Raw genomic sequence first — 56,404 nt, forward strand, 5'->3', positions numbered from 1 at the left:
GTGGCGCGGTGGAATGGCCAGACGCAGGACGTCGGCGCGCGTCCCCGCGTAGCGGGTGGCGACGGCGGTGGCCAGTCGCAGAATTTCCGGGGCGAGCACGCGTTCCGGCGAGACGACCCGTTCGAGCGGCATCATCTTGCCGTTGTGGTCGCTGCGCGGGAGACGTTCCAGCAGGTATCCGTCGACGAGGCGACCGGCGAAACGCACGCGCACGCGCACGCCGGGTAGGGCGATCTCGTCCAGTTCGGCGGGGACGAGGTAGTCGAAGTCGCGGTCGAGGTGGGCAGGCGAAAGCAGCGGGAGCACCCTCGCGATGGGGTGTCCCGCTGCCTTCGATATTTCGTCCGCTGCCACGCGGTCCGTGGGTATTACAGGCCGACGGCCGCGCGCAGCTTGTCGGCGCGGTCCGTGTGCTCCCAGGGCAGGTCGACATCGGTGCGGCCGAAGTGGCCGTAGGCCGCGGTCGGCGCGTAGATCGGGCGCAGCAGGTCGAGATCGCGGATGATCGCGCCCGGACGCAGGTCGAAGACCTCGGAGATGGCGGTGGAGATGCGCGTCGGGTCGACCTTCTCGGTACCGAAGGTCTCGACGAACAGGCCGACCGGGGCCGACTTGCCGATCGCGTACGCGACCTGCACCTCGACGCGATCCGCCAGGCCGGCGGCGACGACGTTCTTGGCGACCCAGCGCATGGCGTAAGCGGCCGAGCGGTCGACCTTCGACGGGTCCTTACCGGAGAACGCGCCGCCACCGTGGCGAGCCATGCCGCCGTAAGTGTCGACGATGATCTTGCGGCCGGTCAGGCCCGCATCACCCATCGGACCACCGAGGACGAACTTGCCGGTGGGGTTGACCAGCAGTCGGATATCGGAGGTGTCGAGGCTGGGCAGGTTCAGATCGCCGATGACGGCGTCGACGACCTTCTCGCGGATATCGGGGGCGAGCAGGTTGTCGAGGTCGATATCGGCGGCGTGCTGGGTGGAGATGACGACCGTGTCGAGACGGACCGGGCGGTCACCGTCGTATTCGATGGTGACCTGGGTCTTGCCGTCGGGGCGCAGGTAGGGCAGCACACCCGACTTGCGGACCTCGGTGAGCTTGCGCGAGAGCCGGTGCGCGAGCGCGATCGGCAGCGGCATCAGCTCGGGCGTGTCGGTGGTCGCGTAACCGAACATCAGGCCCTGGTCGCCGGCGCCCTGACGCTCGATCGCGTCGTCGGAACCGCCGACGCGCGCCTCGTGCGAGGTGTCGACGCCCTGGGCGATATCGGGCGACTGGGCACCGATCGCGATGTTGACACCGCAGGAGTTGCCGTCGAATCCCTTTGCGGAGGAGTCATATCCGATCTCGAGGACCTTCTCGCGAACGATCCGCGGAATGTCGGCGTAGGCGGAGGTGGTGACCTCGCCCGCGACATGAACCTGCCCCGTGGTGACCATGGTTTCCACCGCGACGCGGCTGCCCGGGTCCTCCGCGAGCAATGCGTCGAGGATGGAATCGCTGATCGCGTCACAGATCTTGTCCGGATGCCCCTCGGTCACGGACTCACTGGTGAATAGCCGACTACCTGTCGTACGCACAGTTCTTCCCTCTCCCTCAACGGGTTACTCGTTCGGCTTGTGACGGTAACTTCTCGGTGTTACCGCGCAACCCTTCTCATCAAGACTATTCCAAACCACCGACATGGTGGCGAGTACGCACCAAGCCACGCCGCGAACACCTACTCGAACGGTAGACTGCACGACCCTCGTTGCCGCGCAACTGTTTTCGCGCGAAAGCGACGCGAACTCCCCGGTCAGCGCAGGAGCGGAACCAGTGCGTCGAGCACCCGGCTGGCCAGCAGCGCCTTCGAGCCGTGATCGAGGGCCTGCTCGGTGCCGTCGGCGCCGAGCAACCAGCCGTCGTTGGTGTCGACCTCGAACGCCTTGCCCTCGCCGACCGCGTTGACCACGAGCAGATCGCAGCCCTTGCGTGCCAGTTTCGAGCGCGCGTGGGTGAGCACGTCGCCGTTGTCGTCACCGGTCTCGGCGGCGAAACCGACGATCGCGGTACCGGCGAGCCGTCCCTCGGTGCGAGCGTCGACCAAACCGGCGAGGATGTCCTCGTTCTTGGTCAGCGGGATCACGTCGGGTTCGTCGGCGCCCTTCTTGATCTTCGCAGCGGCCACATGGGTCGGACGGAAATCGGCGACCGCGGCCGCCATGATCACCGCGTCGGCGCCGAGCGCGTGCTTGTCGACCGCGGTCTTGAGCTGGTCGGCGGTGGTGATGTGGACCAGCTCCACCGCGGCGGGCGGCGCGAGCTCGATCGTGTTGCCCGCGATCAGCGTCACCTGGGCGCCACGCTGGGCGGCGACCCTGGCCAGGGCATAGCCCTGCTTGCCGGAGCTGCGGTTGCCGAGGAAGCGCACCGGGTCGAGGGGTTCCCTCGTACCACCGGCGGTGATCACCACGCGGCGACCGGTCAGGTCGCGCGGCAGCGCGTCGTCACGTTCGAGCAGCAGCGAGGCCAGACCGAAGATCTCCTCCGGCTCCGGCAGCCGTCCCGGACCCGTATCGGTGCCGGTGAGCCGGCCCGAGGCGGGTTCCATCACGTTGGCGCCGTGCGCACGCAGCGTCGCGACATTGGCCACCGTCGCCGGATGCTCCCACATCTCGGTGTGCATCGCGGGCGCGAACAGCACCGGACATCGAGCCGTCAGCAAGGTGGCGGTGAGCAGATCGTCGGCGCGCCCCTGTGCGGCGCGCGCCATCAGATCCGCGGTGGCGGGGGCGATGACGACGAGATCGGCCTCCTGGCCGATCCGGACATGCGGCACCTCGGGCACGTCGGCGAACACCGTGGTGTGCACCGGCTGACCGGACAACGCCTCGAAAGTCGCTTTGCCGACGAACTGTAGAGCCGACTCGGTGGGAACGACCCGCACCTGGTGTCCGGTCTCGGTGAAACGGCGAACGAGGGCACACGCCTTGTAGGCGGCGATGCCCCCGCCGACCCCGACGACGATCCGCATGGTCTTCTACGCCTCCGGACTAGAGATTGTCACTCGCCCTCGGTGTGTTCGAGCAGGTCGGAGTGAATTTCGCGCATAGCGACCGACAGCGGCTTCTCCTGCAGACCCGGCTCGACGAGCGGGCCGACGTACTCGAGGATGCCGTCACCGAGCTGGTTGTAGTAATCGTTGATCTGGCGGGCGCGCTTGGCCGCGTAGATCACCAGGGCGTACTTGGAGGACGTGCGCTCGAGCAGCTCGTCGATCGGGGGGTTGGTGAGGCCGATCGGGGTGTCGTACGCGGGTACTGCGGTGATGTCCGTACTCACTAGGGGTGGCTCCTGCGGGTTAGTGGGTCAAGAACTCGAATTTGTGCTAACGAACAACGATACCAACTGCTCACAAGCGGTCGTTACCTCGCTGTTCACGATGACCGTGTCGAACTCGTCACAGGCCGCCAATTCGACCCGGGCCGTCTCGAGCCTTCGCTCGATCACCTCGGGCGTCTCGGTGCCGCGCGAACGCAACCGCGAGACCAGTTCTTCCCAGCTCGGCGGCGCGAGAAACACCAGAAGTGCCTCCGGCATCGCCTGCCGGACCGACCGTGCACCGGCCAGGTCGACTTCGATCAGTACTGAAAGTCCGCTCGCCAGCGCTTCTCGCACCGGGGCGGCGGGGGTGCCCGATCGCTGCAACCCCCCATGGATGTCTGCCCATTCGAGCAGTTCGTCCGCCGCGATCATGGCGTCGAACTCGACTCGGGAAACGAAGCGGTAATCGAGACCGTCGACCTCGCCGGGACGGGGGTCCCGAGTCGTGGCCGACACACTGAAAACCAGTTCGGGCAGGCGTTCCCGCACGCACCGCACGACCGTGGATTTACCCACGGCCGAGGGGCCGACCAGTACTACCAGCCGGCCCTTCCGCGTGTTTTTGTCCACCAGACTTTAGGCGTCGAAGTCGAAGCGGGTGAGCAGCGCGGCGCGCTGCCGGGCACCGAGACCACGGAGACGACGCGTAGGCGCGATCTCCAGCTCGGTCATGATCTCCGCCGCCTTGACCTTGCCCACCTTCGGCAGAGCCTCGAGCAGCGCAGAAACCTTCATCTTGCCGAGAATCTCATCGGACTCGGCATCGGTGAGGACCTGCTTCAGGTTCGTTCCACCGCGCTTCAGGCGCTCCTTGAGCTCTGCCCGAGCGCGGCGAGCGGCAGCCGCCTTCTCCAGAGCAGCGGCGCGCTGCTCATCAGTCAGCTGGGGAAGGGCCACGGGTTCCTCCGTCTCATCGTTCATTGCCAGATCTACCGCCGGTTACCCGGACGGTCTGTGCGACCGTACCCACGGTGCGCGCCGATTGCGAACCCGACCCCCAGGTCAGGGCAGGATTACGAATGCCGTATGGCGCGCGCGGACCCGATGCGGTGACCGCCGATTCCTTGGTCACGATCGTACAGTCGAATTCTTGAAATGTATCCTCACCTGCGGTTATACCGATTTGGGCGATGATAGCCACCAGGTAGCGTGAGGGCCGGGTGCCGCCCTGGCAAACCCGGTGGCGCGCGACCAGGGGGTTTCCTGAAAAAGCCCGCGTGTCGCTCGATTTCGTACAGCGTGTCGTCAAGATCGGGCCCGAAACTGGTCGAGAACCGCACCCGACGCGGTCGCCACGACATCGTCGATCCAGTCCGGAATCGGGGTGGCGCGGGCGATGTAATCGCGCACCAGTCCGTACGGAATCGCCTTCACCGCGGCGCCCGCGATGGCCAGCGATCGGTCGTCGGCGGCCCCGAATTCGGCCACCGCGGCAGTCAGCAGCGCGGCGTTCATCTCGTCGTTGACGCCCGCGATCGCGGACCGCAGATCCTCGGGTCCGATCTCGAGCAGTTCGTCGCGATGGAACATCTTCATCGCCCGCGCCTCGGTCGGGTGCGCGCGGCAATAGCGCGGCAGAAACGTGGCGGCCGACAGCAGCGGCGCGGGCCCGGTCAGTGCCGCGACGAAGCCCTCGTGGAACCGGCGGATCGACCGCAGCCACAGGCGGGCGAGCAGTTCGTCACGTGAGGCGAAACGCACATAGATCGACCCGGAGTGCACGCCGGCGGCGGCGCCGATCGCCGTGATGGCGGGTCGGGCGACGGCGGGATCGGTGAGCAGGTCGCGGGCCGCGTCGAGCACCTGATCGTCGGTGAAAAGGCGGGGTCTTGCCACCGGATCAGCCTAGTGGCACAGTTTATGAATATGGATTCAAAAACTAGTTTCCCGCTCGCCGGTGCGCTGCTCGCCTTCATCGGCACCGTGCATACCGCCCTCGGCGTCGCACTGTTCGTCTTCGCCGATCAAGACGTCGAGCTCACGTTCTGGTTCACCGAGTTCGGCGTGCTCAGCATCGGTTTCGGCATCGCCATGATCGCGCTCGAGCGTGCATCGGGCTACGTGCCCGGAGCGGTGCTGCTGGTGCTCGGCGCGGTCACGGTGTTCGGTCTGGCCTTCATGCCGGTGTCGGGGTTCGTCATGGTGCTGCTGCCCCTCGGAGTCGGCTCCTACGGCTGGTGGCGAACCAGGAACGAGCGGGTCGCGGCCTGAGTGCTCACCCCTGCGCAGCACCCGCCCGCAGGTGCTGCAGGATGGCGAGCACGCGCCGGTTGTGTGCCTCGCCGGCCGGCAGGTCCAGCTTGGTGAAGATCGCGTTGATGTGTTTTTCGACGGCGCTGCGGGTGACGAAGAGCTGTGCGCAGATCGCCGCGTTGCTCAGACCCTGCGCCATGAGTTCGAGCACTTCGCGTTCGCGCTCGGTGAGTCGGTGCAGTGGCGAGTCGGCGCGATTGTGCAGCAGCAACTGGCGGACCACCTCCGGGTCGAAGGCGGTGCCGCCGGCGCCGACCCGGTCGACGGCATCGAGGAACGACCCGATCGCGGCGACTCGGTCCTTGAGCAGATAGCCGATGCCGCCGGTGCCGGTGAGGAACTCCGCCGCGTGCCTGCGCTCGACGTACTGCGACAGCACCAGCACGGCGATCCCCGGCTGGTCGCGGCGGATCTCGAGTGCCGCTCTGATCCCCTCGTCGACGTGGTCGGGCGGCATCCGCACATCGGCGATGACCAGGTCGGGTGGGCGAACCCGCACGGCGGCCAGCAGTTCGATCGCGGTGCCGACGGAGTCCACGATCTCGTGGCCCTCCGCGGTGAGCAGCTGGGCCAAGCTCTCGCGCAGCAGCGCGGAGTCCTCGGCCAGGGTTATCCGCACGGAACCTCCACGGTGATGATCGTCGGGCCGCCCGACGGGCTGTCCACTGTCATGGTGCCGTCCAGCGCGGTGACGCGGGTGGCGATGCCGGTCAGGCCGTGGCCGGTGGCATCGGCGCCGCCATGTCCGTCGTCGTGCACGCGGAGGCGCACTGTCCGGTCGCCGCGCTCCACCGCCACTTCGATGGCCGTGGCCCCGGAATGCTTGATGGCGTTGGTGATCGCCTCGCTCGCGGTGAAATAGCACGCAGATTCGACCGGGCGGGGTGCGCGCTCGTCGAGGTCGACGGTCAGTCGTGTCGGTATCGGGGTGCGGTCGGCGAGGGCTTCGAGGGCGGCGCGCAGGCCGTCGCGGGCGAGCATGGCCGGGTAGATCCGCCAGGAGACCTCGCGCAGCTCGTCGAGGATGTGCCCGGTCTCGGCGATCGCGCGGCGCTGCAGTTCACCGCGCACTTCCTCCTCGGCCGCCCGGTCCATCCGGCCGAGCAGGATCGACAACGCGACCACCCGCTGCTGCACGCCGTCGTGCAGATCGCGCTCGATACGGCGCCGCTCGTCATCGATCACCCCGACCACCTCGGCGCGGGTGGTGGTGAGCTGGGCGACGCGCTGAGCCAGTTCGTCCTGCCCCGGCCGCGTGCTCCGTCGCAGGCACCAGGCTTCGGCACGCACCACCCCGAGCAAACCCTGCACGGCGAGGAAGCAGAGCACCGCGCCGGGAAGGGCGAGCACGGTGGCGGTCGCCCAGCTGACCTGCCCTGGTTCGGTCGCGTCGATGATCGGCACCGCGTCGCCCGTGGACGCGCCATAGACCACGGCCACCGCGACGACGACCCCCAGCCCCGACAGTGCTAGCACCAGCGCACCGAGCACCCCGACGAGCGCGCGGACCGCCAGGTATCCTGCGGCCCGCGCCCCCGTCGGCGCACCGTTCGACCGCACACCGAGTAACCGGGTGAGGCGCCGGTGCTCGCCCTGGGCGATCCGGTCGGTGAGGCCCGCCGCAATCGGCACGGCGAGCACACCGAGCAGGTCCAACGGCACAGTGAGCACGCCGAGCAGGTATCCCGTGACCGCGGCGGCGACGCGTGAGGATCGCGCCGGGGAGGTGCTCATCGCCCAATTCTCGCGTGTGCCTGCCGCTGCCGCACGCGCCGGACGACGAACACGGTCGCGGCTACGAGCACGGCGGCGATCACGGCCTTCTGCAGGATGCCCGCGTAGGTCTCGACGACGTGCCAGTTCTCGCCGAGGAAGAAGCCCGCGAACACGAAGACCGCGTTCCACACCAGGCTTCCCGCCGTGGTCAGCAACGTGAAGCGGGTGAGGGGCATGCGTTCGACGCCCGCCGGGATCGAGATCAGGCTCCGGAAGATCGGGATCATCCGGCCGAAGAAGACCGCCTTGTCGCCGTGGCGGGCGAACCAGTCCTCGGTGCGGTCCAGGTCGGACAGTCGGACCAGGGGTAGCCGGTCGACGATGCGGCGCAGGCGGCCGCGGCCGAGTGCGGCGCCGAGGCCGTAGAGGGCGAGCGCGCCGACCACCGAGCCGAGGGTGGTCCACAGCAGGACCTCGGCCAGGCCGAATCGACCGCGACCGGCGGTGAAGCCGGCCAGTGGCAGGATCACCTCGCTGGGCAGCGGAGGGAAGAGATTCTCGAGTGCGATCGCGAGGCCGGCGCCGAAGCCTCCGAGCTGTTCCATCTGCTGTACCGCCCAGCCCGCGATACCGGTCAGTTCGGTCGAATTCCCTGTCGTTTCCATGTTTTCGACGCTAGGTAGGCGGGAGTTCGCGATCAGTAGCGTCGACCACCCGGTCGGTGCGGTGCGACCACAGGTCCAGGGTGGGGTTTTCCGCACCCCGATTGCGGGGCGCACACCATCGCCGCGGGCCGTACGCGTGCTTAGCGTCGAAAGGTATGCGACAGAAACTGTTTCGGGCCGCCGTGGTCACTGTGGGCACCGTGCTGACAGCAACGCTGGTGGCCGCTGTGGTCCTCGTGACGGCACGATGGCGAGTCGTCGGGGATACGGTGGAGGCCGCGGCGCGCTGGAGCGACACCGATGTGGTGTTGCGCGTCTCCGACGGCGAGCAGCGGCGCGAATGGCACCACGCAGGCAGCGCCGCCGGACAGGAGACCGCGCCAGGACCGCACAGCAGGTTTCGGATCGGCAGTATCACCAAGACCTTCGTCGCCACCGTCGTGCTGCAGCTCGTCGATGAGGGCAGGGTCGCGCTGGACGGTGCGATCGCCGCGCAGCTGCCCGAGACCGTTCCCGGCGGCGACCGGATCACAGTGCGGCAGTTGATGAATCACACCAGCGGGCTCTACGACTATATGAAAGAGCCGGGCATGTCGACGAACCGATGGCGCGGCGACGACCGGTTCCGCGCGCACGCGCCACGCGATCTACTCGCCACCGCGGTGCGCCACGACCCCTATTTCGCGCCGGGCGCCCGATTCCGGTACTCGAACACCAACTACATCGCGCTCGGCCTGCTGATCGAGCACGTGACCGGGCACCGCTACGGCGACGAGATCCGCGACCGCATCCTCACGCCACTGCGCTTGACCGCCACCACCGTGCCCGGCGACGACCCCCGCGTCCCCGCGCCCGCCCTCACCGCGCACCGTGACATCGACGGTGCGGGCCGGGTGGACGTGACCGAGATGAACCCCTCGCTGGACTGGGCTGCGGGCGAGATGATCTCCACCACAGCCGATCTCGACGCATTCTTCACGGCATTGCTAGGTGGGCGTCTGATGAGCCCCGCCGCGCTGGACCGCATGCGGGAGACAGTTCCGATGGGCATGGGTTTCCACTACGGCCTCGGCCTGCAGCGTTTCGAACCACCGTGTGGCGCCGACCTGTGGGGACACGGCGGTGAACTGCTCGGTTACGTCTCCTACGCGTTCCGTTCGACCGACGGCCGCTCGCTGACAATGGTTCTCGGCTCGGCGGCTTCGTCGGACGCACTGTCACTGTTCGCCACGGTCACCGCCACCTACTGTCTCGCGTGATTCCGGCCGTGACCGCCGACGACAACGAGGCCGGGGCAGCATGTCGCTACCCCGGCCCATCGTGGCGTTCATCAACGCTGCAGGAAGGCGAACTCCTCCTGCAACTGAGCCGTAATGTCGCACAGCGCCGTCACCGACGGGCCCGCGTTGAGAACCTCGCGCGACACCGCGGGTACGGCGGCGGCGAAGTTCGCCTCGGTGACCAGGGCGCGGATGGAGTCCGCTCCCCCGCCCTGCGCGCCGACGCCGGGCATCAGGATCGGGCCGTTGAGGGCCGACAGGTCGGGCGCCTCGGTGAGCGTCGCACCGACGACCACGCCGACGGAGCCGAAACCGGACCCGGCATTGCGCGCCGCAGCCTCGTCGACCATCGTCTGGGCGATGGTGCGCCCGTCCGCGGCGGTGATCCGTTGCAGTTGCGCCCCTTCGGGATTCGAGGTCGCCGAGAGCACGAACACCCCACGGTGATTGTCCTTCGCCAGGCTCAGAGCCGGGTCGAGGGAGCCGAAGCCGAGGTACGGCGACACCGTCACAGCGTCCGAACCCAGCGGTCCGTCGCCGAGCCAGGCATGGGCGTAGGCATCCATGGTGGAGCCGATGTCGCCACGCTTGGCATCGGCCAGCACCAAGGTGCCGGAGGCCCGCAGCACCGAGATGGTGCGCTCCAGCACCGCGATGCCGCCGGAACCGTAGGTCTCGAAGAACGCGACCTGCGGCTTCACCAGGGCGACGCGACCGTCGAAGGCCTCGACACAGATCTCGGCGAAAGCCTCAAGCCCGTCGACGTCTTCGGTGAGCCCCCATGCCCGCAGCAGGGCGGGATGGGGGTCGATGCCGACGCACACGGGCCCGAACTGCCGCATGGCCTGCTGCAACCGGTGACCGAATGTCATGTCAGCCACGCAGCTTCGAGTGCAGTTCCTGCAGCGAGCGCACCCCGATGCCACCGTTGATGCCCGCCTCGATGCCCTGCACCGCCGCGGCCGCGCCCTGCACGGTGGTGATGCACGGGATGTTCGCGCCCACCGCGGCGGTGCGGATCTCGTAGCCGTCCACCCGAGGGCCCGAGTTGCCGTAGGGGGTGTTGAACACGATGTCGATCTCGCCGTCGCGGATCTGCTCCACGATCGAGGCCTCCGGCATGCCGGTGGCCGGATCGGTGGATTCCGGATCGGAGTGCTTGCGCGCCTGTTCGCAGGGAATGCCGTTGCGGCGCAGGGTTTCCGCGGTGCCCTCGGTGGCGAGGATGCGGAAGCCCAGGTCGTGCAGGCGCTTGATCGGGAACACCATGGCGCGCTTGTCGCGATTGGCGATCGAGACGAACACGGTGCCCTCGGTCGGCAGCGAGCCGTAGGCGGCGGCCTGGCTCTTGGCGAAGGCGGTGCCGAAGTCGGCGTCGATGCCCATGACCTCACCGGTGGACTTCATCTCCGGCGAGAGCAGCGAGTCGATGCCGGAGCCGTCGGCGCGACGGAACCGGTGGAAGGGCAGCACGGCTTCCTTCACCGCGACCGGCGCGTCCAGCGGCACGTGACCGCCGTCGCCCTCGGGCGGCAGCATGCCTTCCTTGCGCAGGTCGGCGATGGTGGCGCCGAGCATGATCCGCGCGCAGGCCTTGGCCAGCGGTACGGCGGTGGCCTTGGAGACGAACGGAACCGTCCGGCTCGCCCGAGGATTGGCTTCCAGGACGTAGAGCACGTCGTCCTTGAGGGCGTACTGCACATTGAGCAGGCCCTTGACGCCGATGCCCTTGGCCAGCGCGATGGTGGAGCGGCGCACGGCCTCGATGTCGCTGCGGCCCAAGGTGATCGGGGGCAGCGCGCAGGCGGAGTCACCGGAGTGGATACCGGCTTCCTCGATGTGTTCCATCACGCCGCCGAGGTAGACCTCGTCGCCGTCGCACAGCGCGTCGACGTCGATCTCGATCGCGTCTTCGAGGAAGCGGTCGACCAGCACCGGGTGATCGGGGTTCAGTTCGGTGGCACGGGAGATGTAGCCCTCGAGGGAGGTCTCGTCGTAGACGATCTCCATGCCGCGCCCGCCCAGCACGTAGGACGGGCGGACCAGGACCGGGTAGCCGATCTCGTTGGCGATCTTCTTGGCCTGCGCCACCGTGGTGGCGGTGCCGTACTTGGGCGCGGGCAGTCCGGCGGCGATCAGCACGTCACCGAATTCGCCACGGTCCTCGGCCAGGTCGATCGCGGCCGCGGAGGTGCCGACCACCGGCACGCCGGCGTCGGTGAGTCGCTGCGCCAGACCCAGCGGGGTCTGTCCGCCGAGCTGCACGATCACCCCGGCGACGGTGCCCGACTCGGCTTCGGAGTTGTACACCTCGAGGACGTCCTCGAAGGTGAGCGGCTCGAAGTAGAGGCGATCGGCGGTGTCGTAGTCGGTGGAGACGGTCTCGGGGTTGCAGTTGACCATCACGGTCTCGTAACCGGCGGCCGAGAGGGTCTGTGCGGCGTGCACACACGAGTAGTCGAACTCGATGCCCTGACCGATGCGGTTCGGGCCCGAACCCAGGATGATGACCTTCTCGCGCTCACGCTGCGGCGCGACCTCGGACTCCGCACCGGGATCCAGCTCGTAGGTGCTGTAGTGGTACGGGGTCTTGGCCTCGAACTCCGCGGCGCAGGTGTCGACGGTCTTGTAGACCGGGCGCACCTGGAGACGGTGACGCAGCGAGCGCACGCCCGCCTCGCCCGCCAGCTCGGGGCGCAGTGCCGCCAGCTGACGGTCCGACAGGCCGTAGTGCTTGGCGCGACGCAGCAGATCCTCGTCGAGGACGGGCGCGTCGAGGACTTCGGTCCGCAGCTCGACCAGGCCGAGCACCTCGGCGACGAACCACGGGTCCACACCGGAGGCCTTCGCGACCTCCGCGACGCTCGCGCCGTAGCGCAGTGCACGTTCGACCTGGTAGATGCGACCTTCGGTCGGCACGCGCAGGTCGGCGAGGATGGCTTCGATCGCCTCACGCACCGAGGCCGGATCGCTCGGATCCGCCGGGGCCCACTGGCCGTCGTCGGTGGTCCAGAAGCTGGCGGCCTTGGTCTCGAGCGAGCGCAGCACCTTGCCGAGGGCCTCGGAGAAGTTGCGGCCCATCGACATCGCCTCGCCCACCGACTTCATGGTGGTGGTCAGCGTGGCGTCGGCGCCGGGGAACTTCTCGAACGCGAACCGCGGCGCCTTCACCACGACGTAGTCCAGCGTCGGCTCGAACGATGCCGGGGTCTCGCCGGTGATGTCGTTGACGATCTCGTCGAGGGTGTAGCCGATGGCCAGCTTGGCGGCGATCTTGGCGATCGGGAAGCCGGTGGCCTTCGACGCCAGCGCCGAGGAACGCGAGACGCGGGGGTTCATCTCGATGACGATCAGGCGACCGTCGGCCGGATCCACCGCGAACTGGATGTTGCAGCCGCCGGTGTCGACGCCGACCTCGCGCAGGATCGCGATGCCGAGATCGCGCATCTTCTGGTACTCGCGGTCGGTGAGGGTCATCGCGGGGGCGACGGTGACCGAGTCACCGGTGTGCACGCCCATCGGGTCGACGTTCTCGATCGAGCAGACGATGACCACATTGTCGTTGCGGTCGCGCATGAGCTCGAGTTCGAACTCCTTCCAACCGAGGATGGACTCCTCGATCAGAACGTTCGCGGTCGGCGAGGCGGACAGGCCGCCACCGGCGATGCGGTCGAGGTCTTCCTCGTTGTAGGCCATGCCCGAGCCGAGCCCGCCCATGGTGAACGAGGGACGCACGACCACGGGGTAACCGAGGTCGGCGACGGTCTCGCGGACCTCGTCCATGGTGTAACAGACGGCGCTGCGGGCACTCTCGCCGCCGACCTTGGCGACGATGTCCTTGAACTTCTGCCGGTCCTCACCGCGCTGGATGGCGTCGAAGTCGGCGCCGATCAGCTCGACGTTGTACTTCTGCAGCACACCGTTCTCGTGCAGCGCGACGGCGGTGTTGAGCGCGGTCTGCCCACCGAGGGTGGCCAGGATGGCGTCGGGGCGTTCCTTCTCGATGACCTTCTCGACGAACTCCGGGGTGATCGGCTCGACGTAGGTGGCGTCGGCGAACTCCGGGTCGGTCATGATGGTCGCCGGGTTGGAGTTCACCAGCGAAACGCGCAGTCCCTCGGACCGCAGCACCCGGCACGCCTGGGTACCGGAGTAGTCGAATTCGCACGCCTGGCCGATCACGATCGGGCCAGAGCCGATCACCAGGATGTGCTTCAGATCCTCGCGGCGAGGCATCAGGCTCCTTCCATGAGACCGGCGAAACGGTCGAACAGGTATGCGGCGTCGTGCGGGCCTGCGGCGGCCTCGGGGTGGTACTGCACCGAGAAGGCGCGGCCGTCGATCAGCCGGACCCCTTCGACGGTGCCGTCGTTGGCGCAGATGTGGGAGACCTCGGCCTTGCCGAACGGGGTGTCGAACACCTCGCCGCGCTCGCCTTCGAGGGCGAAGCCGTGGTTCTGGGCGGTGATGGACACGCGGCCCGTGCCCTCTTCGATCACCGGGATGTTGATGCCGCGGTGGCCGAACTTCATCTTGTAGGTCTTGCGACCCAATGCCCGGCCCAGGATCTGGTTGCCGAAGCAGATGCCGAACAGCGGGATTCCGCGCTCGAGCACGCCCTGGGTGAGCGCGATGGCGCCGGTCTGGGTGGCCGGGTCGCCGGGACCGTTGGACAGGAACACGCCGTTGGGGTTCAGCGCGAGGATGTCGTCGAGGGAGGTGTTCGACGGCACCACGTGGGTGCGCACGCCGCGCTCGGCGAACATGCGCGGGGTGTTGGTCTTGATGCCCAGGTCGACCGCGACGACGGTGAACTTGTGATCGCCAATCGGTTCGATCGTGTACATCGCGTCGGTGCTGACCTCTTCGGCGAGGTCGGCGCCCAGCATCGAGGCCTGGCCGTTGACCCGCGCGAGGAGCTCCTCGTCGGTGGCCAGCGCGGCGCCGGAGAAGATGCCGGCCTTCATCGAACCGCGGCTGCGCAGGTGGCGGACCACCGCGCGGGTGTCGATGCCCGCGATGCCGACCACGTCCTGGCGGTCGAGCTCGTCGGTCAGCGTGCCGGTGGCGCGCCAGTTGGAGGAGACCCGCGAGGGGTCGCGCACGGCGTAGCCGGCGACCCAGATCTTGGCGGACTCGTCGTCCTCGTCGTTCCAGCCGGTGTTGCCGATCTGCGGGGCCGTGGCCACCACGATCTGGCGGGCGTAGCTGGGGTCGGTGAGGGTTTCCTGGTACCCGGTCATCGCCGTGCAGAACACGGCCTCACCGAGTGTCTGGCCCTGTGCGCCGAAGGCGGTACCGCGGAATACGCGGCCGTCCTCGAGCACCAAGGCTGCCTTCACTGTGCTCATTCATCGTCTCCCGTCGTCACCCTGGTATCCGCAGTCCATGCCGGGTACACCGTCTTGTCGTCGCCCCGGAATCCGGTATCTATCTCGGTTCCGGTCGGCAGTGTCCAGCGAATTACCAGCACACCATTTTCGGTCATCACCTTGCCCGCGTGTCCGCGCTCGGTACGCACGGCTGTCACCGATTCCTGCGGAATCCAGATCACCGTGGCGCCGTCGCGTTCGAGCAGAATTCCGCGTTCGAACCGCGTCAGTTCGGCGGTCGCCCGGAATCCCAGGTCACCGACCGCGATCCGGTCCTGCCAGCTGGGCGCGATGGTGCTGCCCAGGTACATCCCGGTGGTCGGTTCCAGTAGTTGTGCGCCCAGTTCGGCCGGCACCGTCGGCAGTTCGCCGATGCGTGCCTGCTGCCGCGTGGCCTTCTTCTGCCATGCCCGGTACATCAGCCACAGGCACACCACGAAAAATGCCAGCAGTCCGACTACCCACAGCGTTCTTTCCACGTCCTGGCCTCCCTAGATCCCGACCGCCTTGCCCTCGCGGGCAGTTACCCGGCCGCGCAGCACGGTGGCTGTGACCTCGGCCGGGAACGTCATGTCCTCGAACGGTGTGTTGTTCGAGATACTCGCGAGCTCGGCGCCGCGCACCGTCCACTCGGCGTCGGGGTCGATCAGCGTGAGGTTCGCGGGCTCGCCGACCGCGATCGGGCGACCGTGGTCGTCGAGGCCGACGATCGCGGCGGGCTTCTCGCTCATCACCTTCGCGACGCCGCGCCAGTCGAGCAGGCCGGGCTCGACCATCGTCTGCACGATGATCGACAGCGCCGTCTCGAGGCCGAGCATGCCGGGGCGGGCGGCCGCGAATTCGCAGCACTTGTCCTGCTCGGCATGCGGAGCGTGGTCGGTGGCGACGCAGTCGATGATGCCGTCGGCCAGTGCCCGGCGCAGGGCTGCCACGTCGGTGGACTCGCGCAGCGGCGGGTTCACCTTGTTGACCGCGTCGTAGGTTTCCAGGCGCGAGTCGTCGAGCAGCAGGTGGTGCGGGGTGACCTCGGCGGTGATCGAGATGCCCTGGGACTTGGCCCATTTCACCAGTTCGACGGTGCCCGCGGTCGAGGCGTGGCAGATGTGCACCCGGGCGTTCGCGTCGCGGGCCAGCAGTGCGTCCCGCGCGACGATCGACTCCTCGGCGGCGCGCGGCCAGCCGTGCAGTCCGAGGCGCGCGGCGTTGGGGCCTTCGTGTGCGATGGCGTTTACGGTCAGGCGCGGTTCCTCGGCGTGCTGGGCGATGAGCACGCCAAGGGAGTTCGCGTATTCGAGGGCGCGGCGCATGATCAGCGGGTCGTCGACGCAATGGCCGTCGTCGGAGAACATCCTGACCTGGCCGATACCGGCGGCCATGGTGCCCATCTCGGCGAGCTGCTTACCCTGCAGGCCGACCGTCACGGCACCGACCGGGAACACGTCGACGAGGCCGACTTCCTGGCCACGACGCCACACGTGGTCGGTGATGACCACCGAGTCGGCGACCGGGCTGGTGTTGGCCATCGCGAACACCGCGGTGTAGCCGCCCAGTGCGGCTGCGGCGGAACCGGTTTCGATGGTTTCGGTGTCTTCGCGGCCGGGTTCGCGCAGGTGCGTGTGCAGGTCGACGAAGCCGGGCAGCAGGATCTGGCCGTTGCCCTCGATCACCTCGGCGTCGTCGGACGCGGTGAGGCCGGTGCCGATGTCGGCGATGATGGTGCCGCGCACCAGGACGTCGACGGGGTCGCCTTCGCCGTAGGGCTTGACGTTCTTGATCAGCAGCTCACTCATACCGTTTCCTCCTGGCCGACGAGCAGCCGGAACAACACAGCCATCCGCATATGCACACCGTTCGAGACCTGCTGCAGCACAGCCGATTTCGGCGAATCCGCGACCGCAGAGGCGATTTCCATGCCGCGCAGCATCGGGCCAGGGTGCAGGACGACGGCGTCGTCGCCGAGCAGCGCGAGCCTGCGCTCGGACAGTCCGTAGTTGATCGAATATTCGCGGGCCGACGGGAAGAACCCGCCGTTCATCCGCTCCGCCTGCACGCGCAACATCATCACCGCGTCGGCACCGGGCAATTCGGCGTCGAGCGAGCTCGAGACCCGGCAGGGCCAGGCATCCACGCCTACGGGCAGCAGTGTGCGCGGCGCGACCAGCACCACTTCGGCGCCGAGCGTGTCGAGCAGGGAGACATTGGAGCGGGCGACCCGGCTGTGCAGGATGTCGCCGACCAGCACGATCCGCTTGCCCTCGATGTCACCGAGGCGCTGACGCAGGGTGAGTGCGTCGAGCAGGGCCTGGGTGGGGTGCTGGTGGGTGCCGTCGCCGGCGTTGATGATCGACGGGGCGACGCGGTTCTCCTCGCGCGCCCACTGCTCCATCCAGCGCGCGATCTGGTGCGCGGCGCCCGAGGCCGGGTGGCGCACGATCAGCGCGTCGGCGCCCGCCGCGTGCAGGGTGAGCGCGGTGTCGCGCAGCGATTCACCTTTGGAGACAGAAGAACTCGACGCGCTGACGTTGATCACGTCGGCGCTCATCCACTTGCCCGCGACCTCGAAGGACACCCTGGTACGCGTGGAGTTCTCGTAGAACACCGTCATCACGGTGCGGCCGCGCAGGGTCGGCAGCTTCTTCACCTCGCGGCCGAGCAGGGCCTGTTCGAAGCGTTCGGCTTCGTCGAGGAGTTCGGTGGCGGTGCCGCGATCCAGGTCGGCGACCGTCAGCAAATGCTTCACTCTTGACCTTCCTGATGCAGATACACGCCGTCACGGCCGTCGTGCTCGACCATCAGCACCGAGATGTCCTCGGCGCGGGAGGTCGGCACGTTCTTGCCCACGTAGTCGGCGCGGATCGGCAGCTCGCGGTGGCCGCGGTCGATGAGGACCGCCAACTGCACGGCGCGGGGGCGGCCGAGGTCGCGCAGCCCGTCGAGGGCGGAGCGGACCGTCCGGCCCGAGAACAGCACGTCGTCGACGAGGACGACCAGGGAGTTCTCGATGCCGCCGTCGGGTACCGAGGTGCGTTCGAGCGGGCGATGCGGGCGCGAGCGCAGGTCGTCGCGGTACAGCGTGATGTCGAGGGAGCCGAGCGCGGGGCGCACACCGGAGAATTCCTCGATCTTGTCCGCCAGCCGGTTCGCCAGAGTGGTGCCGCGGGTGGGGATTCCCATGAGAACCACCCGCGGTGCGTCGGCGTCGCCGGAATCCAGGGCGGTCTTCTCGATGATCTGGTGCGCGATACGCGCTACGGTCCTGGTCACGTCCGATGGCGACAACAACTCGCGACCGGCTGCCACCCACTCCGGGGTGTGCCGCTGCGACGTTTCGCCCGCGCCGGTTCTGGCCGCCCGTTCGGGCACAGCCATGCCGACCTCCTTCCCCGCCTCACCGGACGGTCCGTTAAAGGATGCCTAACTTGCCCGTCAGCCTATCAGCGCCGCGGGATGCCTTTGACCAGGTAGGCCCACCTGTGAGCGCGACCACGAACAGCCGACTGGTGACCGCTGCCGTGGCGGTGATCACAGGCGCTCCGAAAGTGCAGCGAGCGCACATATTTCACCGCCACGGAGCGAGGCGACGACCACCCGGTGCGAACCGATCCGTGATCGCATTCACGTCGTCGGAACGACCGCGATAACTGCGGCCGCCCCCGCTTGACATTGTTCAGCTTCGGTCACACTCGCTCGGCGAGCACGACGCCGACCTCCGGGTCGTTCACCGCCACGTCTCGACCGAGGGGAACGATCATGTCGTCCCAGGTGCGGAACCGGGTGCGCCAGCCGTGTTCGACCAGCCACTGTTCCCCCGGACGCCCGGCATCCGGAGGTATCGGCGCATCGCTGTCGCCTGCGACGAGTCGACGCAGTTCGGCATAGGGCGGGGCGTCGGGATCGACGGCGAAGCGGCTGAGCCCGAATCGGCTCCCAGGGGCGGACAGGGCCGTCAGCGTCGCCACCACACGGAGGTGGTTTTCGGGAGGGAGGTACGGAAGCGCGCCCTCGTCGATCCAGTGCGTCGGCTGGTCAGGCCGAAACCCCTGCTCCCGCAACGGGTCGGCCCAGTCTGTTCGCAGGTCGATCGGCAGGACGTGCCGGTGCGCCGTCGGTGTGGCGGCCGCGGCTCGCAGCACCGGTTCCTTGAAGGCGAACAGCTCCGGCAGATCGAGTTCGTAGACGGTGACCTCGGCGGGCAGACCCATCCGGTAGGCCCGGGTATCCAGTCCGGCGCCGAGCAGGACGATCTGGCGACATCCGGCGGCGACCGCGTCGGCCACCCGGTCGTCGACCAACCGAACGCCGACGGATCGGCCCGCGAAGAACTGTTCGGCCAACGCCTCGACTCGCTCCCACCGCGCCGCGCCGCCCTCGGTGCGGGCGAAGTCGCGGCGCGCGGCATCGACGAACGCCGTGGCGAGTGGGTCGTCGTAGAGCCGATCCGGCCTGCGCGACTCCTGCTCACGGATCACCGCGACCCCGATCGCTGTCAGTGCCACCCCGGCGGTGGGCGCGTTCACCTGTGTCATCGTGATCCTCCTCGAAACTACCTTGCCGACCGGCTAGTGATCTCGGTCATGATCCGACGGTAGGCTCGCCCTAGCCGGTCGTCAAGCAAAGGAAAGCCCCGTGGACGGACGTCGTAGCGACACCAAGGAACGCATTCGCGCGGTGGCGATGGAACTGTTCTCCGAGCGCGGCTACGAGAAGACCTCGCTACGCGAGATCGCCGAGCGACTCGGCGTCACCAAAGCCGCGCTGTACTACCACTTCCGGACCAAGGAAGACATCGTTGTCAGCCTGTCCGACGATCTGCGTCGCGGCATCGACGACATCGTCACCTGGGCCGAACAGACCCCGCCCGGGCACGAGCGCGCCGAGCAGATCCTGCGCCGCTACAGCGCGCTCCTGCACAGCCTCGGCCGTGACATGGTGCGGTTCTGGCACGAGAACCAGCCCGCGTTCCGTGACCTGGGTTTCGGTGCGGGGCTGCGCTATCAATTCCGCGTCCTCGCCGATCTCATGACCGGCCCCGACGCCGCCCCGCTCGACGTCTATCACGCCCGGCAAGCGCTGCTCGCGATCAGCTGGAGCCTGTCGATGATGGGCGACCTCGAGCTGACCGACGACCAGATGCACACCGCCGCAACGGATATAGCGATCGATATCCTCGCCCGGATCACCTAGCCGAGCACCGGAAATGCGTTGCCACCGCGTCGTGGGGTCCGCCATCATCGGTCATGACCATCGGCAGCAGCGCTCATTCCAGGTCGACGCCCCCGGAACAGATCGATCTGGGCGATCTCCTGGTGCGCCGTTGGCGTCGCAGTGACCTGACTCGCCAGTTCGCCGCGTTGAGCGCCTCGCACACCCACCTGCGCCCGTGGATGTCGTGGGCCGAGCAACCACCCACGCTCGCCGGGCAACGCCGATCCCTACAGACCTCGGCCGCGCACTGGCCTACGCCCGACGGCGGCTACCTGTACGGAATCTTCACCGCGCGGGGCGAGGTGGCGGGCGGCATCGGACTCCACGACAGGATCGACCCCGCCGCCCTGGAGATCGGTTACTGGTGCCATGTCGCCCACACCGGCCGGGGCATCATCACCCGCGCCGTCCACGCCCTGACCGTCGCCGCGCTCGCCCTCCCCCACATCGTTCGGGTCGAAATCCATTGCGACGCGGCCAATGTCCGCAGCGCGGCTGTTCCACAGCGGCTCGGATACGACCTGGTCAGCACTGCCCCGCGCCCGCGGACGGCGCCCGCCGACTCCGGCATCGGAATGGTCTGGGCGACAACGGCGCGGGCCGGAGTCGCGGCGAATGGGGGCCGAGAAGGTCGCTTGTCGCCCGATGACCCACCGACTAGACTGTGACGCGCACCACATCGCGACGGCTGTTCGGTACCGCCGCCCAGAGCAATCGTGATTCGATCGGAGCGCCGGATCGCGGTGTTCGACCGCGACCCGCCACCCCTCGGACCGGGCCCGAAGTCACTCCAACCTCGCTCGACCGTGCAAGGAGATGACCGCCATGACGGTTGCCGTCGAACTCGAATTCACCGGCTCGACTCTCGAACAGTACGACCAGGCCCTCGCGAAGATGGGCTTCGAGCACGGCGGCTCCGGCGGTCCAGGACTCCTGTTCCATCTGGCCAGGAAGACCGACACCGGATTCCACGTCACCGACGTCTGGGAATCCGCCGAGCAATTCCAGAGCTTCGCCGAATCCACCCTCGGCCCCGTCGGCATGGAAGTGGGCATGCCCAACCAGCCCACCATCGAAGTCCACGAAATCTACAACTACCTCGCCCAGGGCAACTGACTCACGACACCGCCGATCACTCGCCGAACCACCTCGACAACGTCGAACACAACAACGCCAGCCCCTCGGCGTCCAACCGTTCGCCACCGGGGCTCGACGAACAAGTAGCCCGGCAACCCCGCGCCCGCACCGAGGACACGGTGGGTGACGACTACGACCTCGTCGGCGAACACGACCGAACCCACCAGCGAACCGCGACCTCGATGCTTGGCGCAGATCAGGCATTCGGGATCGGTGGGGACGACTCCATTCACTCGCTCCGGCACCGAGATGTCGAGCGTTCGGCGCGAGACGATGTGCCGGATCGTGCGTCTGCGGGCGGTGACATCGGGACGCCGGATGATCAGGGCGTGTGGGCGCGGAGCGCTCGGGCGAACCAGGTGAAGATCGGGGCCAGGTCGGGTTGTTCGGGCCAGGCGTTCACGGTGGCGAGTAGGCGCCAATAGCGTTGTACGCGTGGGTCGTCGGCTACTTCGAGGCGTTCCAGAATCCACGCGCGGAGGGCGTTGTCGTCGGGGCGGTTGAAGGTCGTGGCGTAGCGGGTGGTCAGGGCGTCGACGATGGGGGTCGCGGCGGGAGGTTCCGGGGAGATACCTGTGGCGATGGCGTCGGCGACGAGGGTGCGGACGGCTTCGGTGAGGTCGTGGTGCAGGCCGGTGGTGTCGCCTGCGGCGCGTTCACGGGCCTGGTAGTCGGCCATGCGACGGACGGCATCACGGAAGTCGTTGTCCTGCACCAGTTCTGCCAATTCCATCCAGGCTGCCAACTGGTCGGGGGTCGGGTCGTCGGGAAGATCGGGCACGCTCGCGCGGACCAGTTCCACCATGGCGGGGTTGGCGGCATAGCGGCCGAAGGTGTCGTCGACGAAATCCTCGATGAGGCGATGCCTTTCGGCGGCGGACAGGGCGGCGAGTCGGTGCATGAGTTCCATCTCTCGTTGATCGGATTTCCGGGCGGCCACCGCACGCAACACGGCCCGGCGCACACGCAGGGCCCTGATCTCGACGTCGAGCGCGTCCGCGTGCGTGGCGGCGACCGCTGCCATCGAGGTTTCGCGATCGAGTACCTCGCGCACGGTGGTCAGGTCCATGCCGAGCGCGCGCAAGGTGCGGACGAGCTCCAGCTGTGCGATCGCGGCGGTGCCGTAGAGGCGGTGGCCGGCCGGGCTGAGCGTGGTCGGCGCCACGATGCCACGGTCGGCGTAGAAGCGGATGGCTTTGACCGTCAGCGCGGTGCGCGCGGCCGCCTCCCCGATCGTGCAGAGCATGTCGTCGTCCATGGATCTCAGCGTGCCGCCTCCCCTCAGGGGAGATGCAACCCCTGTGCCGCTCACACCGGAATATCGGCGAGTTGATCCTCGAGCCTGATCGGGGCGACCGGTCACAGTGGCGCGGGCGGTTCCGGCGCGGTCTGACGGGTGGGCAGCGCGCTGATCGTCAAGGCCAGCATGACCAGGGCGATGCCCGCGAGTTCGAGCATCGTGGGGCGTTGCGCGAGGGCGATCGCGCCGACGACGGTCGCGGTCGCCGGGAGCAACGCGAGCAGCAAGGCGAAACGCGCGCGGCCCACGGCGGTCAGCACCACCTGGTCCAGCGCGTACGGCACCGCGCTCGACAGCACGCCGACACCGAGACCGAGCAGCCAGGTCCGCGGGTCGGCGAACACCGCGGCATCGATCGCCAGCTGCGGGATCAGCACGAACGGCGCCAGCAGCACGGCGGCGGCCGCCATGCCGACAGCGAGGGAATCCTGGCCGTCACCGGTGTCGGCGACGCGCTTGCCGACCAGGATGTAGGCCGCCCACAGAACGGCCGAGGCGAGCGCGAAACCCACACCGACCGGCTCGACATCGAGTTGCACGCCGGCCAGCAACACCACCCCGATCGCCACCAGCGCCACGGCGAGCAGGTCGCGCGCCCGTCGCGAGCCCAGTGTGGCGACGGCGACCGGACCGAGGAATTCGATGGCAACGGCGGTACCGAGCGGGATGCGCGCGATGGCCTCGTAGAACACGATGTTCATCGACACCGTGACGATTCCGAAGCCCGCCGCCGTCGCGACGCCCCGCCGCGTCCAGCGGGTCCGCCACGGACGGCGCCATGCCAGCAACGCCACTCCCGCCGCGGCGGCGCGCAACCAGGCGACCGTGGCCGGTTCGGTGGTGTCGAAGAGGAATACGCCGAGTGCCGCGCCCACATATTGCGAGGTCGCCGCCACGATGAACACCATCGGCACCGACCAGCCTGGCAACGCGCGCGTCGCCGACCGCTCGGTGGTCGAGATCGAATTCATCCCAGGAGTAATCCACAGACGGGCACGGATTTCAACGCGAACCGGCCCAGGATCGAATGATCCTGGGCCGGTCCGTGATTCACGGTGACATTGCGTCACGTGGCGGTCAGGTTCGCTGTCGGAAACTCAGCGCCGGAAGCCGTAGCCTTCCCGGTGTTCGCGCGATTCCTAGACGCCGAACCACAGGGTCAACGCCGCACGCAGATCAGCTGCGGCGGTGTCCGATGGTTCGTCGATCGTCCCTGCCCAGGCGATATGACCGTCGGGGCGGATCAGCAGAGCGTCGGCCGGGCGATCGAGGGTCTTACCCGAGTGGATCTCGACGCGTGGCGCCCACTCCCCGACGACCTCGCGCAGGTCGGCGCGGTCGGCCAGGTCGAGGAAGACCGGTCGCGCGGTGTGCATGAGTTCGGCGACGCCGGTGGTGCCCTGATCGGTGTGCAGCGTTAGATCGGGTACGAAAGTGCCGGTGAGCGAATGGTTTCCGCTGATCTCGTAGCGCAGATCGGTACCCGCGACGAGGGCTCCCATGCGACGCAACGCGGGTTCGTCGGACAGGAGTTCCTGGAATACCGCCCGCAGTGCCACGGCGGCGGGGTCCTGGCCCTGGCGAAGGGCGGCCTGGGCGCGGGTCTGCAGCAGTGCGCGGCCACCGGCGAAGTGGCGTTCGCAGTGGTAGGTGTCGAGCAGGTCTGCCGGTGCCCAACCTCGGAGATCGGCGGCCAACTTCCAGGCCAGGTTCACCGAATCGGTCATTCCGAGGTTCATCGCGGCACCGGTGGCGGGGAGCAGATGGGCCGCGTCACCGGCCAGGAAAACCCTGCCCACCCGGTAGTTTTCGGCCTGCCGGTCCTGGAATTGGTAGCGCGACAAGCGAGTCGGCGCGCCCAGCGGAACCTCCGCGCCCAGCACGCGTCGCACGCTGTCGCCGAGTTCGGCCATGGTCAGCGGTTCGTCGTTGTCGTATTCGGCATCGTCGTTCTCGGTGGTCTGGAAGAACATCACCCGGTCCTCGGCACTGACCCGTCCCAGCGCGAACACCCCGTTGTCGGTGTGGGTGAATCCCGGATCGATCCGGCCGACACCGGGCACCTCGATCCCGCCGTCGTCGAGCACGGTCACCGACTCGTGCACCGCGACCACTGCCAACCGGTTGACCTCCGGATAGGTGCTGCCGGGGAACCCGATTCCCGCCAATTCGCGGATCCGGCTGCGGCCACCGTCGCAGCCGACCAGATAGCGGGCCCGCACCCGGTAGCGCCCGTCCGGGCCGTTCACCTCCGCGATCACCGCGTCGTCGACCTGGGTCACCGCGACCACCTCGTGTCCGCGCCGGATCTCGGCTCCGAGGTCGACGGCGTCCTCGGCCAGCAGTTCCTCGACCCGTGCCTGCGGAATCGCCATGGCGTGCATCGGCGTTTCGTCGAGCCCGGTGAAGTCCAGGTACACCCCGCCGAAGGGGAAGATCGGCTTCGGACTCGGGTCACCGCTGACCGCGATCATCCGATCGAGCAGTCCCCGATACCGCAGCACATCCAGAATCCGCCCACCGAGACCACTGGCCTTCTGCGCGGTGCCCGGCTGTTCCCGACGCTCGAGCACCAACGGCCGCACCCCCGCCCGACCCAGTTCCCCCGCCAGCATCATTCCGGCAGGTCCAGCGCCGACAACGATCACGTCGGTGGTCATCTCTTGCATCTTCGTCACTCCCGAATGTGGCTGGTCCCTGCGTTGCCCAGCGATTCTGCAGCACCACCGGGGCCTTGCCGCAAGCCCCCGGGTGAGCTATAAGTTAGAAGGGGCAACGAGTGAGCACACCTCGGAAGAGGCCCGATATCGGTCAGTGGGTACCGGTCAGCGCCATACCCGCCCCGACTCCGATGATCATCAGTCCGCCTGTGCTGCCGACAGTTTCGAGGCGACGCGGAGAACGCGCGAACCACGACCGCGCCGTCGCCGCGAGCAGTGCCCAACAACCATCCGACAGCGCCTGGATCGTCAGGAAGATCGCGCCCAGGATCAGCAGTTGCGCGGGCAGCGCACCCTGGGCCGGTACCGCGAACTGCGGAAGGACCGCGCCGAAGAAGACGATCGTCTTGGGGTTGGTGGCACCGACGATGAATCCCTGGCCGAGCACCCGACTTCCACCGACGCTCGGGGCATTCGAGTGCAAGGCCGCCGCCAGCTCCTTGCGCCGCCGGATCGTCGCGACGCCCAGATAGATCAGGTACCCGGCTCCGACCACCTTCACGATCAGGAACAACGTCGCCGAGGCCATCAAGACCGCACCGAGGCCCACCGACACCGCGACCAACGGCACGAACGATCCGGCGACTGCCCCCGCGACCGACAGCACAGCGGACCGGCGCCCCAGCGTCAATGCCCGGCCGATCGCGAACAGCACGTTCGGGCCGGGAATCACGATGATGATCAGGGAGGCGACGGCGAAGGCCGCGGCATGTGACAGCGGAACCATCTGTCGCAGCGTAGCGGCGACCGGCGGACTTCGTGTGACAGTGCAGCTTCCGTGGTAACCGCGAACAACGCGCTCAGGGAACGCGCAGAACCGAACGGACCAGTTCCTCGATCGCCGAGCGCAATCGGTCGACTTCTCCTGCTCTGGCCATGTGCTGAGCGAGTTCCCCGCCGACCGTCGACAACAACAGTGCGCCCACGGTGTCGGCGTCGATATCGGGCCGGACCTCACGTAGGAGCGTGCCGATGTGCTGTGCCCAGAACGTATGGAATTCGGCGCTGCGCGGATGCGGCGGCATCGCCTGATAGGCCGCGATCAGCTCCACGTCGTCGGTGACCAAGCTCGTCATGGCGTCGAAGAAGGCCAGTAGCCGATCGGTCGCCGCCGCGCCGGGCCCCAGGGGTGGTGGGCCGCTCGAGACCGCCGCCATCAGCGCGACGGCGCCCTCGGCGACGAGCTCGTAGAGCAGGCCCGCGCGGCTGCCGAACCGGTGGAAGATGGTGCCCTTCCCGACGCCCGCCGCCGCCGCCACGCGGTCCATCGTCACCCCGGCCGCGCCGTGCTCGGCCAGCAGCGTGGCGGTGGCATCGAGGATCGCTCGACGGTTGCGCGCCGCGTCGGCGCGTTCGGTGGGACGTCGGTCGGTCATCGCACCCGCTTTCTCGGCACCCGCCGATCGTTGACAAGTTGACCGCCGGTCCATATCGTTCGAGATATCTGGACCGGCAGTCAACTTATGGAGTTCTGATGCAGGCAATCGTAATGACAGAGACCGGCGCACCCGAGGTCCTGGTCGCGCGTGAGGTCGGCGAACCTCGTCCGGGCGACGGGCAGGTCGTCGTCCGGACGGAGGTGGTGCCGGTGCTGTACCCGGAGACCAAGGTCCGGGCCGGCGCGTTCCCCTTTCCCGCACCACTGCCCGAGGTCTTCGGATTCCAGGCGGCGGGCACTGTGGTCGATCTGGGCGCGGGCGTTGATCGAGGATTGCTCGGCGCGCGGGTGGTCGCGTCGACCAGCGGGTTCGGCTCCTATGCCGAACTCGTTGTCGCCGAAGCTGATTCGGTGACGGTGATCCCGGACGGTCTGACCACCGAGCACGCCGCCGCGATCCTGATGTCAGGGTCGGTGGCGCTGGCTCTGATGCAGACCGCGGCGGTCGCCGCAGGCGAGACCGTGCTGATCGAAGCAGCGGCAACCGGCGTGGGCGGCTGTCTCGCCCAGCTGTGCGCCGCCGCGGGCGTGCGCGTCATCGGCACCGCGGGCGGGGAACAGAAAGCCCGCCTCGCCCGCGACAACGGTGCGCACGAAGTGCTCGACCACACCGCGCCCGACTGGGCGGACCAACTGGTCGATCTGCTCGCGGGCGGCACGGTAGACGTCGTATTCGATTCCATCGGGGGCGATTCGCTCACCCCACTGCTCGACCGGATCACACCACTGCGCGGCCGGATTCTCAGCTACGGCTGGCTCGACGGCGCACCCGCACAGCTGGGCGTCACCGATCTGATCCTGCGCGGGCTCACGCTCACCGGGTGCGCGGGCAGCGCATGGCTCGGCGAAGTCGCCCGGCAGCGGTCGGCGGCGCTCACGGCTACGGCACAGGGACTACTGACACCCGCGGTGCATTCGGTCCTCCCCCTCGCCGGCGCCGCGGACGCGCACCGAATGCTCGAGGACCGGGTCGCCTTCGGCACCGTTCTGTTGCGGCCGTGACGATCCCGACGGCCCGGATCACCACCTTCACGTGACCGGATTCCTCGAGTGTCTTGCCAACGGCACACAACGATTCGAGATCGACGGTGCGGATTTCGCGGCCGAATTCCTCGAAGCGCAGGGTGTCCGCGATGTGCGCGGCGACATCGTCCGGGACGCCGTCGCCGCGCACACGACCGGCCTCAGCGACTCACCGGTGTACCGACGACGACCCGCCGCCATCTGGATCGCGGTCACCGGCCAGGACTGAGCCGGTAGTCCGTGCGGAACAGTTGCCCATCATGGGTCGCCGGTTTCAGGCGACACCGAACGGATTGTCGATGATGTAGCGCCAGAAGCCGTCGGCGTCGCGACGGGCGACGTCCGTGGCGGTTCCCGATACGTGGACCGGCTCGCCGTCCGGGCCGGTGCCGTCGATCTCCCAGTCGACGATGAGCAATGCGATATCTCCCGCGACGTAGGTGTGGCGCGGGCTGACTCGGATAGGCAGGCCCAGAGCGAGGAACTCGGCATTGGCCGCTCGCAATGCGGGCCCGGTGACCTCGCTGCCCGGTTCCGGCACGAATACGGCGTCGTCGGTGTACACCTCGGCGAGCGAGTCCGAATCGAAGGTGTTGAAGCGGGCCGCGAACACCGCCGGATGTTGCCTCGGGTCGACAGTGAGGGCGACAGTGGGGTTGTGACGAGAACTGGTATGGGTCATAGCGACAGCCAACTCGGCCCGCGCGTAGGCAACCAAACGGTGACCGACACGGGCTGGGACGACGAGCTCGTGCCCGACGACCGCGGGCGAACCCGCGCGCCGGAACCGGACTGCCCGGTCGAGGTCACCCTGGCCGCCATCTCCGGCCGCTGGACAACCCTGGTTTTGCGCGAACTCATGAGTGGGCCGCTCTCGTTCGGCGAGTTGCGGGACCGGCTGCCGTCGCTCAGCGCCAAAGTGCTGACCGACCGTCTCCGCGATCTCGAAGCCCGCGCACTGGTCGAGCGACGGGCGCACCGCGGCTTCCCCGTGCGCACGAGTTACGTCCTCACCGATCGCGGCCGGGCGCTGCGGCCACTTCTCCTCGAGCTCTATCGGACCGGCGACACCTTGGCCGCCTTGCGTCCGCGAGACTCCTGATCGAACACCATCTATCGAACATACATTCGAATACGTTGTAGACTGTCGCTCATGTCGCTGCCCCTGCAAGGTTCACTGTTCGACGGTGATGCGATTGCCCTGGGTTCGATCGAGGCGATCCGGCGCACCCAGCTCGATGCCACGAGCTGGGTCGATGTGATACCCGGCTGGCTCAGCGGCGCGAGTCAGCTGTTCGATCGGCTGGCCGAGCGGGTGCCATGGCATGCCGAACGCAGGCCGATGTACGACCGGGTGGTCGACGTGCCGCGGCTGGTGTCGTTCTTCGGGGAGAACGATCCGCTGCCCGATCACATTCTGGTCGATGCGCGGGCGGCGCTCTCCGCGCACTACGCGGCCGAGCTCGGTGAACCGTTCCTGACGGCCGGGCTGTGCTTCTATCGCGACGGCCGCGACAGCGTCGCCTGGCACGGGGACACGATCGGCCGCGGCGCCACCCACGACACGATGGTCGCGATCGTGTCGGTCGGGGCGCCGCGCTCGCTGCTGCTGCGGCCGCGCGGTGGTGGTGCGAGCGTGCGGTTCACGGCGGGACACGGGGACCTGTTGGTGATGGGTGGTGCGTGTCAGCGCGCCTGGGAGCACGCGGTTCCCAAGACCGCGCGCCCCGTCGGACCCCGCATCAGCATCCAGTTCCGCCCGCGCGGCGTCCGGTGAACACCGAACCCCCGACAGCCGCTACGCGGTGGTCGGCAGGCCACCGCCTCGGGGGTCGGCGAGGGCTCGCGCCGCCACGGTGGGGGCGTAGCCCGCCAGCGCGCGGACGAGGTCCCGGATGCCTTCGCGAGTGGATGCCGACAGGCTCGCATGGCGTGCCACATCGAGCTCGTTGACAATCGTCAGCTCCGCGAAATCGCGTAGGTCAGTCCCCTCGATCGCCCTCGACTCACCGGTGAACCGGTCGATCACGGTCAACGGTCGCTGCCCGAGGTCTCGGTATGTCCGCTCACGATCGCAGGCGCCGTAGAGGTACACCAGCGCCTCCGCATCGGCCCCGATGACGGCGCGCAGACGCCCGCGATCCTCAATGGGAAGCAGGGCATGCGCGAAACCGTCGGTGCCATATGACGCGTGACAGATCGCAGCCAGCTGGGCGCGTGGCGCGGCGTTGCATTCGACCGTGAGGGCGTGCACCCGATGCAGATGCGCGTGCAACGTCCCGCCGGGATGTTCGATGTGTTCGGTCCCGAGAGCGCGTTGGAATTCGAACGCGCCGCGCACGATCGGGTCGGCGGCCAGCCAGCTGGGAACGCAGGCCAACAGAATACGGGCCAGCTCCTCTGGGGCTTCCCGCGCCACGAGGTGGCCGACATCTGACAACTCGGTGACGGTGACCCGAGGGTTCACAGCGCGGAACCGGTCCACATCGGCGGCGCTGAGCGGTGAGCGTTCGGCATGCACGAGCAGGATGGGCAGGTCCGACGCCGCGGCCGTCGCCTGCAGTCGCGGGCCCCACGTCAGAGTGTCTTCGACGAGCTCGGCCCGGCGATCGCCCAGCCCGAGATCACCGAGCCATGCGCGGACCCGATCCGGATCGGGCCATGCCACGACATCCACGAGAACCAGGCCGACGACACGTTGCGCGACAGTCGGTTCGGCGAGGGCGGCGATGGCGGCCAGCCCGCCGATCGAGGCTCCCACCACGACGATCGGCGTCGGCTCGCGCCGCACCATCGCGATCACGTCGTCGCGCAACGCCCGAAGAGTTGTCGCCTGCCCGGTGCTCTCGCCGTGACCACGCAGGTCGTAGGCCACCGTCCGCAACCCAGCTGCGGCAAGCCGTGCCGAGATCGGCGCCCACACACGGCGATCCTCACCACCCGCGTGGAGCAACAGCACCGTCGGTCCCGCGCCGGTGACAGTGGCCCGCACCGTGACATCGCTCAGTGCGACGCTGACATCGGTGTCCATAGACGCTCCTCATTGAATTCCGGTGCTGAGCGCTGAATCGGACGTCCCCGCATTCGCCCGCAACCATCATCGGCGAGACCCGACGAACGGGTCAATCCGCGGTGTCCCATGACCGACCACAGGTCTCAGACTCCTCACCGCGAGCATCGGATCGACCGAACCCGCCATGAGTTCGTCGGGTACAGCCGAATCGGCGTTCACTCCGCCGCTACCGACACCGCGACGCCTCGCACCGGCGTCGAGCAGCGACGCCCGCGGGGGTCGATCATGTGACAGCGGTTCGTCGCCGTGACGGGGCCAGGGACTATGCCCGGGTTGGCGGGTTGTGCGTGACTGAGGGATACGTTGACATGGCGGATTGTCGGTGGCTGGTCGTAGGATTCCGGGCATGGGGAGTTCACTTCTGCCGCACGTGCGGGCGTCGAGTGCATCGGCGGGGCTTGTCCTGGCGGCAGGTCGGGTCCCCGAGCCGCCACGAGAACGGGTTCGGCCGGTCGGCGAGGCATCGGCGGTAGGTCGAAACACGGGGGCGCCGTGGCGAGATCGGTAATCGACATTGCCGAAGGCGTTGCTCAGCAACAGGATTCGGTTTCGATACGGCTAGTGGAGGCCGTATCCTGGTAGAAGTCCGCAGTCAGGTGCACAGGGGGTCGTGGTGATCGTCGTTGTCGCGGACGAGAGCGAACTCGAAGGCGCGGAACAGATCGTCGGCGCGGCCCTCCGTGACCAGGCGTTTCGGGCGGGCGGCGTCGCCGTGTTCCGCTGCCATGTGCCGGAGAGCCGGGGCGGGTCGGTCGAGGTCGACGCCTTGGTGTGCACGCCGCAGAGCGTGACCATCGTGGAGGTGAAGGGTTTCACCGCCCGTCAGGAAGGCACTCTCGCCACCCCACCGAACGGGCCGTGGACCATCGACGGCGAGCCCGCCGCGCTCTATCACGCCGTCCGGGTACCGAATCCGTTCGTCCAGGTGCGCCGACAGGTGTTCGCCGCCAAGAGCTTGCTGCAGCAGTCCGGAATCTTCGGCTGGGTGAACGCGGTGATCGCGCTGGTGTCCCAGCCCGGCACCGAGATCACCATCGAGGAAACTCGAATCGCCGACGGGTACCGTGCGGTGCTGATCGATCGTGATGACGTCGGGGCGCTGCACGACCATTTCCAGGCGGAGAGCGGGCGCACCGTCCGGCTCAGCGTCGATGACGTCACCCGGGTGTTCGCCGCGTTGAACCTGGGCCACCTGTTGCCGTCGCCCGATGAGCTGGTGGCACAGGGTTTTCCGGCCGTTCTCGACCCGGCGACCACGTCCCGACCCGCCGGCCCGACTGCCGTGGAGCTCGGCTCCTCTTCAGGGACAGCAGAGTCCGACACCACATCGAATCCGGCTGCGGCGTCGACCAGTTCGGCACGGGTCACCCAGGCGGCGACACCCGCCTTCCTCGCTGCGATCGACCGGCTCGCCCATCGAGCCCCTACGTCATCTCGCCCCGAGGAGTCCGCGACACCGCTACAGTCCGAGGAGGTGGCGGAATCACCTTCTTCGAGCGAGGAAAGCGTTGCACACGTTGATGATTCGGACAGCGGGGCGGTACCGGCCACCGCGATCGGACGACCGCCATCCGGGCCCGAACCCGCTGATCAGGTGACGAACGAAGCCTCCTCGTCCGAGAAAGACCCGTCTCCGGACGACGCTCCCGAACGCGAGTCAGCCGAAGCGGACACGGCTTCGCACAGCGAAAGCGTCGCACCCACCGCATCTTTCGACGACGACACGAAGAACACGGACTCGCCTGCCCCTGACGAAGTGGCCGAAGCATCGGACAGAGCGTCCGAAAACGTTGTCTCGCTGACCAAGTCGACCGCTGGAACCGAGTCATCCACGATCGACGATCCGTTGGCTGGTGACGGCGACCGTGCTGCGAGCGAAAGTTCGGCGTACCGCCACGAACCCACATCGGACGACAGGGAGGATGCCGCTACGAGCACCCCCGGTCCGACGGTCGGCGTGGGTGCGGCGGTCGGTACGGCTGCCGCCCTTGGCACCGCCGCCGCGGTCGGTTCGGCCGGCTCGACCGGATCGTGGAGCACTCCCTCGCCGTCGCGCGACACCCACGCCGTCGCGCCCGCGTACCGTTCCTCGGAACCGGAAGCACCCCGGCAGAATTCGGAGCACTGGTCGGATTGGGTCGAACACGACCGGACGACGCGGCGACCGACGCTGTCGGACAGGTGGCAGTCATGGCGTCGGGGTAACGGTTCGTCGCTGATCGACCGGTGGCACAATCGCCCCGTTCGGGAGCGGAGTCGGCCGAGGCGAGGACTGCGGGTCGGGCCCGGTGTCGCGTTGCTGCTGTTCATCGCCCTGTTCGGGGCCGGGTTCTTCGCGATCACGGCGGTACAGGCGAGTCGATTCGAGATGTCGGACTACGACCGGATGTGCGGCGCGGACAAGAAGCCGTTTCCTGATGCCGCGCCCTATCAGCGCGACGGCGCACGGCCGATCTACCTGTCCGGTGAACTCACGGCCATGGTCCACCCGGACGATCCGACCGCGTGGAACCCGGACGACCCGTCGACCGTGCAGCTCATCGCCTGCATGAAGCAGCTGGAACTGCGCGATCTCGTCCAGACCTGCCAGTACGGTCCCTCCCCCGGCGCACCGATAGGGCGCACCGTCAACCTCTTCCGCGCCACCTACGAGATCGCCGTCTACGAACTCCACACCGGACGCGAGGTGGCCAAGGCGACCATGCTCGGCGAACGCTATTCCGCCAACCCGTCCAACACTGACCCGGACCGCTGCCGAGCCGCCGCCGACGCCCCCGACTACCTCGGCCGCCGCCTCGGCCAACCCTCGGCGGCCCAGCTCACCGGCTTCCTCGCCCCGTTGGTCCACGCCGACCGCTGAACCCCTTGACCTCGAGCGAACTCGAGGTAGCAAGATCACTTCGTGCCCAGCGCACACCCGACACCGCGCCTACCCAGCGTCGGTCGCGCCTCCGCCGGTTTTCCTCGTACACCCACCGGCGGAGGCCGTCGGGGTTCTCGGTGATGCGTGAGTTCGATTGCGGCAGTGGCAAGCTGGCGGGGTGGAACAGCCGAATATCGCGCAAGGACAACAGCCCTGGCAGGCGCCGGGTCCGGGCGATCAGTGGCGACCGCCCCGCGGTCGTCGCAAGCGACCGGGCTATCGGGAGCAGCAGGCGCGCACTGCGCGCTTGTTCGGTGGCAGACGAAAATGGTTGCTGCTCGCACTGGCCGCCCTCGTGCCGATCAGTGCGGTCGGCTTGGTGGCCTGGGGTCTGCTCTCGCCGCGATCGGATACGGAGCGAACCGGCGATTGCGGGTACTACACAGATCCGGGGCGACGTGGCTGGGACTTCCATCGGCGGGCATGTACCGACCCCGACGCGGTGTTGATCATCACCAGCGCATGGAGTACGCAGAAATGCGCGACGGGAGACCTGGACTTCTCCCGGGATCGCCGAAAGAACACCAGCAGCCCCAGGAAGTACCTGTGCACTCATCTCAATGCGAAAGTCGGTGAGTGTGTCAACGATCCGGGCAACGTCAATTTCTACCTGGTTCGGCTACGCAAAGTTCCCTGTGGCGCAGGGGCATTCGAGGTCGACACCCGCGTCGATGCCGATGATGCCAAGGTCTGCGACGCCTCGCGGAAGCGGTTTCGCGAGACGAAGCCGGTGACGCACACCACGCCCGCGGTCTCGTTCTGCCTGCACAAGATCTGACCCGGCGGATCGGCCGGTGCCGCCCCCGAACAGCAGAACAGCCGCACGTCCACGTCGGACGTGCGGCTGTCTGGAACGGTTCACGCCGAAATGGTGATTTCCCATTCGTGGATCGTCAGGTCCGAGGCACCGGTGGTGTGCAGCGGATCGGAGTGCACCAGTGCTGTTGCGGCAGCATGGCTTTCGGCCAAGACAACGTAGGCGCCGCCGGTGCCGTCGGTGAAGCCGCCGCTTTCCTGGAGTCGACCCGCGGCGAGCAGCTCCTGCAGGAAGGTGCGGTGCGGTTCGATCACCGAGGCGTCGAACTTCGGGGTGCGCTCGGCCATCACGAGGTACTTGCGCGCCACGGTCAGGACTCCGCCTCGCCGCGGGCGGCCTTCGTGGCGGCCGTGGCCGCGGCGGCGGCGCGAACCTGGGGCGCCACCTGCACGACCTGGCCGAGCACGCCGTTCACGAACGACGGGGAGTCGTCGGTGGACAGTTCCTTGGCCAGCTCGACAGCCTCGTCGACCGCGACGACCGGGGGGACGTCGGTGGCGTGGAACAGTTCCCACACCGCGATCCGCAGGATGGCCCGGTCGACGGCGGGCAGCCGCTGCAGGGTCCAGTCCTGGAGGTAGCCCTCGATGGTGCCGTCGACCCGGTCGAGGTCGTCGGCGACGCCCTCGACGAGGGTGGTGGTGTAGGCGTGCACGGGGGCCACGCTCTGGTCGCGGGTCGCGAGGTCAGCGCGATCCGAGAGCAGCACGGAGACGTCGACATCGCGCGCCTCCGCCTCGAACAGCAGGTCCACGGCCCGGCGGCGTGCCTTGTGGCGCGCGCCGAGCTTCTTGAACGAGCCCTTCTTGTCTGCCGGGGAGTCGGTCACGATCAGCCGTTGACGCGGCCGAGGTAGCTGCCGTCGCGCGAGTCGATTTTCAGCTTGTCACCGGTGTTGATGAACAGCGGGACGGCCACCTCGGCGCCGGTTTCCAGGGTGGCGGGCTTGGTGCCGCCGGTGGAGCGGTCGCCCTGCAGACCGATATCGGTGTGCTGCACGACCAGCTCGATGGTGACGGGAAGCTCCACGAACAGCGGCGCCTCCTCGTGCACGGCGACCTGCACGCCCATGTTCTCCAGCAGGAAGCGGGCACCGTCACCGATGGTGGCCTCCGGGATGGAGATCTGGTCGTAGGTGTCACCGTCCATGAAGATGTAGTCGGTGCCGTCGTGGTACAGGTAGGTCATGTCGCGACGGTCGACGGTCGCGGTCTCGACCTTGACACCCGCGTTGAAGGTCTTGTCGACAACCTTTCCGGACACGACGTTCTTCAGCTTGGTCCGCACGAACGCGGGGCCTTTGCCCGGCTTCACGTGCTGGAATTCGATGATCTGCTGGAGCTGACCGTCGATCTTCAGCACAAGGCCGTTCTTGAAGTCGCTGGTGTCCGCCACTGTCCTCGGATCTCCTCGTTCGTAATACTGCGTACTGGGGGTTACTGCGTTCTGCGCGCCGATGTCACTCGACGACGATCAAGTCCTTGCTGGTGCGGGTGAGCAGTTCCGGGCCCGCTTCGCGCACCACGAGCGTGTCCTCGATCCGGACCCCGCCGCGGCCGGGAAGGTATACACCAGGTTCGACGGTCACCGCCACACCAGCCAGAAGTGTACCGGTACTCGTTTTCGCCACTCCGGGTGCTTCATGGATCTGCAGCCCTACCCCGTGACCGAGACCGTGCACGAACTGCGGGCCGTACCCCGCTTCTTCGATGATCGTGCGGGCCGCGGCGTCGACCTCGCTGGTCTGCGCTCCGGGGGTGAGCGCCTCGGTTCCCGCGCGCTGCGACCGGGCGACCAGTTCGTAGATGTCGCGCTGCCAGTCGGCGGGGGTGCCGAGGATCAGGGTGCGGGTCATGTCGGAGTGGTAGCCGTTGACCACCGCGCCGAAATCGAACTTCACGAAGTCGCCCGCGGCGAGGACCGCGCCGGTCGGGCGATGATGCGGGATCGCCGAATTGGCGCCGGCGGCGACGATCGTCTCGAAGGAGATCGCCTCGGCCCCGTGCTCGAACATCGCCCATTCGAGGTCGCGGGCAACCTGTCGTTCGGTACGGCCCGCACGCAGCAGGCCGCGCTCGAGCAGGGTGGCCAGGCCCGCGTCGGCGGCCGCGCACGCCGCGCTCAGTTGGTCCACCTCGTAGGGGTCCTTGACCATGCGCAACTGTTCGACCAGACCCGCGGTGGGAACGAGCTGCAATCCGGTGCGCAGTTCCTGGAACGCGGAGTGCTGATCGACGGTCACCACATGACTTTCGAAGCCGACCCGGCCCAACTGCCATTCCCCCGACAGTTCGAGGATGCGGCGCGCGGTGGCCCGGCAGATCTCGGCCTGTAGGTCGGGAACCTGTTCGGCGACCTGGGCGGAGTAGCGGCCGTCGGTGCCGATGACGGTGCGGTCCTCGGCACCGCGCATATCCCACGAGTGCACCAGGACAACGGCATTGGATCCGGTGAAGCCGGTCAGGTAGCGGATGTTGACCAGATCGGTCACCAGCAACGCGTCCACACCGTTTTCCACGAGCAGGCTCCGCAGGGCACCGCGCCGGGCCGCGTAATCGGGAGCCGTGTAGTCAGCACACATGGGTCAACGCTACCGCCCGACGGGCGACCTGTCGGCACGTGATGCTCCGTATTCCGTGTCGACGGGCGACTGGATACGGCTTTGTTCACATGCGCCGAAGTTGTCCACATTCTCAGGGAGGACCCGCTTTCGGCGGTCGCGGCGCCGCACGATCGATCCATGACCACTGCCGCGTTCTGTTGCCTCATCGCCTGGTGTCTGCTGCTGGGCGTCATCGATGTTCATGCCCGCCGTCTTCCCAACGCGCTGACCGGCGTCGGCGCGGCCGCCGTGTTCCTGTTCGCCGCGTCGACCGGGGAATTGGGGACCGCGGTGATCGGTGCCGCGCTGTTGACGATGCCGTACCTGGTTGCCCACCTACTCTCCCCTGCCGCCCTCGGGGCCGGTGATGTGAAGCTCGCGGTGGCGCTCGGGGCCGCCGCGGCGATCGCCGGGCCACCCGCCTGGGCGTGGGCCGCCGTGGCCGCACCGCTGATCACCGCCGCGGCCGCGGTGGTAATGCTCGGCGGCGATCGGCTGCGAGTGGTACTGGGACGTGATTCACGCGAGGTGCGTGCTGCGCCCTCTCGACGATTGGTTCCGCACGGACCGGCCATGTGCCTGGCCACGGTGACCGCGATGGTGTTGGCATGACCGGTGGTGCGACGCGCCGGGACAATCCCGCTGACGGCGTTGTGTCGGCGGCCCGGAGCAGGCCGGTTCGGCCGGATCAGGGCGGCGGCCGCCACCGCGCGGCCCGCCGCGGCGCCGACGTGCCGCTCGTCACGTCGGCCCGCATTCCCTCCCACACGTGTCGACATGGGAAGATGGTCGGCGTGTTGCGCTGGATAACTGCCGGAGAATCCCATGGTCCCGCTCTCGTCGCCCTCCTGGAAGGGATGGTCGCCGGAGTCGAGGTGACATCGGACGATGTCTCCGCACAGCTCGCCCGCCGCCGGCTCGGTTACGGGCGCGGCGCCCGGATGAAGTTCGAGGCCGACAAGGTCACCCTGGTCGGTGGCGTTCGCCACGGCCGCACCATGGGTGGTCCGATCGCGATCGAGATCGCCAACTCCGAGTGGCCCAAGTGGACCGAGGTGATGTCGGCCGATCCGATCGACGAGACCGAGCTCGCGGGAATGGCGCGCAACGCGCCGCTGACCCGCCCTCGCCCCGGCCACGCCGATTACTCCGGAATGCTCAAGTACGGCTTCGACGACGCCCGTCCGGTGCTCGAACGGGCCAGCGCCCGGGAGACCGCGGCCCGTGTCGCCGCCGGCACCCTCGCGCGCAACTTCCTGCGTCAGGCCTTCGGTGTCGAGGTCATCTCGCATGTGGTGTCGATCGGCGCCGCGGCCAACACCACCGGTGTCACGCCGGGTCCGACCGACCTCGACGCGATCGATGCCAGCCCCGTGCGCGCGTTCGACGCCGAGGCCGAGGCGGCCATGATCGCCGAGATCGAAGCGGCCAAGAAAGACGGCGACACCCTCGGTGGTGTCGTCGAGGTGATCGTGGACGGGCTGCCCATCGGGCTCGGCTCGTTCGTCAGCGGCGAGCAGCGCCTCGACTCGCGCCTGGCCGCCGCCCTCATGGGCATCCAGGCGATCAAGGGTGTCGAGGTGGGCGACGGGTTCGAGACCGCGCGCCGACGCGGCAGCCTGGCCCACGACGAGATGCGTCCCGGCCCCGACGGTGTGCTGCGCTCGACCAACCGTGCGGGTGGGCTCGAAGGCGGCATGACCAACGGCGAAGCACTGCGGGTGCGTGCCGCGATGAAGCCGATCTCGACCGTGCCGCGGGCGCTGTCGACGGTCGACATGTCCAGCGGTGAAGAAGCCGTCGCCATCCATCAGCGCTCCGATGTGTGCGCGGTGCCCGCGGCGGCCGTCGTCGCGGAATCGATGGTGGCACTGGTGCTGGCGCAGGCCGCGCTGGAGAAGTTCGGCGGCGACTCGCTGACCGAGACCGTCGACAACATCAACAGTTACGTCAAGCGGATCGGCAGCCGCCCACACGTGCCCGCGGACAGCCGTATCCCGTGACCGAGCAGGGTCAGGAGGGGACCGCGCCGAAGAGCGACGCGGGCCCCTCACCGGCGAGCGTCGAGCCCGGTGCTCCTGACACCGACGCCGATGACCGGATCGCACCATCGGCGCGGGTGGTGCTGGTCGGGCTGCCCGGCTCGGGGAAGTCGACGATCGGGCGCAAGCTGGCCAGGGAACTCGGGGTGGCGCTCTACGACACCGACGCGGGGATCGAGGACGATACCGGGCGCACCATTCCCGAGATCTTCGCCACCGACGGTGAGGTGGAGTTCCGCCGGATCGAAGAAGAGGTGGTGCGCCGCGCCGTGCTCTCCCACGACGGCGTGGTCTCCCTCGGTGGCGGATCGGTGCTGTCCGAGCGGACCAGGGACCTTTTGCGTGACGCGACGGTGGTCTACCTGGAAATCAGTGTGTCCGAAGGGGTTCGGCGCACCGGCGCCAGCAACACCCGCCCGCTGCTCAACGGAGTCGACCCGGCCGCCAAATACCGGGATCTGATGCGCGAGCGTCGTCCGCTCTACCGCCAGATCGCCACCGTGCGCGTGCGCACCGACGGGCGAAGCCCGGGTCGGGTGGTGCGGATGATCCTGGCCAAGCTCGGCCTGGAATCGGTACGCGCCGATCTCGACGCCGCGCGCTCGACCACCGGAAATGTCACCGCGGCTTCGGGTTCGGTCACCAGCAGACCCGGCGCCGGGAGCAACCGCTCCAAGAACCGGCGACGTGCCAGGGCACGCGCGGCCGCCGCGCGCCGAGGCGGCGCCGAGCAGTCGGGCGTGACGGCCACCGAGCGTCGTGGCGTCGCCGACGACCGGAACCGTCCGGCGCCGACACCATCGGCGGCCGATGGCGCCACGGTCGACGAGACCACCGGTGCGGCTCGCACCGCTGGTACGGCCCAGAACGAGTCGCGCACGGCGGGCAGTCGACGGTCCCGGCGTACCAGGTCGCGCCGAGGAGGCACCCGTATCCGGCCGGCGACCAGCGCTGCCGCCCGCGAGACGGACAACCCGTCAGGTGCGGCGTCCGAGAACTCGGAACGCCGTACGAGCAACGCTGAGAACCAGCCGGGCAACCGGGAGGCCGCCGGGGGTCGTGCGGGCAACCGCAATGCCCCGGGCAGTCGGGCGAGCGGACGCACTGCGGTCGCAGGCGCGAAGACGAGCAGTCGCGGCGTCGGCCGAGGCAGACGCACAGCCAGCCGCGACGCCGGCGCCCCGGGGCGGGTAGGTCACCGTGGTGGCGAGCCCGCGCAACCCTCGGGCTCGGCGACGTCGGACCCGACGAAGGAACCCCGGACCGGGGCGTCGCAGCAGGTTCAGCGGGCCGGGCAACCCGGTGAAGCGGATCGCGGCACCGGTACCAACGAACGCAGGCGACGCGGGCAACCGCGGCGGCGTAGCGGGCGACGTAATAACAATGACCAGAAAGAATCGGAGCAGCGCACGTGACAGAGCCGTCCATCATTGAGGTTCGCACCGCCGACCCGTACCCGGTGATCATCGGCCGGGGGCTGCTCGGCGATCTCGTCGCAGCGGTCAACGCGGGCAATGCCGTGCGGACCGTGGCGATCTTCCATCAGCCGCCGCTGGCCGAGACCGCCGAGGCGGTGCGTAAAGCACTGGCCGACACCGGGATCGACGCGCATCGCATCGAGATCCCCGACGCCGAGGACGGCAAGGAACTGGCCGTGGCCGGGTTCTGCTGGGAGGTGCTCGGCCGGATCGGGCTGACCCGCAACGACGCCATCGTGAGCCTCGGTGGCGGTGCCGCCACCGACCTGGCCGGCTTCGTCGCCGCCACCTGGATGCGCGGGGTGCGCATCGTGCACGTGCCGACCACGCTGCTGGCAATGGTCGACGCGGCGGTCGGCGGCAAGACCGGCATCAACACCGAGGCGGGCAAGAACCTCGTCGGCAGCTTCCACGAACCCAGCGCCGTGCTGGTCGACCTCGTGACGCTGGAAACGGTGCCGCGCAACGAGATCGTGGCGGGCATGGCCGAGATCATCAAGGCCGGTTTCATCGCCGATCCGGTGATCCTCGACCTCATCGAAGCCGACCCCGAGGCCGCCCTCGACCCCACCGGCGACGTGCTGCCCGAACTGATCCGCCGCGCCATCCAGGTCAAGGCCGATGTGGTCGCCGCCGACCTCAAGGAATCGAGCCTGCGCGAGATCCTGAACTACGGCCACACCCTCGGCCATGCCGTGGAACGCCGCGAGCGCTACCGCTGGCGTCACGGCGCCGCGGTCTCCGTCGGCCTGGTGTTCGCCGCCGAACTCGGCCGCCTGGCCGGGCGTCTCGACGACGCCACCGCCGACCGGCACCGCACCATCCTGGAAAGCGTCGGCCTGCCTGTCACCTACGACGGCGACGCGCTCCCCCACCTGATGGACGCCATGCAAACCGACAAGAAGACCCGTTCCGGGGTCCTGCGTTTCGTGGTCCTGGACGGTCTGGCCAAGCCCGGCCGCCTCGAAGGCCCCGACCCGTCTCTACTGGCCGCCGCTTACTCGGCCATCGCGCGCGACACCACCCCGGGCACGTCGCCGATCATGCTCTGAGATCCGAGTCGCCGAACCTGTACGCACCCAGTAGGAGTGCGTACAGGTTCGGCGCGGGTTCCGTTGCCGGAGAAAGCGATTCAGCTCGCGGTAGCGAACGCTGGTTCTGTTGCGGGGGTAGCGGATTCGCTCGAACGTCGCGACCGGATGTGACCGACGGCGACACCCACCATCGCGGGCAGGAAGATCAGCAGCAGGATGAACGATGCCGCGGAGGTCAGCTCGTAGAGCAGGCCGGCGTCGCCGAGTTCGATTCCGGGCACCTGATCGAGGACCCAGCACACTGCCGAGCTGGCCAGTCCCGCGCCGAAACCAGCGGCCAACCAGCGCACGGTGAGGCTGTCGGCACCCGCACGGGCGTCGCGCAAGCCCCAGACGACGACCACCGCGATGATCGCCACCAGGCAGAGCGCGCGCCAGAAGATGCCGTAGGTGGGCCAAGAGGCCATGGCGAGGCCGAGGAGGACGCGCAAAGCGACGACCAGCGCGCCGAGGACGGTGGCTCGTAACACCCAAGCGGTCATGGACAACACCTTAGCGAGATAAAACTAGAACCGGTATCAATTTCGCGGATCGGGCGACAATCTCTTCCGACAGCGCGGGCCTATTCGACGGCAGCGGCCATCGCGGCGCGCGGCGCGGGCTGTCCGGTGAACAGCTCGACCTGACCGTAAGCCTGATTCAGCAACATCTGCAGCCCGCTGACCACCGTGTGCCCGGCGGCCTCGACCGCCGTTGCCAGCGGGGTCGGCCACGGGTTGTAGATGGCGTCGAGCACCACCGGCGCCTCGGCTACGGCCGAGGCGATCACCGCGGCGGCCTCGGCGGGCACCGTACTGACCACCGCACCAGCCGACGCGCACGCCGCACGCACCTGCTCCGCGTCGAGCGGCACGACCGTGGCGGCCATCCCGAGTCGATCGGCCAATTCCAGCGCGCTACGCGCCCGTCCGGCATCGCGGGCGATCACCGTGACTGTCTTCGCCCCGAGTTCCGACAGCGCCAGCAATGCCGGCCTGGCTGTTCCACCGGCACCCAGCACGACGGCCTCGTCGAGCGAAAAGACACCGCCGCCGCGCAGCGCGCCGAGGACGCCGTCGACATCGGTGCAGTCCGCCCGCCATCCGCCCTCGGTGCGCACGAGAGTGTTGGCCGAGCCGACCAGCACCGCGCGTTCGGTGCGCTCGACGGCCACCGCCAGCGCCGCCTCCTTGCCGGGCATGGTCACCGACAACCCGACCCATTCCGGCCCGAGCCCGTCGACGAGGCCCGGCAACTGCTCGGCCGAGCACTCGATGCGTTCGTAGCTCCAGGGCAATCCGAGCGCGCGATAGGCCGCTAGATGCAGTTGTGGCGAACGTGAATGCTCGATCGGCTTGCCGAGCACCGCCGCCTTGCGCGCCTCAGCCACCGTAGGGCCGTGAGCTGTCGAGGATGCCGCTGCGCTGCGCCTGCGTGACCAGCCGCAGATGCTCCGAATAGGAGTCGGTGAACTTGGTCGTGCCCTGTTTGTCGACGGTGACGAAGTACAACCACGCACCCGGCTCCGGATTCTCCATGGCACGCAACGCGCCCACCGACGGCGCGGCGATCGGCGTCTTCGGCAGACCCTCCATCGCGTAGGTGTTCCAGGGCGTCTCCGCGGCCCGGTCGGCGTCGGTGGTGGCCACCTCGGTGGTGTCGAGCGCGTAGTTCACGGTGGAGTCGAACTGCAGCATCTGACCGACCCGCAGCCGGTTCACGATCACCCGTGCCACCTTGCCCATATCCTGGGGTTTCGCCTCCCGTTCGACCAGTGAGGCGGCGACGAGCGTTTCGTACGGCGACAGCTTCGTGTCGGCGCCCGACTGGAGCAGTCCGGTGGCCTCGTAGCTCTTCACGCTCGCGGTCACCATCTGCCGCAGGATCTGTTCCGGTGTCCCGCTCGGATCGAAATCCCAGGTCCCGGCGGCGATGAGGCCTTCCAGCTGCCTGGTTCTATCGGGGGTTTCCCTGACCGCTTGCATGGCCCATGCGGGCACGCCGAGTGCGTTCGGGTCCATACTCGCGCCCGCGGCGTCGAGTTGTTCGTAGGTGACGCACTTGCGCTCGGGGCCGACGCAGCTGGCCTCCGCGATCTTGCGGTAGATGCCGTCGTATCGACCACCGGTGGTCGCGTCGTGCTTGTCGTGCAGCAGCCGCCCCTCGGAGATCGTCACATTGCCCACCCGGGATTTCCCGCCGACCAACGCGGTGACAGCGTCGACGGCCGGGCTCTTCGCGCCGATCGCGTAGAAACCGGGCTGGACGCTGTTCATGGCCGAATTCCGTACGGCCGCTTCGTAGAAGGCTTCGGAGCTGGCGACCACGCCCTTGCCGTGCATCTCGTCGGCGATCTGCGTCGCGGTGTCACCGGAGTGCACCTGGACCACCACGGGCGCACCGGGCGGACCGGCGAAATCCTCGGCCGGGCTGAGGCTGCCCATCAGTTTGTATCCGGCGAAACCCGCCGCCGAGACGACCAGAACGACGAATACCGCGGCCACGGCCCATAAATTGCGACGGCGTCGCTTACGCTCAGCCGCCTTGCGTGAGGCGATCCGCGACCGCTTGCCGCGTCCCGACGGGCGAGCGCGGCCGCGTTCGGGCGCTGCCGCGCGAGCGGACTGCGCCGCGCGCTGCCCGACTCGGCGCGGCGGGGGCGCCGGTTCGGGCTCGGGCTCGGGTTCGGGCTCGTCGTAGATCTCGTCCTCGTAGCGCGGGATGACATCGGTGCCCGCTTCGTCGTCCCACCCGGCAGGTCCGGCCTGCTGCGGCTCGTCGTCGCGCGCCGCACGAGCGTCCAGACCCCAATCGTCGCGTCGGGGATAGCGCCGGTCAGCTTCCCGTGCTCGGTAGCGTTCCTCGGCCCTGGTCCATCGGTCGGTCATGCATCGTCTCCGACCCTCGCCGTATCTGCTGCGTCCTTCAACACCGAACTCCGCTCGTCCAACCATCCTTGCAGAATCGACACGGCTGCCGCCTGATCGATCATCTGCCGCTGGCCACGTGCGCGAACTCCACTGTCGCGCAGCGCACGTGCAGCAGACACCGTAGTCAAACGTTCGTCGGAAAGGCGTATCGGAATCGGGTCGATCACCCGGCGCAACTGCTTGGCAAACTTACGCGCGATGGCAGCCGCGGTGCCGTTTTCGCCGCGCAGGGTGCGTGGCAGGCCGATGACCACCTCCACCGCTTCGTATTCCCGCACAATGTCGGCAATTCTCGCGATGTCGGCGGGTGGACCGCCGGTGCGCCCACCGGACTTGGCGCGGGCGACGGTCTCGACGGGAGTGGCGAGGATGCCATCGGGGTCGCTCGAGGCGACACCGATGCGCACGCTACCGACGTCGATCGCGATCCGACGGCCCCGACCCGGGTCGGTGCCCGGGTCGGGGCGGTCGGCGGATTCCTCGCTGGACGAACCAGGGGTCGTCATCAGCCGGCGAGTTCGGCCACCCGGGCACGGACCGCGGTCAAACCGGTCGGGATACCCGACGGATCCGAGCCCGCGCCCTGTGCCATCTCCGGCTTGCCACCGCCACGCCCGGCGATGCTCGGTCCGAAGGCCGCGACCAGATCGCCCGACTTGAAGCCGAGATCCTGGGCCGCCTTGTTCACGGTCACCACGAACGGCGCCTTGCCCTCGACATTGCCGAGCAGCACCACGACAGCGGCCTCGCTGCCGAGCCGGCCACGGATATCGGTGGCCAGGGTGCGCAGGTCACCGGCCGACACGCCCTCGGGCGCCGCGGCGGCCACCAGACGCACCGCACCGACCCGCTCGGCCTGTTCGGCGAACGTGCCCGCCGAGGACAGCACCGCGGCGATCTTGGTGCGTTCCAGTTCCTTCTCGGCCACCTTGAGCCGCTCCACGAGCTGCTCCACGCGACCGGGCACCTCGTCGGAGGGCACCTTCAGCGAGGAGGCGACACCGGCCAGCAGCGCACGCTCCTTGGCCAGGTACTTGTAGGAGTCCAGGCCGACGAAGGCCTCGACGCGACGCACACCGGAGCCGACCGAGGACTCACCCAGCAGGGTGATCGGGCCGATCTGCGAGGAGTGCTCCACGTGGGTGCCACCGCACAGCTCCATGGAGAACGGACCGCCGATCTCCACGACGCGCACCTCGTCGCCGTAGTTCTCGCCGAACAGCGCCATCGCGCCCATTTCCTTGGCCTTGGGCAGATCGGTGACGAAGGTGTTCACCGGGAAGTCCGAGCCGACAGCGTCATTGGAGACGGCCTCGATATCGGCCTTCTGCTGCTCCGACAGCGCGCCCTGCCAGTTGAAGTCGAAACGCAGGTAGCCGGGCTTGTTCAGCGAACCCGCCTGCACGGCGTTGGGACCGAGGATCTGACGCAGGGCGGCGTGCACCATGTGCGTGCCGGAGTGACCCTGGGTGGCGCCGCGACGCCAGGCCGGATCCGCTTGGGCGAGAACGACATCGCCCTCGGTGATCTGACCCGCCTCGACAGTGGCCTTGTGGACCCAGACCTTCTTGGCGATCTTCTGCACATCGTTGACCTGGAGCTTCAGGCCCGAGGCGGTGATGGTGCCGCGGTCGGCGATCTGACCGCCGGACTCGGCGTACATCGGGCTGCGATCGAGGATGACCTCGATGTCCTGGCCGAGGGTGGCCACCGGGACCCGCACGCCGTCGGCGATCAGGGCCAGCACGTTGGCCTCGGAGGTCAGCTCGTCGAAACCGGTGAACTCGGTGGCGCCGCGGTCGACCAGTTCCTTGTAGACGGTGAGGTCGGCGTGGGCGTGCTTGCGGGCCTGCGCGTCGTCCTTGGCGCGCTTGCGCTGCTCGGCCATGAGCGAGCGGAAACCGTCCTCGTCGACGGAAAGGCCTGCCTCAGCGGCCATTTCGAGGGTGAGGTCGATCGGGAAGCCGTAGGTGTCGTGCAGGGCGAACGCGTCGGAACCGGTGATCTGCTTGCCGCCCTTGGACTTCACCGCGGTGGCGGCGTTGTCGAACAGGGTCTCGCCGGTGTTGAGGGTCTTGAGGAACGCCAGCTCCTCGCCGACCGACACGGTCTCGATCCGCGAGAAGTCGGTGCCCAGTTCAGGATAGGACGGCGACATCAGGTCGGTGACGACCTTGATCAGCTCGGCCATCACCGGCTTCTCGGCGCCGAGCAGGCGCGCCGAACGCACGATGCGGCGCAGCAGGCGGCGCAGCACGTAGCCGCGACCGTCGTTGCCGGGGTTCACGCCGTCGGCGATGAGCATCGCGGCGGTGCGGGCGTGGTCGGCGATCACGCGGAAGCGCACGTCGTCGGTGTGGTCGACGCCGTAGGAGCGGCCGGTGAGTTCCTCGGCCTTGTCGATGATCGGGCGCATCAGGTCGGTCTCGTAGACGTTGTCCACGCCCTGGAGCAGGAACGCGACGCGCTCGACGCCCATGCCGGTGTCGATGTTCTGCTTGGGCAGCGGGCCGAGGATCTCGAAGTTGTCCTTGGAGATGCCCGCACCGCGCTCGTTCTGCATGAACACGAGATTCCAGATCTCGATGTAGCGGTCCTCGTCGGCCTCGGGGCCGCCCTCGACACCGTATTCGGGGCCGCGGTCGTAGTAGATCTCCGAACACGGGCCACACGGGCCTGGGATGCCCATCGACCAGTAGTTGTCGGCCATGCCGCGGCGCTGGATGCGGTCGGCGGGCACGCCCATCTCGAGCCACATCCGCTCGGCCTCGTCGTCGTCGAGGTAGACGGTGACCCAGAGACGCTCGGGATCGAAGCCGTAGCCGCCGTTCTCGACGGTATCGGTGAGCAGCGTCCAGGCGAGGGTGATGGCCTGGCGCTTGAAGTAGTCGCCGAAGCTGAAATTGCCCGCCATCTGGAAGAACGTGTTGTGGCGAGTGGTGATGCCGACGTTCTCGATGTCGAGGGTGCGCACGCACTTCTGCACGCTGGTCGCGGTAGCCCACGGCGGGGTCTGCTGACCCAGGAAATACGGAACGAACTGGACCATGCCTGCGTTGACGAACAACAGGTTGGGGTCGGCCAGGATCAGCGAAGCACTGGGGACCTCGGTGTGTCCGGCACGGACGAAATGGTCCAGGAACCGTCGTCGAATCTCGTGGGTCTGCACAAATACCCAGACTACCGGTGCGGTGCGCGTGGTTTTTCATCGACCGGGGTGGTCCACGCCACGCAGGTAGGGCTATTTTCCGCGGATGATGCGGCGCAGCTTCTCCAGGCGCGGGGCGATCGTGCGTTCGTTGCCGTGGTCGGTGGGCAGGTAGTAGTCGGTGCCGACCAGTTCGTCGGGCGGATACTGCTGGGTGACGACGCCCTCGCGGTACTTGTGCGGGAACTTGTAGCCCTGAGCGTTGCCGAGCAGGGCGGCGCCCGCGTAGTGGCCGTCGCGCAGGTAGGGCGGCACCGCACCGGCCTTGCCGCGGGAGACATCGGCCATGGCCGTGCCGATGGCCGTGGTCACCGCGCCGGATTTGGGGGCGGTGGCGAGGTGAATCGTGGCCTGCGCCAGGGCGAGTTTGCACTCGGGCAGGCCGACCTGTTGGACGACCTGCGCCGCGGCGGTGGCGGTCTGCAGGGCCATCGGGTCGGCCATGCCGATGTCTTCGCTGGCGTGGATCATCAGTCGGCGCGCGATGAATCGAGGATCTTCGCCCGCGGCGAGCATGCGCGCAAGGTAGTGCACGGCGGCGTCGACATCGGAGCCGCGAATGGACTTGATGAAGGCGCTGATCACGTCGTAGTGCTGGTCGCCCGCCCGGTCGTAGCGGACGGCGGCCTTGTCGACGGTGGCCTCGACGGTCTCCAACTCGACGGCGCCGTCGGTCGCGGACTCCGCCGACGCCTCCAGGGCGGTGAGCGCGCGGCGGGCATCGCCACCCGCGATCCGGACGATGTGTTCGATCGCCTCGTCGCTGACGGTGTAGGCGTCGGCGAGACCGCGCGGGTCGGTGATCGCGCGGGCCAGGACCGCGCGGATGTCGTCGGGGGTGAGCGGTTGCAGTTGCAGGACGAGCGAGCGCGACAGCAGCGGAGAGACGACGGAGAACGAGGGGTTCTCGGTGGTCGCGCCGACCAGCAGCACGACCCGGTTCTCGACGGCGGCCAGCAACGCGTCCTGCTGGGTCTTGGAGAAGCGGTGGATCTCGTCGATGAACAGCACGGTCTGCTCGCCCGCGGCGAGTCGGCGTCGGGCGAGGTCGATCACCGCCCGTACCTCCTTGACCCCGGCCGAGAGCGCCGACAGCGCTTCGAACCGTCGACCGGTGGCCTGCGAGAGCAGCGAGGCCAAGGTGGTCTTGCCGGTACCGGGCGGGCCGTAGAGCAGCACCGACGCCGCACCCGACCCTTCGACGAGCCTGCGCAGCGGGGAGCCGGGACCCAGCAGATGCGCCTGACCGATCACCTCGTCCAGGTTCGCGGGGCGCATGCGGACGGCGAGCGGCGCGCCCGAGTCGCGACGGAACACCGCATCGGCGCCGGGTTCGGCGGACGCGTGTTCGCCGGGCACGTCGAAAAGGCTGTCGCTCACGGTGTGCAGGGTACCGAGGCCCTCGGACATGTTCTGCGAAGCTCACCCACCGCGCTCGACCTGCCCTGGAATCCGTCCAGAATCCGCCGCGAAGATGGACAGTTGACCAACAATGCTCGCGCGGACTTGCGCGGAACCGATCCGTGGGCTGTGATCGCTGATCGTGGTCGAAAACAACAGCGCCGTAGCGTCCCAGCCGGTCGGGTTCGCCCGCCGCACCTTGTTCGCCGGTTCGACGGCGGTGGCGGCGGTCGCGGTATTGGGCACCGTCGCGCCCGCGCAGGCCGCCGGCGGCGTCTTCCGGCACGGTGTGGCATCCGGTGATCCGCTGCCGGGCGCGGTCATCCTGTGGACCAGGGTCACCGTCGCCGAGGACGCCACCCCCGGTTCCGGCATCGGCGACGCGGCACCGGTGCGCTGGGAAATCTCCATCGATGCCGACTTCGGCGCGCTCGCCGCGTCCGGCACCGTCACCGCCTCCGCCGATACCGACCACACCGTCAAGGTCGACGCGACCGGCCTCACTCCCGGTCAGGACTACTTCTACCGCTTCATCTCCGGCGGCGAGACCTCCCCGGTCGGTCGCACCAGGACAGCGCCCGCACCGGACAGCGAGGTCGACCGTCTGCGCCTCGGCTTGGTCTCGTGCGCCAACTGGGAAGCGGGCTGGTTCGGCTCCTACCGGCACCTGGCCGCGCGCACCGATCTCGACGCGATCGTGCATCTCGGCGACTATATCTACGAGTACGGGCGCGGGAAGTACACCGGCCGCAACGGCGCGGTCCGCGCGCACGACCCGGCGAACGAGATCGTCACCCTCACCGACTACCGCACCCGCCACGGCCAGTACAAGACCGATCCCGATCTGATGGCCCTGCATGCCACGGTGCCGTTCATCTGCACCTGGGACGACCACGAGTCGGCCGACAACTCCTGGCGCGAGGGCGCGGAGAACCACGACCCGGCCACCGAAGGCCCGTGGGGTGATCGCAAGTCCGCGTCGGCCCGCGCCTACCTGGAGTGGATGCCGGTGCGCGCGACTCGCGCCGACGGCCAGGTGCAGATCTACCGCCGCTTGCGTTTCGGCACGCTGGCGGAGTTGTCGATGCTGGATCTGCGCAGCTACCGCGACGAGGAGGCCGGGCCGGGCGCGGGGTGGCGCCACGCCGACGACCCCTCCCGCACGATCACCGGCCGTGCCCAAATGGAGTGGCTCACCGCCGGGCTCGCCTCCTCGCCCACCCGCTGGAAGCTCATCGGCAACTCGGTGATGGTCGCGCCGCTGCTGTTCCCGCCGCTGGAGGCGGCCACGACCCAGGCGATCACCGAGGCGCTCGGCCTCCCGCAGGGCGGCATCACCGTCAACGGCGACCAGTGGGACGGCTACACCGCCGACCGCAACACCCTGTTCCGGACGATCGTCGACAACGGGGTGAGCGACGTCGTGTTCCTCACCGGTGACATCCACACCTCCTGGGCCGCCGACCTGCCGTTGAACGCCGCGAACTACCCGGGCGGGCCGACGGTCGGCGCGGAGTTCGTGATCCCGTCGGTCACCTCCTCCAGCGTCGGCGATCTGCTGAAGATGCCCGCCCGCACCGCGTCGGTACCGGCGGAAGAGGCCATCAAAGCGGCCAACCACCACCTGCGCTACACCGAACTCGACTCACACGGCTTCGGTGTGCTCGAGGTCACCGCGACGCAAACGCAGATGGACTGGTTCTATGTCGTCGACGTCACCGATCCCGCCACCGGCGTGCGGCACGGCGCGTCGTTCGCCGTCGCGACGGGCGGACGGGTCGAACCGCGGTCTACTCCGGTGCACTGAGCGGGGTTCGTCGCGACGCCGCGGAAATCGGCGCAGAATTCTTCGGACAGGGTTGTCGATTGTGCCCGCGCTCGCTCGTCGAGTGAGTACGGCCACCCGACGAGCGGGCAGCCCCCACCCGAAGGAGCACATCATGAGCCAGTACCTGGTCCTGATCTACGGCGACGAAGCCACCTACGCCGCGTACTCCCCCACCGAGTTCGACGACATGCTCGCCGCCCATCGCACCTTCCAGCAGATCGCCGGTGACGCCAACCTCGGCGGGCAGGCATTGCAGCCCACCGCGACCGCCACCACGATCCGCCACGATGCGGGCGGCGAGGTCGTCATCACCGACGGCCCGTTCGCCGAGGCGAAGGAAGCACTCGGCGGCTACTACCTACTCGAGGCGCCGGACCTGGACGCCGCGATCGCCATCGCCGCACAGGTACCTGCCCCCACCGGTGGCGTCGAGGTGCGCCCGATCCAGGTCTACCCGCAGTCGTGATCACAGCGGCGGCCGCGGCCGTCGAACAGGCGCACCGTCGCGAGTGGGCTTTTGTGCTCGCCGCGACGGTGCGGTCGGTCCGCGATTTCGACCTCGCCGAGGAATGCGTGCAGGACGCCTACGCGACGGCGCTGACCGTCTGGGCGAGCGACGGTGTCCCGGCCCGACCCGGCGCCTGGCTGACGACGGTCGCGCGGCGTCGCGGCCTCGACCTGCTGCGCCGCGACAGCACCTTCCGGCGCGCGCTGCCCCGGCTCGTCGTCGACGAATCGGTGGACGATACCGCCGACCTCGCCCTGGCCGATCTGGACGACCCGGTGATCCCCGACGACCGGCTGCGGCTGATCAGCACCTGCTGTCACCCCGCGCTAGCGCCGCAGGCGCAGGTCGCCCTGACACTGCGGCTGGTCTGCGGCGTCACCACCGCCGAGGTGGCTCGCGCGTTCCTGGTGAGCGAGGCGACCATGGCCGCGCGGATCACCCGCGCCAAGAAGAAGATCGCGGTAGCGGCGATCCCGTATCGAGTGCCCTCGGTGCGCGAGCTGCCGCAGCGGCTCGATTCCATCTGCGCGGTCATCCACCTGCTGTTCACCACCGGCCACACCGCGCCCGCGGGCGAAGTGCTGGTCCGTACCGATCTCGTCGACCGGTCGCTGCAGTTGGCCAGGATGATGCACGCGCTCGTCCCCGACGACCCGTCGGTGACCGGGCTGCTGGCGCTGATCCTGCTCACCGACGCGCGCCGGGCAGCGCGCGTCGACGACGAAGGCACGCTGTGCACGCTCGAACACCAGGACCGCGACCGCTGGGACAGAGCGGCCATCGCCGAGGGCATCGCGCTGGTGAAACACGCGCTGCCACATACCGACCGATATACCTTGCAGGCCGCGATCGCCGCCGTGCACGACGAGGCACCGACCTGGGCCGATACCGACTGGCGGGAGATCATCGGCCTGTACCGGCTGTTGCTGCGCGATGCGCCGTCGCCGGTCGCGCTGCTCAATCACGCCATCGCGGTCGGCTTGGCCGGCGATCCGGCCCAGGCGCTGGCGCTCCTGGATCCGCTCGGCGCGGAACCGGCGCTGGCGACCTACGGCTATCTCGACGCCGCCCGCGCCGCCTTCCTCACCGATCTCGGACGCACCGGCGAAGCGATCGCCGCCTACGAGTCGGCGCTGCTGCTCACCGACAATGCGGTCGAACGTGCCCATCTGCGCGGCAAACTCGCCGCGCTGACCCGCTGAGTACTACTGCGTGATCAGGCGCCCTCGGCTGCCAGCTCGCGCTTCCATTCACGGAAGCCCTCCTCGGTGCGGCCGCGCCGCCAGTATCCCGAGATCGAGAGCCATTTCGGCGCGATGTCGCGTTCCTTGCGCAGGTAAGGGCGCAGCTGACGCATCACGGACTCGGCCTCGCCGTGCACGAACGCCTGCACCTGACCCGGCAACCACTCGGCCGCACGCACCGCCGCCACCAGCGGCGAATGCGCCCCGGCCAGGTCGTCGGTGATCCGGTCCGAGGACACACCGCGATGCACCCAGTGCAGGCGCAGATCAGCGGGAGAAACAAGGGGGATCTCGTCCTCGGTGCCGCCCACCTCGACGAACACGAGCGCGGGCGCGCCGGCCGGCAGTGCTTCGAGGGCGGCCGCGACAGCGGGCAGCGCCGATTCGTCGCCGGCGAGCAGGTACCAGTCGGCCGCCCGGTCGGGTGCGAACGCGCCGCCCGGTCCGTTCAACCAGAACCGCGCGCCCGGCTCCACCGAGCGTGCCCACGGCCCCGCGACGCCCTCGTCGCCGTGCACCACGAAGTCGATGCTGATCTCGCGCGGCTCGGGATCGAAGGATCGCACCGTGTAGGTGCGCAGCACGGGCTGGCTCTCCGGGCCGAGCGTCGCGCGCACCGTGTCGAGATCGAACGGCTCGGGATATTCGACGCCGGGCGCCGGGAAGATCAACTTCACATAGGCGTCGGTGAACGCGTTAGGGGTGAATCCGTCCGACACGGTGCCGACCACGCGCACCAGGTGCGGGGTCAACCACTGCTTGCGGACGACTGTGACGGTGACCGGTATCGGCACGGCTGCTCCCAACTCCTCAGATCCCTGCCGACGGTACCCGCGGCGCGGCGAGAAGTGGGGAGCCAGCTCGCTCCGCTACTCCGACCAGCGTTCCTCGAGCATCGCCGAGACCTGTTCGGCGAAGTCGCCGACCGCGTCGTCGCCGGTCATCCTGGCGTCTTCGGCGAGTGCGGACCACCGGTTGATCAGGGCTTCCGAGCGCGGGACCGACAGCCCGTGTTCGCGGGCGGTGGCGATGCGGGCGTGGTCGGCGGGCAGGAACCAGTAGGTGGACAGCCAGACCCAGATCAGCCGGGCCTCGAGGATCCGTTCGGCGAGAACGGTGTCGTCGGCCAGCGACGGCCAGACGCCGACCACGGCAGAACGCCAGGCCTCGACCATTTCCTTGGCTCGGCTGCGCGAGAGTTCGAAATCGCACAGGCAGCCGGGGTAGGAGACGAGCGCGTAAGTGATGTCGAGGGTGGCGTCGCGGAAACCGCCCCACTCGTAGTCGAGGAACCGCGCACCTTCCTCGTTCATGATCACGTTGTCGGGGCACAGGTCCGACGGGCTGAACGCGCGGTAGCGGCCACCGGTGAACAGACGGTTGCCGTGCACGATGCGTTCGGCGATCTCGCCGGGCACCTCGATGCCGAACTCGGCCGCGAGCAGACCGGGGACCTCGGCGATGGCGGCCTGGGCCTGCTGGGCGATCCCGTCGACGCGGTGCACCGAGTCGACCCGACGCATCAGGGCGACGAAGTCGGGTTCGCGGCCGACGGTCGCGGCGTGCATCCGGCCGAGCGCCTGCGCGAACGCCATCAGCGAGTTGCGGGTACCCGGCTCCACACGTGCCTGCAGCACCGAGGTGAGTAACGCGTTGTCACCGAGGTCGGAGAGCACGAGGAGCCGGTCGGGGACGCTGTGCGCGATCAGGAAGGCACCGGGACGCTGCTCGCGACTCAGCGCGGTGGTGAACTGGTAGGACACCGCCTCGCGGAGGAACGCCGCGTCGATGCTGGCGACGCCGGGCGCCAAGCCACCGGCGCGGCGGTCGGGAGTAGAACCGCGCACCTGCTTGACGATCAGCGTGCGCGGCAACGAAAATGCGTTTTCCGCAACACGCACGCGTAGGACTGTCGTCCTACCACTGCCGCTGAGCTCGATCGGATCACTCAGCTTTACCGGAGCACCCATTCGCTTTGTGAGCAACTGTTGTGCTGCGGACACGACGTCGGCGGCGCGTTCGGCCAATAGTGCGGTCATCGCCTCTCAAGCTACTCGTACCCGGTCACTTCTAGCGAGCGGTTGGACAACCTTTCCGCGTCGTTCGGCGTGTTGGCACCGAGGTTGCGCGTGTGTTCCTGTTGGCTTGACACATCAGCCGGTCGTCGGGTTTTCTCATCGTGAACTGCTGTGCGCCACACCGCAAACCGGTTGAGTCGAAAGGTCTACCACAGTGACCGACACACCGTACGCCGCATCGAGCGATTCACCGGGCGGGTCGCCTGTTCCGGGCGGTGGCGGACAATTCGCCGGACCCGGGGGCAGACACGAGGGAACCGGGCAACCACCGGCTCCCGGTACCGGACCGAGCAGGCACGGAATGGCCGGTGGCGCAGGCTATCCGCAGTTCGAGGGCCCCGGCGCCGCCCAGTACGGGCACGAGCCGGTCGAGCCGCCGCCACCGATTGCCGGCCACGGCGGACAGACGCCGCAGTACGGGCCCACCGGCACGGGTCCCGGTTACGCGGTGCCCCAGTCGAAACCGGAGAATCCGACCTACCCCGCAGCCCCCGCATCCGGCGTGTCAACGGGTGGTGGCGGGCAGACGCCCGGTTACTACCATTCGGGAGCACAGGCCCTCGATATCGGCCGTTCGCTGAGCTACGGCTGGGAGCGATTCCGGGCCAATCCCGGTCCGTGGCTGGGGGTCACCGCGGTGGGGGTATTGATCTATCTCGGCTTCCTCGCCGTCGTCCAGATCGTCGATCCGACATCACCGTTCAGCGTGCTGTTCCTGTTCTTGATGGTGATCGTCGCGCTGTGGCTGCTGCAGGCGGCGATGGTGCGCGGCGCGCTCTACGAAACCGACGGGTATCCACCGGCATTCGGATCGTTCTTCCGATTCGTGAACGCGGGCAATGTCCTGCTGACCTCGCTGCTCGCGTTCACCGTCACCCTGCTGCTGTCGTCGCTGTGCCTGGCTCCGGGGCTGATCGCCGGGTTCCTGTGCATGTTCTCGCTGCACTTCGTGATCGATCAGGACTACGGCCCCGTGGAAGCGATCAAGGCGAGCGCGCAGCTGGTGCTGGCGAATCTGTGGGCGTCGCTGCTGCTGGCCCTCACCGTCATGCTGGTCACCCTCGTCGGCGCGGCGCTGTGCGGGCTGGGCCTGTTCGTCGCGGGGCCGGTGTGCGTCATCGCGGTGACGTACTCCTACCGGATGTTGACGGCGGGACCGGTCGCCCGCGTCTGAGGTCAGCGTTCGAGGGTGGTCCGCATGCCGATGGCCCGCTTGAACCGGCCGATCGGGCCCCTCTCGTCACCCGCCTTGGGCCGCAGCTCGAGCACCACCACTCCGGCGATCACGATGCCAACCAGGTTCACCGCCAGCTGACCGGCCGACTCGAACGCCCGGTGCCACTGTCCGAGCGTCGCCGCCACCACCGCGTACCCGGCGGCGGGCACGGTCGTCACCGAGATGAAGACACCGATCAGGGCCGCTGATTTCGCGGTGACCAGCGACAACATGCCTGCCGATCCAGCGAGCAACGCCACGACCAACGAGAACGGACCGACCTCGTAGATGAAGTCGACGTTGTGCGCGTCGATGATGCCCTCGGTGGTGATCCAACCGAGGTGCTCCCACACGATCGTCGCGCCCAGCGTGACCACCATCGCGATCGGGAATGCCACCGCCAAGGCGATCATCGAGCGCCGCGCCAGCCGCCAGTTGCGGCGCACCAGCGCCACCGACAAAGCCGCCAGGGGACCGAACTCCGGGCCCACCACCATCGCGCCGACGACGG

General features: G+C 68.5%; 56 protein-coding genes and 1 pseudogene (2 of these 57 only partly in view). 19 read left to right on the forward strand and 38 right to left on the reverse strand.

The window, feature by feature from the left end; genetic code table 11:
- The 7 genes from OHS03_RS16875 to OHS03_RS16905 all read right to left on the reverse strand — a co-directional run.
- On the reverse strand, positions 1-354 hold the start of the coding sequence (locus OHS03_RS16875; RefSeq protein ID WP_328663884.1) for a primosomal protein N'. Its footprint begins 1,830 nt before the window's first position; the window shows 354 of its 2,184 coding nt (coding positions 1-354); the start codon lies at positions 352-354; its stop codon lies off the left edge, out of view.
- A 14-nt stretch (positions 355-368) separates the two neighbouring features.
- Positions 369-1,580 carry a methionine adenosyltransferase gene (gene metK, locus OHS03_RS16880; RefSeq protein WP_082844160.1) on the reverse strand — a complete coding sequence of 404 codons (1,212 nt, stop codon included), beginning with the start codon at positions 1,578-1,580 and terminating at the stop codon, positions 369-371.
- Between the two features lie 215 nt (positions 1,581-1,795).
- A complete protein-coding gene (gene coaBC / locus OHS03_RS16885) occupies positions 1,796-3,013 on the reverse strand; it encodes a bifunctional phosphopantothenoylcysteine decarboxylase/phosphopantothenate--cysteine ligase CoaBC (RefSeq protein WP_056810539.1) in 1,218 nt (405 codons plus the stop codon).
- A 29-nt stretch (positions 3,014-3,042) separates the two neighbouring features.
- A complete protein-coding gene (gene rpoZ, locus OHS03_RS16890; protein ID WP_056810542.1) occupies positions 3,043-3,321 on the reverse strand; it encodes a DNA-directed RNA polymerase subunit omega in 279 nt (92 codons plus the stop codon).
- A 27-nt stretch (positions 3,322-3,348) separates the two neighbouring features.
- Complete coding sequence (gmk, locus tag OHS03_RS16895) at positions 3,349-3,933, reverse strand: guanylate kinase (RefSeq protein ID WP_056810544.1); 585 nt, start codon at positions 3,931-3,933, stop codon at positions 3,349-3,351.
- Between the two features lie 6 nt (positions 3,934-3,939).
- Positions 3,940-4,260 carry an integration host factor, actinobacterial type gene (gene mihF, locus OHS03_RS16900; RefSeq protein ID WP_056815410.1) on the reverse strand — a complete coding sequence of 107 codons (321 nt, stop codon included), beginning with the start codon at positions 4,258-4,260 and terminating at the stop codon, positions 3,940-3,942.
- Between the two features lie 348 nt (positions 4,261-4,608).
- Positions 4,609-5,199: a TetR family transcriptional regulator gene (locus OHS03_RS16905; RefSeq protein ID WP_328663886.1), complete on the reverse strand. Its 591-nt coding sequence runs from the start codon at positions 5,197-5,199 to the stop codon at positions 4,609-4,611.
- Between the two features lie 30 nt (positions 5,200-5,229).
- On the opposite strand from OHS03_RS16905, the gene OHS03_RS16910 reads away from it, so the two are divergent.
- A complete protein-coding gene (locus OHS03_RS16910) occupies positions 5,230-5,574 on the forward strand; it encodes a DUF6463 family protein (RefSeq protein ID WP_328663889.1) in 345 nt (114 codons plus the stop codon).
- Between the two features lie 4 nt (positions 5,575-5,578).
- Here OHS03_RS16910 and OHS03_RS16915 read toward each other — a convergent pair whose 3' ends face one another.
- From OHS03_RS16915 to OHS03_RS16925, 3 genes are read right to left on the reverse strand one after another with little or no spacing between them, the layout of a single operon-like run.
- Positions 5,579-6,235 carry a response regulator transcription factor gene (locus tag OHS03_RS16915; protein ID WP_328663893.1) on the reverse strand — a complete coding sequence of 219 codons (657 nt, stop codon included), beginning with the start codon at positions 6,233-6,235 and terminating at the stop codon, positions 5,579-5,581.
- Positions 6,226-7,350: a sensor histidine kinase gene (locus tag OHS03_RS16920; protein ID WP_328663894.1), complete on the reverse strand. Its 1,125-nt coding sequence runs from the start codon at positions 7,348-7,350 to the stop codon at positions 6,226-6,228. Before OHS03_RS16920 ends, OHS03_RS16915 begins: the two co-directional genes overlap by 10 nt.
- On the reverse strand, positions 7,347-7,997 hold the full coding sequence (locus OHS03_RS16925; protein WP_328663896.1) for a DedA family protein: 651 nt from the start codon (positions 7,995-7,997) through the stop codon (positions 7,347-7,349). Before OHS03_RS16925 ends, OHS03_RS16920 begins: the two co-directional genes overlap by 4 nt.
- 155 nt (positions 7,998-8,152) lie before the next feature.
- On the opposite strand from OHS03_RS16925, the gene OHS03_RS16930 reads away from it, so the two are divergent.
- A complete protein-coding gene (locus tag OHS03_RS16930) occupies positions 8,153-9,256 on the forward strand; it encodes a serine hydrolase domain-containing protein (RefSeq protein ID WP_328663898.1) in 1,104 nt (367 codons plus the stop codon).
- 71 nt (positions 9,257-9,327) lie between these two features.
- Here OHS03_RS16930 and pyrF read toward each other — a convergent pair whose 3' ends face one another.
- The 8 genes from pyrF to OHS03_RS16970 all read right to left on the reverse strand — a co-directional run bounded on the left by pyrF (position 9,328) and on the right by OHS03_RS16970 (position 19,175).
- Positions 9,328-10,149 carry an orotidine-5'-phosphate decarboxylase gene (gene pyrF, locus OHS03_RS16935; RefSeq protein WP_328663901.1) on the reverse strand — a complete coding sequence of 274 codons (822 nt, stop codon included), beginning with the start codon at positions 10,147-10,149 and terminating at the stop codon, positions 9,328-9,330.
- Between the two features lies 1 nt (position 10,150).
- Positions 10,151-13,513: a carbamoyl-phosphate synthase large subunit gene (gene carB, locus OHS03_RS16940; protein ID WP_328663903.1), complete on the reverse strand. Its 3,363-nt coding sequence runs from the start codon at positions 13,511-13,513 to the stop codon at positions 10,151-10,153.
- A complete protein-coding gene (gene carA, locus OHS03_RS16945; protein WP_328663904.1) occupies positions 13,513-14,628 on the reverse strand; it encodes a glutamine-hydrolyzing carbamoyl-phosphate synthase small subunit in 1,116 nt (371 codons plus the stop codon). Before carA ends, carB begins: the two co-directional genes overlap by 1 nt.
- Positions 14,625-15,128 (reverse strand): PH-like domain-containing protein, encoded by a 504-nt coding sequence (locus OHS03_RS16950; protein WP_056810572.1) that lies wholly within the window; start codon positions 15,126-15,128, stop codon positions 14,625-14,627. Before OHS03_RS16950 ends, carA begins: the two co-directional genes overlap by 4 nt.
- Before the next feature lie 12 nt (positions 15,129-15,140).
- Positions 15,141-16,439 (reverse strand): dihydroorotase, encoded by a 1,299-nt coding sequence (locus OHS03_RS16955; RefSeq protein WP_328663906.1) that lies wholly within the window; start codon positions 16,437-16,439, stop codon positions 15,141-15,143.
- Positions 16,436-17,389, reverse strand: coding sequence for an aspartate carbamoyltransferase catalytic subunit (locus tag OHS03_RS16960; RefSeq protein ID WP_062983028.1), 954 nt, complete (start codon positions 17,387-17,389; stop codon positions 16,436-16,438). Before OHS03_RS16960 ends, OHS03_RS16955 begins: the two co-directional genes overlap by 4 nt.
- On the reverse strand, positions 17,386-18,018 hold the full coding sequence (pyrR, locus tag OHS03_RS16965) for a bifunctional pyr operon transcriptional regulator/uracil phosphoribosyltransferase PyrR (RefSeq protein WP_301901442.1): 633 nt from the start codon (positions 18,016-18,018) through the stop codon (positions 17,386-17,388). The genes OHS03_RS16960 and pyrR overlap by 4 nt, the downstream gene beginning before the upstream one ends.
- A gap of 308 nt (positions 18,019-18,326) precedes the next feature.
- Entirely contained in the window at positions 18,327-19,175 is an 849-nt protein-coding gene (locus OHS03_RS16970) for an SAM-dependent methyltransferase (RefSeq protein WP_328663908.1), read from the reverse strand.
- Positions 19,176-19,275: 100 nt separating this feature from the next.
- On the opposite strand from OHS03_RS16970, the gene OHS03_RS16975 reads away from it, so the two are divergent.
- The 3 genes from OHS03_RS16975 (at position 19,276) to OHS03_RS16985 (ending at position 20,970) form a co-directional block, all read left to right on the forward strand.
- Entirely contained in the window at positions 19,276-19,833 is a 558-nt protein-coding gene (locus OHS03_RS16975; protein WP_328663909.1) for a TetR/AcrR family transcriptional regulator, read from the forward strand.
- A 53-nt stretch (positions 19,834-19,886) separates the two neighbouring features.
- Positions 19,887-20,522 carry a GNAT family N-acetyltransferase gene (locus OHS03_RS16980; protein WP_328663910.1) on the forward strand — a complete coding sequence of 212 codons (636 nt, stop codon included), beginning with the start codon at positions 19,887-19,889 and terminating at the stop codon, positions 20,520-20,522.
- 157 nt (positions 20,523-20,679) lie between these two features.
- A complete protein-coding gene (locus OHS03_RS16985) occupies positions 20,680-20,970 on the forward strand; it encodes a hypothetical protein (protein WP_056815412.1) in 291 nt (96 codons plus the stop codon).
- Positions 20,971-21,313: 343 nt separating this feature from the next.
- On the opposite strand, the gene OHS03_RS16990 is transcribed toward OHS03_RS16985, so the two are convergent.
- The 5 genes from OHS03_RS16990 to OHS03_RS17010 all read right to left on the reverse strand — a co-directional run bounded on the left by OHS03_RS16990 (position 21,314) and on the right by OHS03_RS17010 (position 26,387).
- The gene (locus OHS03_RS16990; RefSeq protein ID WP_328663911.1) at positions 21,314-22,249 is read right to left on the reverse strand and encodes a MerR family transcriptional regulator; all 936 of its coding nucleotides are present in this window, start codon (positions 22,247-22,249) and stop codon (positions 21,314-21,316) included.
- Between the two features lie 101 nt (positions 22,250-22,350).
- Positions 22,351-23,262 (reverse strand): EamA family transporter, encoded by a 912-nt coding sequence (locus tag OHS03_RS16995; RefSeq protein WP_056810581.1) that lies wholly within the window; start codon positions 23,260-23,262, stop codon positions 22,351-22,353.
- 168 nt (positions 23,263-23,430) lie between these two features.
- Positions 23,431-24,951, reverse strand: coding sequence for an FAD-dependent monooxygenase (locus OHS03_RS17000; RefSeq protein WP_328663913.1), 1,521 nt, complete (start codon positions 24,949-24,951; stop codon positions 23,431-23,433).
- Between the two features lie 151 nt (positions 24,952-25,102).
- Positions 25,103-25,738, reverse strand: a complete 636-nt coding sequence (locus tag OHS03_RS17005; protein WP_328663914.1) for a LysE family translocator — start codon at positions 25,736-25,738, stop codon at positions 25,103-25,105.
- A gap of 73 nt (positions 25,739-25,811) precedes the next feature.
- Positions 25,812-26,387 carry a TetR/AcrR family transcriptional regulator gene (locus OHS03_RS17010; protein WP_062983017.1) on the reverse strand — a complete coding sequence of 192 codons (576 nt, stop codon included), beginning with the start codon at positions 26,385-26,387 and terminating at the stop codon, positions 25,812-25,814.
- A 98-nt stretch (positions 26,388-26,485) separates the two neighbouring features.
- Between OHS03_RS17010 and OHS03_RS17015 the strand changes: the two genes are divergently transcribed.
- The gene (locus OHS03_RS17015) at positions 26,486-27,451 is read left to right on the forward strand and encodes a quinone oxidoreductase family protein (RefSeq protein ID WP_328663915.1); all 966 of its coding nucleotides are present in this window, start codon (positions 26,486-26,488) and stop codon (positions 27,449-27,451) included.
- 31 nt (positions 27,452-27,482) lie between these two features.
- Entirely contained in the window at positions 27,483-27,701 is a 219-nt protein-coding gene (locus tag OHS03_RS17020; protein WP_328663916.1) for a hypothetical protein, read from the forward strand.
- 45 nt (positions 27,702-27,746) lie between these two features.
- Here the strand turns inward: OHS03_RS17020 and OHS03_RS17025 are convergent, their stop codons facing one another.
- Complete coding sequence (locus OHS03_RS17025) at positions 27,747-28,154, reverse strand: YybH family protein (protein WP_328663917.1); 408 nt, start codon at positions 28,152-28,154, stop codon at positions 27,747-27,749.
- 39 nt (positions 28,155-28,193) lie between these two features.
- Here OHS03_RS17025 and OHS03_RS17030 point away from each other — a divergent pair, with 39 nt between their 5' ends.
- Positions 28,194-28,574: a winged helix-turn-helix transcriptional regulator gene (locus OHS03_RS17030; RefSeq protein ID WP_328663918.1), complete on the forward strand. Its 381-nt coding sequence runs from the start codon at positions 28,194-28,196 to the stop codon at positions 28,572-28,574.
- Between the two features lie 51 nt (positions 28,575-28,625).
- Entirely contained in the window at positions 28,626-29,249 is a 624-nt protein-coding gene (locus OHS03_RS17035) for an alpha-ketoglutarate-dependent dioxygenase AlkB (protein WP_062983009.1), read from the forward strand.
- Positions 29,250-29,270: 21 nt separating this feature from the next.
- Here the strand turns inward: OHS03_RS17035 and OHS03_RS17040 are convergent, their stop codons facing one another.
- On the reverse strand, positions 29,271-30,503 hold the full coding sequence (locus tag OHS03_RS17040) for an alpha/beta fold hydrolase (RefSeq protein ID WP_328663919.1): 1,233 nt from the start codon (positions 30,501-30,503) through the stop codon (positions 29,271-29,273).
- 652 nt (positions 30,504-31,155) lie between these two features.
- Here OHS03_RS17040 and OHS03_RS17045 point away from each other — a divergent pair.
- The gene (locus OHS03_RS17045; protein ID WP_328663921.1) at positions 31,156-33,405 is read left to right on the forward strand and encodes an NERD domain-containing protein; all 2,250 of its coding nucleotides are present in this window, start codon (positions 31,156-31,158) and stop codon (positions 33,403-33,405) included.
- Positions 33,406-33,586: 181 nt separating this feature from the next.
- Positions 33,587-34,246, forward strand: coding sequence for a hypothetical protein (locus tag OHS03_RS17050; protein ID WP_328663923.1), 660 nt, complete (start codon positions 33,587-33,589; stop codon positions 34,244-34,246).
- An 80-nt stretch (positions 34,247-34,326) separates the two neighbouring features.
- On the opposite strand, the gene OHS03_RS17055 is transcribed toward OHS03_RS17050, so the two are convergent.
- The 4 genes from OHS03_RS17055 to OHS03_RS17070 all read right to left on the reverse strand — a co-directional run bounded on the left by OHS03_RS17055 (position 34,327) and on the right by OHS03_RS17070 (position 36,866).
- Entirely contained in the window at positions 34,327-34,593 is a 267-nt protein-coding gene (locus OHS03_RS17055) for a YciI family protein (protein ID WP_328663925.1), read from the reverse strand.
- A 2-nt stretch (positions 34,594-34,595) separates the two neighbouring features.
- Positions 34,596-35,114, reverse strand: a complete 519-nt coding sequence (nusB, locus tag OHS03_RS17060) for a transcription antitermination factor NusB (RefSeq protein ID WP_056810618.1) — start codon at positions 35,112-35,114, stop codon at positions 34,596-34,598.
- 2 nt (positions 35,115-35,116) lie between these two features.
- Complete coding sequence (gene efp, locus OHS03_RS17065; RefSeq protein WP_056810621.1) at positions 35,117-35,680, reverse strand: elongation factor P; 564 nt, start codon at positions 35,678-35,680, stop codon at positions 35,117-35,119.
- Between the two features lie 64 nt (positions 35,681-35,744).
- On the reverse strand, positions 35,745-36,866 hold the full coding sequence (locus tag OHS03_RS17070; RefSeq protein ID WP_328663926.1) for a M24 family metallopeptidase: 1,122 nt from the start codon (positions 36,864-36,866) through the stop codon (positions 35,745-35,747).
- A 159-nt stretch (positions 36,867-37,025) separates the two neighbouring features.
- On the opposite strand from OHS03_RS17070, the gene OHS03_RS17075 reads away from it, so the two are divergent.
- The 4 genes and pseudogenes from OHS03_RS17075 (at position 37,026) to aroB (ending at position 41,459) form a co-directional block, all read left to right on the forward strand.
- Positions 37,026-37,499, forward strand: coding sequence for a prepilin peptidase (locus OHS03_RS17075; protein ID WP_328663928.1), 474 nt, complete (start codon positions 37,026-37,028; stop codon positions 37,497-37,499).
- Between the two features lie 182 nt (positions 37,500-37,681).
- A complete protein-coding gene (gene aroC / locus OHS03_RS17080; RefSeq protein WP_056815419.1) occupies positions 37,682-38,890 on the forward strand; it encodes a chorismate synthase in 1,209 nt (402 codons plus the stop codon).
- Positions 38,891-38,988: 98 nt separating this feature from the next.
- A pseudogene (locus OHS03_RS17085) lies at positions 38,989-39,498 on the forward strand (shikimate kinase); the annotation flags it as partial.
- An 842-nt stretch (positions 39,499-40,340) separates the two neighbouring features.
- Positions 40,341-41,459 carry a 3-dehydroquinate synthase gene (gene aroB / locus OHS03_RS17090; protein WP_056810633.1) on the forward strand — a complete coding sequence of 373 codons (1,119 nt, stop codon included), beginning with the start codon at positions 40,341-40,343 and terminating at the stop codon, positions 41,457-41,459.
- An 80-nt stretch (positions 41,460-41,539) separates the two neighbouring features.
- Here aroB and OHS03_RS17095 read toward each other — a convergent pair whose 3' ends face one another.
- From OHS03_RS17095 to OHS03_RS17120, 6 genes are all read right to left on the reverse strand, one after another.
- Positions 41,540-41,983 (reverse strand): B-4DMT family transporter, encoded by a 444-nt coding sequence (locus OHS03_RS17095; protein ID WP_328663930.1) that lies wholly within the window; start codon positions 41,981-41,983, stop codon positions 41,540-41,542.
- A gap of 80 nt (positions 41,984-42,063) precedes the next feature.
- Positions 42,064-42,870 carry a shikimate dehydrogenase gene (locus OHS03_RS17100; protein ID WP_328663932.1) on the reverse strand — a complete coding sequence of 269 codons (807 nt, stop codon included), beginning with the start codon at positions 42,868-42,870 and terminating at the stop codon, positions 42,064-42,066.
- Positions 42,863-44,368 carry an endolytic transglycosylase MltG gene (gene mltG / locus OHS03_RS17105; RefSeq protein ID WP_328663934.1) on the reverse strand — a complete coding sequence of 502 codons (1,506 nt, stop codon included), beginning with the start codon at positions 44,366-44,368 and terminating at the stop codon, positions 42,863-42,865. Before mltG ends, OHS03_RS17100 begins: the two co-directional genes overlap by 8 nt.
- Complete coding sequence (gene ruvX, locus OHS03_RS17110) at positions 44,365-44,916, reverse strand: Holliday junction resolvase RuvX (RefSeq protein ID WP_056810643.1); 552 nt, start codon at positions 44,914-44,916, stop codon at positions 44,365-44,367. The genes mltG and ruvX overlap by 4 nt, the downstream gene beginning before the upstream one ends.
- Positions 44,916-47,579 (reverse strand): alanine--tRNA ligase, encoded by a 2,664-nt coding sequence (gene alaS, locus OHS03_RS17115; RefSeq protein ID WP_062982992.1) that lies wholly within the window; start codon positions 47,577-47,579, stop codon positions 44,916-44,918. Before alaS ends, ruvX begins: the two co-directional genes overlap by 1 nt.
- A gap of 72 nt (positions 47,580-47,651) precedes the next feature.
- Positions 47,652-49,028, reverse strand: coding sequence for a replication-associated recombination protein A (locus OHS03_RS17120; RefSeq protein ID WP_084466194.1), 1,377 nt, complete (start codon positions 49,026-49,028; stop codon positions 47,652-47,654).
- Positions 49,029-49,161: 133 nt separating this feature from the next.
- Here OHS03_RS17120 and OHS03_RS17125 point away from each other — a divergent pair, with 133 nt between their 5' ends.
- The 3 genes from OHS03_RS17125 (at position 49,162) to OHS03_RS17135 (ending at position 52,557) form a co-directional block, all read left to right on the forward strand.
- On the forward strand, positions 49,162-50,826 hold the full coding sequence (locus tag OHS03_RS17125) for an alkaline phosphatase D family protein (protein ID WP_407942493.1): 1,665 nt from the start codon (positions 49,162-49,164) through the stop codon (positions 50,824-50,826).
- Positions 50,827-50,959: 133 nt separating this feature from the next.
- The gene (locus OHS03_RS17130; protein ID WP_328663936.1) at positions 50,960-51,313 is read left to right on the forward strand and encodes a YciI family protein; all 354 of its coding nucleotides are present in this window, start codon (positions 50,960-50,962) and stop codon (positions 51,311-51,313) included.
- Positions 51,310-52,557: an RNA polymerase sigma factor gene (locus tag OHS03_RS17135; protein WP_328663937.1), complete on the forward strand. Its 1,248-nt coding sequence runs from the start codon at positions 51,310-51,312 to the stop codon at positions 52,555-52,557. The genes OHS03_RS17130 and OHS03_RS17135 overlap by 4 nt, the downstream gene beginning before the upstream one ends.
- 14 nt (positions 52,558-52,571) lie before the next feature.
- Here OHS03_RS17135 and OHS03_RS17140 read toward each other — a convergent pair whose 3' ends face one another.
- Both OHS03_RS17140 and OHS03_RS17145 read right to left on the reverse strand, forming a co-directional pair.
- Positions 52,572-53,393 carry a siderophore-interacting protein gene (locus tag OHS03_RS17140; RefSeq protein WP_328663941.1) on the reverse strand — a complete coding sequence of 274 codons (822 nt, stop codon included), beginning with the start codon at positions 53,391-53,393 and terminating at the stop codon, positions 52,572-52,574.
- 75 nt (positions 53,394-53,468) lie between these two features.
- Complete coding sequence (locus OHS03_RS17145; RefSeq protein ID WP_056810664.1) at positions 53,469-54,638, reverse strand: hypothetical protein; 1,170 nt, start codon at positions 54,636-54,638, stop codon at positions 53,469-53,471.
- Positions 54,639-54,831: 193 nt separating this feature from the next.
- Here OHS03_RS17145 and OHS03_RS17150 point away from each other — a divergent pair, with 193 nt between their 5' ends.
- On the forward strand, positions 54,832-55,851 hold the full coding sequence (locus tag OHS03_RS17150) for a hypothetical protein (RefSeq protein WP_328663943.1): 1,020 nt from the start codon (positions 54,832-54,834) through the stop codon (positions 55,849-55,851).
- Between the two features lie 2 nt (positions 55,852-55,853).
- Here the strand turns inward: OHS03_RS17150 and OHS03_RS17155 are convergent, their stop codons facing one another.
- Positions 55,854-56,404, reverse strand: partial view of a DUF389 domain-containing protein gene (locus OHS03_RS17155; protein ID WP_063006304.1) — the 3' portion only. It continues 418 nt past the right edge of the window; only the last 551 of its 969 coding nucleotides appear in the window; its start codon lies off the right edge, out of view; its stop codon occupies positions 55,854-55,856.

The organism is Nocardia salmonicida (assembly GCF_036142455.1).
In the GTDB taxonomy this organism is placed as follows: domain Bacteria; phylum Actinomycetota; class Actinomycetes; order Mycobacteriales; family Mycobacteriaceae; genus Nocardia; species Nocardia salmonicida.

What these genes read in the sequence shown, in the direction of transcription:
- ruvX (WP_056810643.1), bottom strand. Translation starts at nt 44,916, where the DNA reads ATGACGACCCCTGGTTCGTCCAGCGAGGAATCCGCCGACCGCCCCGAC.
- OHS03_RS17015 (WP_328663915.1), top strand. Translation starts at nt 26,486, where the DNA reads ATGCAGGCAATCGTAATGACAGAGACCGGCGCACCCGAGGTCCTGGTC.
- mltG (WP_328663934.1), bottom strand. Translation starts at nt 44,368, where the DNA reads ATGACCGACCGATGGACCAGGGCCGAGGAACGCTACCGAGCACGGGAA.
- coaBC (WP_056810539.1), bottom strand. Translation starts at nt 3,013, where the DNA reads ATGCGGATCGTCGTCGGGGTCGGCGGGGGCATCGCCGCCTACAAGGCG.
- OHS03_RS16955 (WP_328663906.1), bottom strand. Translation starts at nt 16,439, where the DNA reads ATGAGTGAGCTGCTGATCAAGAACGTCAAGCCCTACGGCGAAGGCGAC.
- OHS03_RS17070 (WP_328663926.1), bottom strand. Translation starts at nt 36,866, where the DNA reads ATGTGTGCTGACTACACGGCTCCCGATTACGCGGCCCGGCGCGGTGCC.
- OHS03_RS16985 (WP_056815412.1), top strand. Translation starts at nt 20,680, where the DNA reads ATGACGGTTGCCGTCGAACTCGAATTCACCGGCTCGACTCTCGAACAG.
- carB (WP_328663903.1), bottom strand. Translation starts at nt 13,513, where the DNA reads ATGCCTCGCCGCGAGGATCTGAAGCACATCCTGGTGATCGGCTCTGGC.
- OHS03_RS17005 (WP_328663914.1), bottom strand. Translation starts at nt 25,738, where the DNA reads ATGGTTCCGCTGTCACATGCCGCGGCCTTCGCCGTCGCCTCCCTGATC.
- OHS03_RS16990 (WP_328663911.1), bottom strand. Translation starts at nt 22,249, where the DNA reads ATGGACGACGACATGCTCTGCACGATCGGGGAGGCGGCCGCGCGCACC.
- OHS03_RS16995 (WP_056810581.1), bottom strand. Translation starts at nt 23,262, where the DNA reads ATGAATTCGATCTCGACCACCGAGCGGTCGGCGACGCGCGCGTTGCCA.
- OHS03_RS17095 (WP_328663930.1), bottom strand. Translation starts at nt 41,983, where the DNA reads ATGACCGCTTGGGTGTTACGAGCCACCGTCCTCGGCGCGCTGGTCGTC.
- pyrR (WP_301901442.1), bottom strand. Translation starts at nt 18,018, where the DNA reads ATGGCTGTGCCCGAACGGGCGGCCAGAACCGGCGCGGGCGAAACGTCG.
- OHS03_RS17025 (WP_328663917.1), bottom strand. Translation starts at nt 28,154, where the DNA reads ATGACCCATACCAGTTCTCGTCACAACCCCACTGTCGCCCTCACTGTC.
- OHS03_RS17010 (WP_062983017.1), bottom strand. Translation starts at nt 26,387, where the DNA reads ATGACCGACCGACGTCCCACCGAACGCGCCGACGCGGCGCGCAACCGT.
- OHS03_RS16920 (WP_328663894.1), bottom strand. Translation starts at nt 7,350, where the DNA reads ATGAGCACCTCCCCGGCGCGATCCTCACGCGTCGCCGCCGCGGTCACG.
- OHS03_RS16930 (WP_328663898.1), top strand. Translation starts at nt 8,153, where the DNA reads ATGCGACAGAAACTGTTTCGGGCCGCCGTGGTCACTGTGGGCACCGTG.
- OHS03_RS16970 (WP_328663908.1), bottom strand. Translation starts at nt 19,175, where the DNA reads ATGACACAGGTGAACGCGCCCACCGCCGGGGTGGCACTGACAGCGATC.
- OHS03_RS16980 (WP_328663910.1), top strand. Translation starts at nt 19,887, where the DNA reads ATGACCATCGGCAGCAGCGCTCATTCCAGGTCGACGCCCCCGGAACAG.
- OHS03_RS16925 (WP_328663896.1), bottom strand. Translation starts at nt 7,997, where the DNA reads ATGGAAACGACAGGGAATTCGACCGAACTGACCGGTATCGCGGGCTGG.
- OHS03_RS17145 (WP_056810664.1), bottom strand. Translation starts at nt 54,638, where the DNA reads ATGACCGCACTATTGGCCGAACGCGCCGCCGACGTCGTGTCCGCAGCA.
- OHS03_RS17130 (WP_328663936.1), top strand. Translation starts at nt 50,960, where the DNA reads ATGAGCCAGTACCTGGTCCTGATCTACGGCGACGAAGCCACCTACGCC.
- OHS03_RS17120 (WP_084466194.1), bottom strand. Translation starts at nt 49,028, where the DNA reads ATGTCCGAGGGCCTCGGTACCCTGCACACCGTGAGCGACAGCCTTTTC.
- OHS03_RS17040 (WP_328663919.1), bottom strand. Translation starts at nt 30,503, where the DNA reads ATGGACACCGATGTCAGCGTCGCACTGAGCGATGTCACGGTGCGGGCC.
- pyrF (WP_328663901.1), bottom strand. Translation starts at nt 10,149, where the DNA reads ATGACATTCGGTCACCGGTTGCAGCAGGCCATGCGGCAGTTCGGGCCC.
- OHS03_RS16910 (WP_328663889.1), top strand. Translation starts at nt 5,230, where the DNA reads ATGGATTCAAAAACTAGTTTCCCGCTCGCCGGTGCGCTGCTCGCCTTC.
- OHS03_RS17035 (WP_062983009.1), top strand. Translation starts at nt 28,626, where the DNA reads ATGTCGCTGCCCCTGCAAGGTTCACTGTTCGACGGTGATGCGATTGCC.
- OHS03_RS17000 (WP_328663913.1), bottom strand. Translation starts at nt 24,951, where the DNA reads ATGACCACCGACGTGATCGTTGTCGGCGCTGGACCTGCCGGAATGATG.
- OHS03_RS17075 (WP_328663928.1), top strand. Translation starts at nt 37,026, where the DNA reads ATGACCACTGCCGCGTTCTGTTGCCTCATCGCCTGGTGTCTGCTGCTG.
- carA (WP_328663904.1), bottom strand. Translation starts at nt 14,628, where the DNA reads ATGAGCACAGTGAAGGCAGCCTTGGTGCTCGAGGACGGCCGCGTATTC.